Genomic DNA, 57,671 nt, shown 5'->3' with positions numbered 1-57,671 from the left:
GCTGAAGAGCGCGCTGGATGGTGCGTTGTCATCGGCACCAGATAATGTGTTGATCTACGCCACATCCAACCGTCGGCACCTGTTGCCGGAATCCTCGACCGATAATCTCCAGGCAAGCTGGGTTGATGGCGAACTACACCCCGGGGATGCAATAGAGGAGACGATCTCGCTGTCGGACCGTTTTGGTCTGTGGATCAGCTTCTATCCCTTTAATCAGGATACCTACCTTGCAGCTGTCCAACACTGGATAGGTCAGTTGGCGGCCCGGCATGAGCTTGAGTATCAATGGACGGAAGCGTTGCAGAAAGAGGCGGTCAGTTTCGCTCAGGCACGCGGAGTACGTTCCGGGCGCAGCGCCTGGCAGTTTGCCTGCCAGTGGGTAGGGGCTGCAGCACTGCAATCGTACTAACAGTGAGTTGTTAAAAACAATCTGGCACTAACCTTGCTTCAATCAACCTGACACTTTTGTGATAGTGATGGAATCGAGGTTGAGATGAATGTTGCAGTGACCCGTAAAGGCTGGGAGGCCGAGCTGGAGATGGTGTTCTCCAGCCGACATGGCGCAACCCGACTGAGTAAGCGGAGCCGGCGTGGGCCACTGGCGCTGCAGCGCCCATTTTATCCTGAAGGCGAGGTGTGTCACACCTATCTGCTGCACCCACCGGGTGGTCTCGTGGGTGGAGATCAATTGCAGATCAACCTCCGGGTTGAGCAGGGTGCACACGCGCTGCTAACGACGCCCGGTGCAACCAAATTCTATCGCTCTGACGGTCGTCTGGCTCAGCAGCGCCAGCATCTGGTGGTGGATCAGGATGGTGCTCTGGAGTGGTTTCCTCATGAGAATATCTATTTCCCCGGCGCGATTGCACAGCTTGATACCCGCCTGGAACTGGCAGCCAGCAGTCGCTTTATCGGCTGGGAGCTGCAGTGCCTCGGGCGTCCGGTGATCGATGAGGTATTCACCTCGGGGGAGGTCAGAGCAGGTCTGACGCTGATGCTGGAGGGGAAGCCTGTCCTGATTGAGCAACTGGTCACCGAAGGGGATCAACTGATCCGTTCGGCATCCGGTCTGCGACAGCATCCGATGAGCGGCACGATGATTATTTACGCTCCGAATCTTCCTGATATTGAGCCGATTCGAGAGCTGTTGGTTGAATCGCCCCAGGTTGTTTCGGCAGCGACCTGTGTTGATGGTGTGTTGGTGGTCCGACTGCTGGGTAACCGTACCGAATCGATGCAGCGCATCATGATTAGTATCTGGCAAATGATTCGTCCACAGGTGTTTGGCAGGGAGGCCTGCCTGCCGCGTATCTGGTCTACCTGAAGTCATTACAATTTACACTCTTATTTGCGCATCGTTTTAGTGCATAAAAGGTGAGTGCTTTTTAATGTGCACTTTTTTCGTGCGCATTCGTTTCCCCCAGAAGCAGCATATCCCGTGAACCTCTCCCGAACTGGCTGATTTCGCGTTGTGCGCCATTTTGGTACGCAGTTTGCAAAAGTACCGTCAGATACACCGAACTGAGTGATGACTCGCTTAGCCAAAACAAGCCTAGCCAAGACTAGTCTAGCGAAAACAAGCAGGAGCTGACTGATGGAGCTGACCCCACGCGAGAAAGACAAACTGATGCTGTTTACGGCAGGTCTTCTGGCCGAACGGCGTAAGGCGCGCGGCCTGAAGTTGAACTACCCGGAAGCGATTGCTTATATCAGTGCCGCGGTTCTGGAAGGGGCGCGCGATGGAAAAACAGTAGCAGAGTTGATGGATTATGGCCGTACCCTGCTCACGCGTGATGAGGTGATGGAAGGGATAGCCGAGATGATTCATGACGTTCAGGTGGAAGCCACTTTCCCGGATGGCACTAAGCTCGTGACTGTCCACGAACCGATTATCTGAGGAGAGCAGCATGATTCCCGGTGAAATGCAGGTGATGGCAGGTGATATTGAGCTGAATGTCGGTCGCGACACCCTGACGGTGGAGGTCGCCAATACCGGTGATCGACCGGTGCAGGTCGGCTCTCACTATCACTTTTTTGAAACCAATCAGGCACTGCGCTTTGATCGTGACCCCACGCGTGGCTATCGCCTTAATATAGCAGCGGGTACGGCTGTTCGGTTCGAGCCGGGCCAGAGCCGAACGGTTGAGCTGGTGGCCTATGACGGTAAGCGCGAAGTCTATGGATTTCAGGGCCAGATTATGGGCGCGCTCTGAGCGCTGCAGCAACTGACAGGAGTGCGTGAACATGGCAACGATTTCCCGGCAGGCCTATGCCGAAATGTTTGGACCGACAACCGGCGATCGCCTGAGGCTGGCTGATACGGAGCTTTGGCTGGAGGTTGAAAAAGACTTCACCATCTATGGTGATGAGGTCAAGTTCGGCGGGGGTAAGGTGATCCGCGATGGCATGGGGCAGAGCCAACGCCCTGATGCCGAAACCATGGATCTGGTGATCACCAATGCCCTGATTATCGATCACTGGGGTATCGTCAAGGCGGATGTCGGCATCAAACATGGCCGAATTGTCAGCATTGGCAAGGCGGGTAACCCGGATGTACAGCTTGGCGTCACGATAGTGATCGGGCCAGGTACGGAGGTGATTGCCGGTGAGGGACAGATACTCACGGCGGGTGGCGTCGACTCGCATATTCACTTTATCTGCCCGCAGCAGGTTGAAGAAGCACTCAGCTCCGGGGTTACCACGATGCTTGGTGGCGGCACGGGCCCTGCCACAGGCACCAACGCCACCACCTGTACACCCGGCCCATGGAATATACATCGCATGCTGGAAGCGGCTGATTCGATGCCGATGAATCTGGGTTTTCTCGGTAAGGGTAATGCGAGCCAGCCCGAGGCGCTGCGCGAGCAGGTAGCAGCGGGCGCGATGGGGCTCAAACTGCATGAAGACTGGGGTACCACACCGGCAGCCATCGACTGCTGTCTGAGTGTTGCGGATGAGATGGATGTGCAGGTCGCGATCCATACCGATACCCTGAACGAGTCGGGATTTGTCGAGGATACGCTGGCTGCCATCGGTGGCCGAGTGATTCACACCTATCATACCGAGGGGGCGGGTGGCGGCCATGCGCCGGATATTATCAAGGCATGTGGTGAAGCCAATATTCTGCCGTCCTCCACCAATCCGACCCGACCCTACACGATTAATACAGTGGATGAGCATCTGGATATGCTGATGGTCTGCCATCATCTTGATCCGTCGATTGCTGAGGATGTGGCGTTTGCGGAATCACGGATACGGCGTGAAACCATTGCAGCCGAAGATATTCTCCATGATTTGGGGGCATTCTCGATGATTGCCTCCGATTCCCAGGCGATGGGGCGTGTCGGTGAGGTGATCATCCGCACTTGGCAGACGGCGCACAAGATGAAGGTGCAGCGGGGAGCACTCAGTGGCGACACGTCCCGCAATGATAATAACCGCATCAAGCGTTACATCGCCAAATATACGATCAACCCGGCACTGGCGCACGGTATCGCGCACGAGGTCGGCTCCATCGAGCCGGGCAAGCTGGCGGATCTGGTGCTCTGGAAACCCGCCTTCTTCGGTATCAAGCCCAGTCTGATCATCAAGGGTGGGATGATTGCGATGGCGCCGATGGGTGATCCCAACGCTTCCATCCCGACCCCTCAGCCCTCTCATTATCGCCCCATGTTCGGTTCCATCGGGCGTGCGGTACAGAGCACCTCGATGCTGTTTCTGTCGCAGGCAGGTATTGCGGCGGGTGTGCATGAGAATCTGGGGCTGCGCAGCCGGATCGGTGAGGTGCGCGGCTGTCGTACCGTGACCAAGGATAAGATGATCCTGAACAGCTACCAGCCGCTGATAGAGCTTGATTCCCAGACCTATGAGGTGCGCGCCGATGGTGAATTGCTGGTGTGCGAACCGGCAGACTGCCTGCCGATGGCGCAGCGCTACTTTTTGTTTTAGGTGAGCTGTTTTAGGTGCGTTTTTTTAGGTGAGCTGTTTTAGAAGCGCTGTTTCAGAAGCGGGCTTTCACGTTTATACGCAGTTTTTAAAGGATAGGCACAATGATTCGATTTACCCGAAAACTGGATGACGCAGCACAGGCGAATGTCAGCCTCAGTCTGCCGATAGACCAGCGGATTCGCAGCCGGTTGCGGGTGACCCTGGATGATGGCCGTGAAGCGGGGCTGTTTTTGCCGCGGGGCCAGATTCTGCGCGGTGGTGATCTGCTGGCGAGTGAGTGCGGGCTGATCGTGGTGATCAAGGCGGCGCCTGAATCGGTATCCACTCTCTATAGTGATGATCCCTTTGCCCTGATGCGAGCCAGTTACCATCTGGGCAACCGCCATGTGCCGCTGCAGATAGCACCGGGATTTGTGCGCTATCAGCATGACCATGTTCTGGATGCGATGGTAGAAGGTTTGGGATTGAGCGTGACCTGTGAAACCGCGCCTTTTGAACCAGAGGCCGGAGCCTATGCCGGTGATGGGCATGGTGGCCATCATCATGGCGGACATCAGGATGATCATCAACACAACCATCAACAAGGCCATCACCACGATCATCACAAGCATGATGACGATGAATAGCAGGATCACTGCACTGACGACCGACAGAAGGAAATACGCATGAAACTGATCAAGACGATGACTTTTACCCTCGCTCTGTTGAGCTCTCCACTGGCGCTGGCCCATGCAGGTGTTCATCTCAGTCATGGCTTTGTTGAAGGGCTGTTACATCCGTTGACCGGCCTGGATCATCTGCTGATGCTGCTGGGTGTGGGTGCAATGGGAGCCTGGATGGTGGCTCAGAAACGCTTGGCGCTCTATGCCGGTGCGATCATCTCCCTGCTCGGTGGTGCGCTGCTGGGGCTGGCGACCGGTTGGGGTGCTGGAGTCGAGGAGATAATACTGCTGTCACTGTTTGTAATAGCCGCTTGTCTCTTTTTCAAGCGCAGCAATCCAGTGGCGATGGTTGCGGCCCTGATGCTGGTGCTGTTTCATGGCTGGGCGCATGGGATCGAGATGCCAGCAGGTGATGTGGCAGCCTTTCTGCCGGGGATGCTGCTGATGGCGACGGTTCTGATGGGTGTTGGCTTTATGCTGGGCAAGCTTATCCAGCCCAAATGGCTGGGAGCGGGCAGTGGCGTGGCAGCAGCTCTGATCGTAGTACTGGGTTGAGCATGATTCATGCTGGCTGACCTGCGTCTTTTCCAACTTATCAGCCCGGCCCTGCCGGTGGGTGCGTTCACCTATTCTCAGGGGCTGGAGTGGGCGATCGAGGCGGGTTGGGTGGTGGATGCCGACTCGCTGGCGGACTGGCTCGACAGTGTCATGCAGCACAGTGTGATGTCGCTGGAACTGCCGATTCTGATCCGTCTGCATCGTGGTTTTTCGGCGTTACATCTCGTTAATAAAGCCTCCGAGGCTGAAGCGACAAAGCAGATGATTCGTGACTGGTGCCAGTATCTGATCGCCAGTCGAGAGAGCGCTGAACTCAGGGCAGAGGAGCGACAGCGGGGCAAGGCGCTGGCCGTTTTGTTGCCATCTCTGGCGATTGATCTGCCGCCTGATATTGCGGATGCGATCCGACAGACACAACTGGCCGGTATGGCGCTGGCAGCCGTGCGCTGGGGCATAGCAGAAGAAGCCCTGTGCCGAGGTTATCTGTGGAGTTGGCTGGAGAACAGCGTGATGGCAGGGGTCAAGCTGGTGCCTCTGGGGCAGACGGCGGGGCAGCAGTTGCTGCTGAAACTGTCAGAAAAGGCTCCCCAGATGGTCGAGCAGGCGTTGTCCTTGCCGGATGCGTTGGTCGGCAGTTCAACCCCGGCGCTGGCAATCGCATCCAGCCGCCATGAAACCCAATACACCCGGCTGTTTCGTTCCTGATATGGAACTTGAGCTATTCATTCAATGATAATTCTGGATAAATGATAATGAGTGACTACAAATCCCCTCTGCGTATCGGTGTCGGTGGTCCGGTTGGCTCCGGTAAAACCGCACTGCTTGAAGTACTGTGTAAAGCGATCAGAGATGATTTCAGCATCGCGGTCGTCACCAACGATATCTATACCCAGGAGGATGCCCGCATCCTGACCCAGGCAGAAGCCTTGCCGGCAGATCGCATCGTGGGTGTTGAAACCGGAGGCTGTCCTCACACAGCGATTCGTGAAGATGCCTCAATGAATCTGGCAGCGGTCGAGGATCTGGCACGGCTTCACAAGGATCTGGATGTGGTGTTTGTAGAAAGTGGCGGCGATAACCTCAGCGCTACCTTCAGCCCGGAGTTGGCTGATCTGACCATCTATGTAATTGATGTGGCAGAAGGGGAGAAGATTCCGCGCAAAGGTGGCCCAGGCATCACGCGTTCAGATCTGCTGGTGATCAATAAAATTGATCTGGCACCCTACGTTGGTGCTGATCTGAGTGTGATGGAGTCGGATACCAAGCGGATGCGCCCCGGCAAGCCCTATGTGTTTACCAATCTCAAGACCGGTATCGGGCTGGATGTGATCATTGAGTTCATCATCAGGCAGGGGATGCTTGAAGCCAAGGTGGGGTGAATATCGGTTAACAATCGCCCGCATGTGTGTCTGATCTTTCAGTCACGCATGCAGGCAGTGTCTCAGTAAAGCAGTCTCAGTAAGAACAGTATCAGTAAGAACAGTATCAGCGAGGATTGCGCTCAGCCAGCGGCGCGGAGAAGGTGTACTCCATATCCCAAGGGAAACGGATCCAGGTATCCTGGCTTACTTCAGTCACAAAGGTGTCCACCAGAGGTTTACCGGCAGGCTTAGCGTAGATCGTGGCAAAATGCGCTTTGGGCAGCATCTCGCGGACATGCCGGGCAGTCTTGCCGGTATCAACCAGATCATCAATCAGCAGCATTCCTTCGCCATCACCTTCAATGCCCTTGAGGATGTTCAGCTCACCCTGGAGTAATGCTGTACCACTGTTTGCATCTGTTTCGTAGCTGGTGACACAGATAGTGTCGATCAGTCGGATGTCCATTTCACGGGCCAGGATGGCTGCAGGAACAAGCCCACCACGGGTGATTGCCACGATACCCTTCCAGGGGCCCATTTCGAGCAGGCGCCATGAGAGTGCACGTGCGTTACGGTGCAGTTCTTCCCAGGATACGGGGAAGTCCTTGCTGTATGGATTAACTGACATGAATGCTCTCCATGGGGGTATTTTATATAACGATAAGGGTACTAATCCCGTTAAAAACTAGCCCTGTTAAAAACCAGCCCTGTTAAAAAAAGTGGGCCATTCTAACCTGATGCCATCATTTTGTCAGTCAGAAAATCGATATCTGTGATGCCGCTCTGTATCAGGTTTCGGCATGTGATTCGGCAGCATAGAAACACCATGAGGACTTGCCCGATGCTTTGGCTTGATACATGGCGGCATCGCCTGCCATCAATAGTTTGTCCAGAGAGGCGCCGTGTTCCGGGTAGAGGGCAATGCCGATGCTGACACCGATTTCACAGATCTTACCCTGATATTCGATTGGTTCCTTGATAGCCTGAATAACCTTGTCGGCCACGACTGTTGCATCATCCTCTGTGGCGATATTTTCAAGCAGTATGACGAACTCATCACCTCCGATACGAACAACCGAGTCACTGCCTCGTATCTCGGAGCGGAATCGCTGTGCAACGATTTTCAACACTTCATCACCTGTAGTGTGGCCATACTGGTCATTAATGGGCTTGAATCCATCGAGGTCCATGTATAGCAGTGCCATGCGCTGGTTGTTGCGGCGTGCCTTGAGGTCGGCAACATTGAAGCGATCATAGAATTGAGTGCGGTTGGGCAGACCGGTCAGGCTATCGTGTTCGGCCATATGGCGGATCACATCCTCTGAGGCCTTGCGGGAGGTGATGTCGATCATGGTGCCGATCATCCCCATGACCTGGCCGTTGGCATCATGGTGCTCAGAAGCACGCACCACCACCCACAGAAAACTGCCATCAGCACAACCGATACGGAACTCCTGCAATGGTCGTGCGCCATTGCTTCTGTTGCTATCAATTAATGAAGTGTTTTGTTCATGCGCTCGTTCCCGATCATCCGGATCGAGGAGGTCTCTCCAGTCTATCCCCAAGCGACTGCTGACTGTATAGCCTGTGAGGTGCTCCCAGGCAGGATTCAGGTAGGTGATGCGTTGCTTATTGTTTGTCTGAAACACAACATCCTGGATATGTTCCGAGAGTTCGCGATAGAGCCGCTCTGACGATTCAAGGCGGTAGGTCTGGCGCCCGATATGCCAGACAAACAGGGTGCTGATCAATGCCAACAGGACGCCAGTGGCCTGAAGAAGCATCACCAGCCATAGATGTTTTCCAGTTGACTCAACGGAAGGTCTGGCTGCTATCTGCCATTCGCCATTGAGCACTCGTACCTGGCTGTAAATAGCATCCGGATCATTGAAGATGGTTGGGTCGCCATAGAAAATGGCGCCATCCTTGCCTGAGCCATCAACGCCTCTGAGGGCCACATCGAGCAGGTTGGCGGGACTCTCTATACCGGCAGAGTGTATCAGCCGTTCAAAGTCGATCGGGGTGCTCATTAATCCCCAGTAACGCTGACTCCCGTCGGGTTCATCGATGAGAACCGGTACACGGTGGATGACGCCCATACCGCCCTGCGCTAACTGATGGGGCCCGGCAAGCACCGGTAAGCCTGTCTCCATGAGCAGTCGTGTGGCAGCTCCTTGCTGTGGATGGTTGAGAATATCCAGCCCCAGAGCTGCTTCGTTCCCCTCCAGCGGATAGACATAGCGGATCACATTATCCGGGGCCAGAGTGATATTCCGTATTACCGTATCCTGCTGAAGGAGTTCTGCTGAAATCGCCTGGAACATGGCTTGCTCAATATCACCGGTGGTCGCAACAAAGGCTACCAGCCCTGCCGTCAGGTTGATGGCTCCATTGAATGCTCCTTCAAGTTGAGCACGCATCTCGGCCAGTTTTTCGACCTGGAGAGCACGCTCCTGTTTGAGCGCCTGATTGTCGTAAAGACCTGCCGTTATGAAAAAAAACATACCGACCACCAAACCGACAATCGGAGGTGATAAGGGTCTGATTATCCTTAGCAAAGTAAAACGCTTCATGCTGTGAGCATCCGTTGTACTGTCAAGTGCTGCTCCCTCGGCTTTCCATGAACTCAGTCATTTACGCTATTATATGCATAATAGACCCTTTAGTGTGAAAGGGGATTGGTTTTGATTTGAACAGAGTAACAGGTTAGGGTGTTACCTGAATCCGACAGTTTCACCTGATTAACGCTGAACACCATGTCGGAAAAATGAATAACGCGGGGAACCAGTTAATGTCAATTCATCTTGAGGCCGTTGATCACGTGGGTATGCAAACTACTCACGAAGAAGAGATGGCGCTTTTTGAAAAGATAAGTGCTTATATTCATGCAATTCGCAAAGGCTCAGAGTACGAGCAGGAGCTCGAAAAATTACTTATCACTTTGCTCGAACATGCTCAGATTCACTTTGCAGAGGAAGAGTTGATGATGCAGGAGATCGACTTTCCGTCCTACGAAGTGCATGCACAGGAGCATACTGAAGCCTTGGTCAGGCTGGAGGCGATCGTTGAAACCTGGCGTAAATACGAAAATCTGGACGTGCTGGAGCGTGGTCTGATGATCGATTATTACGATTGGTTGAAACATCATGTACTGACGATGGATATGCTGACAGCTCGTTTCATCAACATACATCAGATGCAGCAAGAAGCCTCCTGACTGATCATTAAACCAATCAGGCCTTGATAGTCAGATTTGGTTATAGACTATCAAGGCCGATTACGGCTGAGAGCTGGAGTAGATGGCGGGCCTATCGGCTCTGATCCAACAGCTCCTTCAGGCTGCCGACGGCACCCAATACGCTGGATGACTCATACGGCAGGAAGACGCGATCGCCATCTTTGGCGATCTCAGGCAGGGTTTTAAGGTACTCAAGACCCAGTAGATAACCGATAACCAGCTTTGGATCAAACTGTCCGCCACCTGCAGCCAGGATCTGGTCAATAGCCTGGCGTTCACCTTCAGCACGCAATATGGCAGCCAGTTTTTCACCTTCGGCAACCAGTACGTTTGATTCCTTCTCACCCTGCGCTCTGGCGATGGCAGCTTCACGCTCACCATTGGCCTGCAGTACCAGTGCACGACGCTCACGCTCAGCAGCCATCTGCTTACGCATTGCATCCTCCACTTCGCGGGGAATGGTAATGTCCTGGATCTCGACACGGGTAACCTTCACACCCCATTTGTTGCCTGCCTCATCCATGACGATCTGCAGCTTATCGTTGATCTCCTGACGTGACTCAAAGAGTTTATCCAGCTCCATCTTACCCATTTCGGAACGCAGAGAGGTCTTCGCCAGTATCTCAATCGCCTGTACCAGGTTTTCTGCCTGATACACGGCTCTTTCCGGATCGATCACCTGGAAATAGAGTGCTCCATTGACTGAGACACTGACATTATCTGCCGTGACCACTGACTGGCCCGGAAAGTCGAGAACTGTTTCACGACGGTCGATACGTGTGACTTCGCTGACGATGGCAACCGATTCGTTATTAATAATCTGGTATCCACGCATCTTGATTGAGCGTGGAAGATCTACAAAGGGAATGATCCAGTTAATACCGGGGGAGAGTGTCTTGTGGTAACTGCCGAGGCGCTCAATGACAATGGCTTCGGACTGCTGAATGATCTTCAGCCCTTTGATGACCAGTATCAGCACCATAATGGTGAAAATAACCGCAATGGCTATCATGATTTCCATGGTGATATCCTTAAATATGAGATGTTGATGGTAGGTACGCTCTCAGTCGATCAGTGCGGTGATACCGTCGAAGCGGATGATCTGAACCTTGTCCCCGACATGAAGCTCACGCGCAGACAAGCTTTTGACAGGGTAGCTGTCACCTTCAACACTGACGCGCAGGCTGCCCTGTGAGTTCAGAAAGAGCTTTCCCGACAGGGCGCGCTCTTCACCCGCCAGCGCACTGCGGCGTTGAGACGGAGATATTTTTGAGAAAAGAAATTTCAGCAGCGGTGCCAGCACGACAGCTGCTCCGGCAAAGACAAACAGTTGCGCGGAGACAGGCAGGCCAATAAGAGCTGCCAGCATGCCGAATAAAGCGGCAAGGCCTATGGCCATAGCATAAAAGCCGGTTCCGAGAAGTTCTACGATCATCAAAATGACGGCTGCTATGAGCCAGAAGTGCCAGGCATCCATGGTAATATCCCTATCATCTGGTGAAACAATCAGAATCCCTCCAGCCTTGTCGGCCCCAAGTCACATGTCACAACCATGAGAGATTGCTTCGATGCGTTCCCGGAGGATCAGTTAGAGTATAGCAGAGTGAAAGATATGCATAGCCTTTGCTTTCAGACTGAGCGTGACAGGCATATCGACACTCAGGTTCTGTCGCTCGACATAGTGATGCGGGACATAAAAACTGATCGGCAACTCCGGCGCATGCTGTGGCGTGATGCGAAGACTTGCATGAGGCCCAAGTCTGACCAGTTCGCTGATGGTACCGGCAACCGGATTCTCGCTGTCGCCGGGTACCGGACGATCCGGGCGCTGCAACAGAATACTCTGGGGCGGTGCCATCCAGCTTAAAGTGTCACCAGGATTGAAGGGCTCTTTTGATTGAACCTTCAATGAAATACCCGACCAGTCGAGCGTCAATAAATCATCATCACGACTGATGACTCTGGCGCTGAAGATATTCTGCATGCCAAGTAGTCGTGCCACTACGGGAGTTGCCGGGTGAGACATCAGCTCATCCGGGGTAGCGACCTGCAGTTGTTTGCCATGATGCAAAACACAGATCCGGTCAGCCAATTGCAGCGCTTCATCCAGGTCATGAGTGACCAGCAGCGTCGGAATATCAATTGATTGGCGTAGAACTACCAACTCACGTCTGAGCTTGATCCGCGTCACCTGATCCACCGCAGAAAAGGGTTCGTCCAGCAGTAGAAGGCGTGGACAGGGCGCGAGTGCCCGAGCCAGCGCTACACGCTGTCGCTGGCCACCCGAGAGTTGACGGGGGCGTCTATTCTCCAGACCGCTCAGGTTGACGCGTTGCAGCCATTGATCGGCCACCGGCGCACGGTTGGCAGCCGGAATTCGGCGCAACGCCAGCAGCAGGTTTTCGCGTGCGCTCAGATGCGGAAAGAGCGCATAGCTCTGGAATACCATCCCGACATGGCGTGTTTCCGGTTTAAGTGAAATACCCTGTGAAGAGTCAAACCAGCACTCACCATTGTTCAGAATACTGCCATCTACCTGCTGATAGAGGCCAGCCAGAGCCCTGAGCAGTGTTGTTTTTCCGCTCCCGGACGGACCGACCAAGGCAACCAGTTCACCGGGATGACATTGCAGATCTACATCCAGCGGGATCTCGCCTGTGCCGCGCAACCTGATGCGAAGTCCTGCTTTTGTCTGTATCTCTGTCATGATCTATCCGGTGTCAGGTTGTTTGTGATTCATGGATGTCTGTGGTTCAGGGATGCTTGTGATCAGTCTGGAAGCTTTTCCACTGCAACAGCAGCAGGCTGAAGAAAGCGATTCCCAGCAGCAGAAGTGCCATGTTACCGGCAGCATCCATATTGAATGCCTGAACCTGATCATAGATGGCAATCGACAGCGTTCGTGTCTCTCCTTCCAGGTTACCCCCAACCATCAGTACCACACCGAACTCTCCCAGTGTGTGCGTGAAGGTGAGCAGAAACGCACCGAGCAAACCGGGCCATACGAGGGGCAGTTCCACTTTCCACAAAGACTGCCAGGCATTCAGACCACACACGCGTGCGGCATCCCGTATCTCGGAGTCGATATTGGAAAAGGCATGCTGGACTGGCTGAATCGCAAAAGGCAGATTGGCAATCAGAGACGCCAGCAGCAGTCCCTCAAAACTGAATGCCAGAGAGCGATTGAACAACCAGTGCCAGAGGCTACCCAGTGGGGCATCGGGTGAAATGCTGAGCAAAAAGTAATACCCCAGCACTGTCGGCGGTAATACAAGCGGCAGAAAGATCAGGCTTTGAATGAAAGGGCGCGCCGGTATCTGTTTCCAGGCCAGTGCACGGCCCATGAAAATACCCAGTGGCAGCAGTAGTACACTGGTCCAGAATGCCAGCTTCAGCGAGATTTCAAGCGCTTTCCATTCCATTCAGGGGGATCCGAATCCGTGAGTTGACAGGATATCCAGTGCGGGTTGCTCCTGGATAAACTGATAAAAAGCCTTGGCGGCAGGGCCGGCATTATTCATCAACACCATACGCTGGCGCAGGAGTGTATGCTCTGTTTCCGGGATCAACCATGCCTGTCCCGGCAGGTCACGACTCTTAAGCAGAGGCCAGGCGACTATTCCTGTGCGAGCAGCACCTGACAGAGCAAACTGCACTGCCTGAGCGGCATTTTCACCCAATACCACTCTTCCACGCAAAGGTTCTTCAAGTGATAGTGTCTGCAACCAGCTCATGGCAGCAACACCATAAGGAGCATGGCTGGGGTTGGCAATGGAGAGCCGACTGCTCTTGTCTGTGTTATCCAGCCAGGCCCTTAAAGCCGATTCAGCATCAGTTGCATCAAGCGGATCCCGACTGAAAAAAGCGATACGACCCCGCGCATAGTCAGTGCCCTGATCCAGAGTCAGCCCCTCGTCGTAGAGCATCTCAATGTAATTGGCCTGGGCAGAGAAAAAAAGCTCAAAAGGTGCTCGTTGGCGCAGTTGAGAGGTGAAAACACCTGAAGAGCCATAGGTTACCTGTACTCTGTGTTCCGACTGTTGATGAAACAGTTCCTGAACCTCCTTCAGGGCCAGTTGCAGATCGGCAGCGGCAGCCACCCGAGCAGGCGACACTGATTCTGCAACAGAGGTAAATGACAGTGTCAGAGCTGTCAGGATAAGGAGCAGAGATGCGCACGCCCTTTTCAGAAGAGAGTTTTTCAGGATAGAGCGCTTAATTTTTTTGTATGTGCTCATCACGTAAATTCCTGGGCAGGTAGTGTGAATCTATGCATCTGAGGACTATAACGCAACACGCAATACCTGACTATAAAGTCAATAAAATATTAATGAGTACTACTTAGTTGGTAGCTGGTAGCTGGTAGTTGGTAGTTGGGGCTTGTTTTAATCTTGCCTGGAGAGTGCCCTGAGCAGGCATCGAGGCTTATTAGGGTGTCATTATTCAAGAGCATCTTCTATGCTTTCAAAACATGAATTGAGATCAGGGTGGATTTAAGGATGCAGAGTCTGGATACAAAAGTGCGCAAAATCATGTTGGTATTGCTGTTGGCACTGTTTGCCTTCGGTACTGTTCATGCGCAGGAGCAGGTTGTCGTTTCTTCGAAAATTGATACCGAGGGCGCCGTTCTCGGGCAGATCATCTATCAGGCGCTGGAGCGGGCAGATATTCCGGTTGAGGATAGAATTCAGTTGGGTGGTACCAGTATTGTCCGTGGTGCCCTGATTGCCGGTGAAATCAGTATCTACCCTGAGTATACCGGTAATGGTGCCTTCTTCTTTGACCGAGCCGATAGCCCGGTGTGGAAAAATGCGCAGGAAGGGTACGACCTGGTGAAAGAGCTGGATTTCGAGGCCAATCAGTTGGTCTGGCTGGAACCCGCGAATGCCAACAACACCTGGGCAATGAGTGTGCGCGGTGATCTTGCACGTGAACATGGTCTTGTCACACTGGATGATCTGGCTGCCTATCTGGCATCTGGTGGTGAATTCAAATTTGCAGGCAGTGCCGAGTTTGTCGAGTCTGCCAGTGCATTACCCGCTTTCCAGGAAGCCTATGGATTTACCCTTGAATCGGATCAACTGCTGATTCTGTCGGGTGGTAACACCGCCGCAACCATGCGTGCAGCGGCGCTGCAGACCAATGGAGTGAATGCGGCCATGACCTACGGCACAGACGGAGGCTTGCAGGCACTCGATCTGTTGGTACTGGAAGACACCCGTGGGGTGCAACCAGTTTATCAGCCGGCCCCGGTTATCAGGGCGGATGTGCTGGAGGCTTATCCTCAGATCAGCGATATTCTCAAGCCGATTTTCATGGCGCTGGATCTTGAAACCCTGCAGCGTCTGAATGGTGATGTTGCTGTGCAGGGGGCTGATGCGGCTCAGGTGGCAAGTGACTTTCTGGATAGCCTGAATCTCTGAGTTCAGTTTATCTGAAACTATGAGCTTCTGAATCTGCCGGGATTGCTGTACGTGAAATCGACCTTGCCCGTTAACCGGGTTTTATTGGTGCTGGTATTGCTGGCACTGGCATCCCTCTGGGGTCTGGATTACGCCAGTGTGCAGCCTAATCGTATTGTGCCCGGGGCCGGGCAGTCGCTGTTATCGGCGTTGGGCTGGCCCTGGGCGTCCGTTCTGACACTGCTCCTGGTTATCTGTGCCTTCACTCCTGCTCGGTCATCTTCCAGGGCTCTGTTGTATCAACTGATGATTGTAGCTCTTCTGCTGCTTCAGTTGCCTTTGAGTCTGGCCTGGTTTATCGAACAACATGTTGATCCGGCCTTGCCCTATGCCCGTGCCGGTATTGGTGCGGGTTTCTGGGTGCTGTTGTTCCTGCTTGGATTGATGCTGATCGAGATCAAACAACGGTTAAATCTACATGCAGGTTGGTCATTGTTAATCTGGTTACTGATGCTGCTGACCATCCTGGCTTGTGCATCCTGGCTGGAACCTCTGGCGCTGATGCGTGAGTATCAGACACGATCTCCGCAGTTTTCTCAGGCATTGCGCAGCCATCTGGCAATGGTTGGTGGGGCGGTCGGATTCAGTCTGGTGTCTGGTTTTATGTTGGCGCTGCTGCTCAATCGTTACCCCGTTGCACGAAAGAGCTGCTTTGGCGTACTCAGCTTTATCCAGACCATTCCGAGCCTGGCGCTGTTTGGCTTGCTGATCGCGCCGCTCAGTTATCTTTCCGCCAACTCACCTATGCTACAACAACTCAATGTGCGTGGTATCGGCTGGGCACCGGCACTGTTGGCACTGATTGCCTACAGCCTGCTGCCAATGGTGCGCAATACCTTTATCGCTTTGCATGAGGTCAGTGCCGATGTACTGGAGTCTGCGCGCGGTATGGGGATGAGCCCCATACAGGTGTTTATGCAGGTGCGCCTGCCTCTGGCGTTGCCGATCATCATTGAGGGGGTTCGGATCACTACCATTCAGGCGATAGGATTAACGGCAGTGGCCGCACTGATCGGAGCCGGTGGTTTTGGCACTTTTATTTTTCAGGGGTTGGGGCAGGCAGCAATGGATCTGATTTTGCTCGGCGCACTACCTATTATTGTGCTGGCGCTGCTGGCCGATGCGTTTTTCAGTGCAGTGGCTGCGCGTTTCAAGCAAGGAGTCAGAGAGTGATAGAGCTGATCAATGTCAGTAAGCGTTTCGGGGATGCCACCGCGGTGGATGATATTTCGCTGACCATCGAGTCGGGCGAATTCTGTGTGCTGGTGGGTACCTCAGGCTGTGGCAAGTCAACGACGCTACGTATGATCAATCGACTGCTGCCTCACTCGGATGGTCGCATCAGAATCGATGGCGAAGAGATCTATCAGATTGATGAGCAGAAACTGCGAAGACGCATCGGCTATGCGATTCAGAGTACTGGTTTGTTTCCGCACTGGAGTGTTGCACGCAATATCTCGGTGGTGCCGCGTTTGTTGGGTTGGCCTGTGGCGAAGATCGATGCCCGTATTCGCGAACTGCTGGCGTTGCTGGACCTGCCTTATGAGGAGTTTGCCGGCAAGTTTCCGAATCAGTTGTCGGGTGGTCAGGCGCAACGGGTCGGTGTTGCACGGGCGCTGGCAGGAGACCCGGATATCCTGCTGATGGATGAACCTTTTGGTGCGCTGGATCCGATCACACGTGAGAGCCTGCAGAATGAGTTGCTAAGGATACAGTCGCAGATCCATAAAACTATCGTATTCGTGACCCATGATATGGATGAAGCGCTGAAGCTGGCGACGCGTATAGTGGTGATGGATAAGGGAAAGATCGTGCAGCAGGACACTCCGCAGCAGCTGTTGCGACATCCTGCGAGTGAGTTTGTGGAAAGCCTGCTCGGAGGTCAGGAGCGAGGCTTGAAACAGGCGGGCTTGCTAAGAGCGGGTGATCTGATGCAGCTTACAGATGACATGAACTATAGTGATGGGCCATCGCTGCAGGCCACAGACAGTATCAGGGTAGCGTTGTCATTGATGCTGACACACCATTGTCGCAGCCTGCCGGTTCTGGATCAGCAGGGCATAAAGGTTGGGGTGCTGCATCTGGATCAGTTACTGGAGCCTGCCCCGTGAGTCTTGTTCGCAGAATCATGCATCAGGGTTTCATGCCGCTTTTCTGGCTGGCGCTGCTGCTGAGTGCAGCGCTTGGGTTACACCAGCTGGAAACGCTGTTTCACTGGATTCAGCCGGATACTCGCGCGGTGATCTACAGTCGTGACAGTTTTTTCAGCCTGTTGCTGAATCATCTGAGCATTGTCGGCATCGCAGCTCTGGTATCGATAGTGATCGGTGTCGGTGCAGCCATCGCCGTTTCCCGTCCTTGGGGTAGGGATTTCCTGCCACTGGTCAGCCAAGTGGCCTCCATCGGCCAAACCTTTCCGCCAGTGGCTGTATTGGCGCTGTCTGTACCTCTATTCGGTTTCGGTGCTGTGCCAACGATGTTTGCTCTGATTCTGTATGGCCTGCTGCCGATCGTGCGTAATACCCTGGCTGGGTTGCGAGGGATTGATCCATCTGTGCTGGAGGCAGCCAGAGGAGTTGGCATGTCATCTGTTCAGGTGCTGCTGCAGGTAGAGCTGCCACTGGCAATGAATGTAATTCTGGCGGGTATCAGAACCTCGGTGACAATCAATATTGCAACCGCGGCAATAGGCTCGACTATCGGTGCCAGCACCCTGGGTGATCCGGTGATCTCTGGTCTGGTCAATGGCAACACGGCTTATGTGCTGCAGGGAGCGATTCTGATCGGCCTGCTGGCGGTGACGGTTGATAGTTTGTTTGAGCGCTTGCAGAACAGCTTTTCAAGCAGTGTTTAAACATCCGCAGCATAAGCGGTTAAAGAACGAAAATGTACTGACTAAACTCTATTTGTTTGGTAAACGTACTGCATGTATCGAACCGCCATTGGTCGCAAAATAGATCACACCTTCCTTAAGCGATACTCGTCACTGATTCAGGTCACAAGATTTTCTTTACGCTTGCTAAATTTATAATTTAAACTAGTAAAAAATGAAAAAGAAATTATCATTCCATCTATTATATTCATGTAAAAACTAGTTGTAACTTCAAACGGAGTAAAGACTGCGAGACCTGAAATCGAAGTCAAAATACCCCAAATTACAGCAGCAAATATCAAAAGAACTCTAGCCCAATTTTGAAAAAAAACAAGACCAATATACGCGGCAATGTACAAAGCATATATAATCTGAAACAGTGCTGATATGTAATAATAATCAATTAACGAATTAGTCCCAATCCAAAAAAAAGCCATTTCTGGATAGTTTCCATAACCATAAAGATTCGATGATATAAATAAAACGATAATTGAAAATATCTGCAATGCTATCAGTGATTTAAATAATTTAATCATAAAATCCCTCCATAAAATCTAATAGTCTCAGTTTGGTAGAAACAGCTAGGATCTTGATCCAGTGGTAGTCTCATTTGGGGACCGTAATCATTGACATGACAAGCCTCAATGTTTGATTTTTGATAAAAACAAGTATATTTTTTTACGTCAACTTCACAATAGCCATCTTCTCTGCAAGAAACACCCTGTAAAGATTTTCTTAGCTCTTCAACTGAATTTTCTGGAAGTTGCTCAAGCCAAAAATGCAGTTCAGGATTTTTTGGACCACCTAGTATTTCTAACTGCATTTTGCGATATAAGCGACTTAATGTTTCTCTATTATATTTCCCTTTATTATTACGTTGAAATTCATTCCAAGGGTTTACTTTCTGCCGTCTTTGAACTGGCCTTGCCCTTGATAACCCTCGTGTATCAACATACATCAAAGGGCTATTTTCAACATATGCATAGCTATTCATCCCGCCTGCAAGACCAATAGGATCTTGAGTGATGTACCTGCCTTGCCTCGGATCATAATACCGATACCGGTTGTAACAGAGCCCAGTCTCTTCATCCAGCCATTGCCCCTGGAAGCGGATCGGTTGTTTCAGGTCCGGGACGGCGCGTTCGTCACGGACCGCACACCAGTCATCCGGCTTCGCGGTCCAGAGCAGGTGTCCGTCTGAGCCGAGCAGTTTCAACGGAGTGCCGAGGTGGTCGGTGACAAAAGCGCTGTAGTGGGTGTCGTATCCCGGTTCGGATGCGCTCTCCTGTGGTGTTTTGAGCATCCAGTGTTCATCAAACTCTTCGGAGCGTTTGGTTTCATCCACTCTGAACAGTGGGACAAAACTGCCGGGTTCGTAGAACACGGTGGTGCGTTGATCGCCGTTGTCTTCATGCACCAGTTGATCGCCGTCCCAGCCGTAGCGGATGCTGTGGCTTTGGCTGCGTTCGGGGATGATCTGTTTGCAGATGCGGCGCGACAGGGCATCGTAGATGTAATAGGTTTTCGTGGTGGGATAGCCAGGCCGTTGGCGTTCAACGCAGGAGAGGCGGTGCAGGCCATCATATTGCAGGGTTTGCAGATCCTGAGGCGCACGGCGCTCTATCAGGTTGCCGGCATCGTCGTAGCGGAACTGTGTATGACCCAGCTGCTCAAGGCGGTTGCTGTGACAGGCACTGGGGTCGGCATGGGCCCCGGACCCGACGCGGTTGCCTTCTTTATCCAATGTGTAGTGCTGTTCGGTGTTGCGGGTCGGATGTTGTGGACTGTAACATGAGCTGCCGATCAAGTGCCCACTGGGGTCGTATTGAAACGCCTGGGTCTGTTGTGTGATCAGCGGCTGACCGGACTCCAGTGGTGGCACGGACTGAGTGATGCCACTCAGGCGGTAGCGGGCATCGTACTGGTACTGATTGATCTGGATCGGATCGGAGCGATCCGACAGTGGCAGACGGCCACCGAGGTAGACATCGCGTTGTGCTGCTAACAGCCCCACCGGGCTGTAACGTCGCTCACGCTGTATCAGGGGTTGTGTCAGAGAGTTCGTCTGAGCGTCTGTCTTGGCCTTGATCTGGCGCTGCTGCTCGCGGTGCAATGCATCCGGCTCCAGTGTCATCTCCAGATTACCCAGACGCAGGGCCAGCAGATGTCCGCTGCCGTAGAGGAGGGCCCCCATGGCATGCTCACCCTGTTGCGAGATTCGGGGGATGCCCTGGGCGTTATATTCCGTTTCGTTACGCCACTCCCAGACCACCAGATCCGTGGTCAAGGGGGGCAGAAGCTGGTCATTGTGCTCGGGCGGATTAGCTTCGGCATATTGCAGGGCGAGATGCGCGTTCTTATGCCACTGCTGTTCAATCAGGCGTGCGCCGGTGGGATCGTAGGCCCACTCCACCCGGGCATAGATATTATCTGCCTGAATCATCCGACCGGCGGCATCATAGCGATACTGCTCCAGCAGCGTCGGTGACAGCTCGGTGGCGGGCAGTTCACGGGCCAGCAAGCGACCTACGCCGTCATAATACATCTGGGTCGTGTGCGTTTCAGCGTTGACCACTTCCTGCTGCTGGATCAGGTCGCCACATCGGTTATAGGTATAGCGACGTTCCCGACCATCAAAGCCGACCTCGCGAACCACCCGATCCATCACATCATATTCAAAGTGGTAGGATGCGCCCTGGGCATTGATGATCTCCGTCAACCGACCGGCGATATCGTAACGATACTGACGGGTATGGCCATTGGCATCGGTCTCGGCGATGACCTGGCCTTGGTCATCATAGCGCAGGGTCTGGTACACCCCCTTGGCATCGCTGGCCTGGGTCAGCAAGCCGTGCTCATTATAGGTGTACGTCAGTTGGGTGCGATCCGGTAGCGTGACACTGATGCGCTGGCCAACGGTGTTGTAGGCAAACTCCGTGATCTGCTTCAGTGGATCGGTGATGCGGATCAACTGACCCAGTGCGTTGTACGCATACTGGGTGGTCTGGCCGGAACAGTCGGTGATACTGGCAAGCTGACCGAGGGGCGTCCAGGTATAACTGTGGGTTGCGCCTTCAGGGTCGACCCGTTTCGTGGGACGATCGGGTAGTCCGGCGCAGCGGTACTCGAAGCGGGTGGTGTGTTCGTTGGCATCAATGATCGACGTCAGGTTGCCGCGTTCATCATAGGTATACTGGTGCACGGCATTATCGGGTGTGGTCACCTTGGTCAGACGGCCCAGCGGATCGCGTCGGTAGGTATAGATCTGCCCGGTGGGCAGGCGCAGGCTGCTCAGATGCCCCTGGCGGTCGTGACTAAAGGAGGTGACACCGCCCAGCGGATCGATCTCAGAGATGCGCTGACCATCGCCGTTGTAGTTGAAATGCAGCTCACTGCCATCGGCCCGGTGGTGGGCGTGCCAGCGCAGGTCGGGGCCGCTGCCGACGAAGGCATAGCGCTCTTCTCGTCCGAGGTTATCGGACACGCTTGTATGGGTCGGTTGATAGTCATAGGTGCGGGTCAGGCCGTCCACCTCTATCTGGCGCAGCACCTTGCCTTCGGGGGTGTTCTCGGACCATTCGTAGCGCATTGTCAGGCGTCCGGGGACGGTATAGCCGATCAGGATATGACTCTGCCATTGATACTGAATCACGATCCGGTTAGCCCGGTCATGTACGGCGATCAGATCACCGCTGGCGTTGTAGCTGAAGGTGACCAGCGTGCCGACCGCCTCATCGTCGCTGCTATCTACAACACCACCTGCAACATCACCTGCAACACCACCTGTCACATCACCGGCCACCTCTGTGGAGGCCTGCAGATGATCAGAGAGCAGACTGACCGAGGTCAGACGGACACCCGGATCGCCGTCTTGCAGCGCCGGTACCGACTGGTAGTGAAAATGATACCGGCGTCCGGCGCTGTCAATCACCTGTTGGATATTACCCGCAGCATCACGCTGATACTGGGTGCAGTAGCCCTGATGCGTGTACTCAGCAGCGAGTTGCCAGCTGTCAGGGACAGAGCCAGGCTTCAGCAGGTACACTCGCTGACCGGTGGAGACGAAGTAGTAGGTGTCATTCAGCGTATCGATCTCGTTCAGGCCCTGGAACGCAGGATGCTGCAGTGGGTGATCCTCGGGTGACCAGAGACCACCGCGGGCGAGCCAAAACTGTTCGGTATCGGAAAAGGCCATGCAGCCGGATTCAAGCGCGGTAAAGCGGATACGCCGCCCATGGGCATCCTGCAGGATCAGGGAGGGTTTCGGCTGTGCGGCGGAGTCGTCATCGGATGCTTCAGCCGTCGGATCAGATGCAGCAAGGGCATCAGGATCTTCAGGCTCGTTAGATTCGTCGGGCTCAGGCGGCTCCAGCGTCAACTTGAGATTGTTCCCCGTCACCGACCAGCCTTGCCCCAGAATCCCGACCTGTGCATTGTTGGACACATAACCGCGGCTGAAAACAAACGGAGCTGGTGCCGGCAGGGCAAAATCGGCCGTGGCGGGCAGGAGCTTAGCGCCGAGAATTGGATTGACCGGGTTGCCGCAGTTCGGGGAGCAAGGTGCAACTTTATCAGCTTCGCCTTCACGCGGTGCACCGACTGAGCCACCACCGATCAGTACTGTGCCCAGCCCCTCGATAATCACACCGCCGCAGGAGGTGCCATCCAACATGCGTGCCGCTGGTCGGCCATTGATGAATACGCTGGAGGAGCCGGTGGTGATCATCGCCGGAGGGGTACCACATGCCACCGTATCGCCCACCCGTGCTGCTGGCTGATTACCGATGAAGACATCAGGCGAGCCGCTGGTGATCGGCGTGCCTTTGCTGGTGGTGGACGAACAGACGTGTTTGTCGCCTAAGCGGGCGGCGGGCTTGCTCATGAAACGCTCCTTGTTGATAGCACCCATGCCGTATCCTGCATGAGCCTGCCAATGACCTGAATGACAGCGGCAGGACTATAGCGTGATTTGAATTGTTTGCCAACTCTCTACACTGCTGCGTGTTTTTAGTTGAATCGTATTAACGCTGGGTAAGTATTGCACTTACGATGCACAGGATTAAAATATCCACAGCAGTATCGGAGTGTAGCTCAGCCTGGTAGAGCACTACGTTCGGGACGTAGGGGTCGCAGGTTCAAATCCTGTCTCTCCGACCAATACTGCACCTCTATTATCTGCACCACCATTGCCGAAATATCAGCAGTGCAATCAGTAGCGTCACACTCCAGTAGAACCAGTCGAGAATGCCCTGAGTCACCAGCACGGCAGCGATCAGTGCCCCACAGGCGGCTGCCAGATCGCGCCAGAATGTAAAGGTGTTCAGCGAGAGTTGCCGTGCCGTATCATCGATCGCTTCATCTGCCAGCAGTTTGGGTACCAGAATCATCACCAGTCCGTGTCCGATAATCGCCAGAACACTGGCGAAGATGATGCCTGTTCCCGGCATCAGCAGACCGGATATCAGTAGCAGAAGCAGTGCACCATAAAGCCATATGGTCAGCCGTTCAAAGGGGTTGAAGCGCACGGTGATCAGCCCGACGCTGAGGTTGAATATTCGCTTACCCACCATCAGCAGCGCTGCTGTGGCGAGTGCCGCTGCGGTGGTTCTGTCCAGTGCAATGAGCTGAGGGGCCAGCATCACCATCCAGACACCATCAAACAGCAGGCAGACCAGAAAGGTGATCTGATGCCAGCCGGTGGGCCAGGGAAAGGTTGCTCTTGCCGATCCGACGCCATTTTTTTCGGGCTTTGGCAGGGCCAGAGCGGGTAGCAGGGCGATCAGGCATAGAGTACTGGCCAGAATCAGCACAGCTGAGATCGACAGATGCAGAGTCAGCCAAGGGGTTGCCAGCAGCACCAGTAACGGGCCGATCTCCTGAAAGGTGGTATACCAGCCGAGATTTTTCATACTGCTGGCTTTATGCTCAGTGGCGTAATGCAGACAGGCCAGACGCATCAGCGCATAGGCACAGCCCCAGAGCAGCCTGGCCAGCAGCAGTATCCAGGGACTTGCGATCACCACGAAGCAGAGGCTGGCCAGTGTGGCCAGCACGACCGCCTGCAGTGTCGCATTGCGTGCCCCGACGCGTTGAAAGTACTGCACCAGCCAGGGGTTTATCAGCAGCCGGACAAAACGGTTGGCCGACAGCAGCAGTCCGACCCAGAGCAGCGTAATGCCGAAGGATTCGAAGTAGAGCGGCAGCAACAGATAAAGGACAGCATCGGAGACCAGCGTCAGGGTAAGCACCAGGCTGGCCAGAATCGTTGCATGACTGGTCCGGTCTATCAGCCGCAGCATGACACTTTGGCTTCAGTGGTGTCATGATTGTCGGTCATGCTGTTTCCTTCGGCGGCATAGAACTCCTTGTTTTCGGAAAAGCGAAAGGTCAGCAGGTCGCCATGGTTGCGCATCAGCAGGGTAATACGAAACAGCTCCTCCATGACATCCACCACACGGTCACGATAGCTGGAGTCTTTCATGCTGCCATCTTCGTTGAACTGCTGCCAGGCCATCGGCACGGAGGACTGGTTGGGGATGGTGAACATGCGCATCCAGCGCCCCAGTATACGCAGGGCATTAACAGCGTTGAATGACTGCGAACCACCACTGACCTGCATCACGGCGAGGGTCTTGCCCTGAGTCGGACGAACGCTGTTCAGAGTCAACGGAATCCAGTCGATTTGATTCTTGAATACGGAGGAAAGATTGCCATGAATCTCCGGCGAACTCCAGACCATGCCTTCACTCCAGCTGGCCAGTTCACGCAGTTCCCTTACCTTGGGATGATCAGTAGAGGTGTGGTCAAACACCGGCAGACCAGCCGGATCATAGACGCGCACTTCAGCACCAAAGTCAGCCAGGATAGTGGCGGCCTCCAATGCCTGCTTGCGACTGAAAGACTCGGGCCGCAGCGATCCATAAAGTACCAGAATGCGAGGCGGGTGCTGGTTCTGGCGTTGTTGACCCTCCGCCAGTTGGCGCAGGGTTTTACTGATGTTGTGATGGGGAGTCAGCGGCTTCATGGCTTAATCCTTTTATGTTTCTGGATTTATCGAAATATTTAAGCGAAAAAATCAACAACGTTCATCGGCACAGCACTCCTCCATCAGAAACTGGATCAGCAGATTCAGGCGTTCATACTGCGCATGACATCTGAGCACACGCCCCTCACGTACCTGCACTACCAATCCAACCTTAAGCAACCGGCTGATATGGTGCGAGAGAGTGGAACCCGGGACATCAAGCTGCTGCTGAATATCAGCGACCGGCATACCCCGGTTGCCAGCCTTTACCAGAATACGATAAAGGCTGAGGCGGGTAGGGTGGCCCAGTTCGGCGAGCTGCTCTGATGCCTGTTCGAGTGTCAGTCTTGTCATTTGGCTGATTATGACATGGAAACAGAGGTCGTCAAGATATTTCTAGAATAATGGAAATATTATTCACCGCCACTCTCGATCTCCTGATCCATCGCCAGAGCCGGCTCTGCACAGCCGGGATGGCCAACGACACGAGCTGGTACCCCGACAACGGTGCAGTGTGGTGGTACATCTTCGAGTACCACGCTACCAGCACCTACTTTAGAGCCGGCACCGATACGGATATTGCCCAGTATTTTTGCACCGGCACAGATCAGCACACCGCGCTCCACCTTGGGATGGCGATCACCAGTGTCCTTGCCAGTACCTCCCAGAGTGACCTCCTGCAGCATGGAGACATTATCCCCCACGACGGCGGTTTCTCCGACCACGAGTCCAGTAGCATGGTCGATGAATACACCACTGCCAATGCGTGCCGCAGGGTGAATATCCACGCCGAACACTTCCGAGATACGGCTTTGCAGATAAAGCGCCAGTGCGCGGCGGTTCTGTTGCCAATACCAGTTAGATATCCGATATGCCTGAAGCGCGTGGAACCCCTTGTGATTGAGATAGGGGTTAGCCAGGCTGCTGGCAGCAGGGTCACGGTCGACCGTGGCGCACAGATCCTTGCGTGTTGTGTCGGTGATGTCGTCCGATGCCTGGAACGCCTGCCACAAGACCTCACGCAGGCTCATGGCTGGCAGGTCAAGTGAAGATAACTTACCGGCCAGCAGATAGGAGAGGGAGTCCTCAAGCGTATCATGATTGATGACGGTGGCATGAAAATAACTGGCGAGCACGGGTTCACTCAATGCCAGAGAGGTGACCTCATCTCGCAGTGCATTCCAGACGGTATCGTTTTCCAGAGCTGACATTCTGACTCTAATCCTGTGCCTGAAGCAGACGCTATGCAAACAGGTCTGCTGTTTATGGGTAGCCTATGCAGACAAGGTAACTCAAGGGCAGGCGTTATTCCAGTTCCGATAGCAGGTCATGTTCGATGTAGATCTCTCTGATCCGGCCGGACTCCACCATCTCCAACAGCGCCTGATTCAGCTCATCAAAAATATGAAAATGCGGTGACTTGCGTGACATGCCATAGTAGTTGCCTATTTCGTTCAGGTAGCGATAGTGCGCATAGCTGTATTCTGTATGGCCCAGGTTATCCAGTGCGCTTTCTATCGCGGAGCGGTCCAGAATAACCATGGTGTCAAAGCGACCATGGATGAACATCCGTGCCATATTTTCATCATCTACAGACTCCGTTTTATTGAGCGCTGTATCATTATTGAAGCGATCAAAATAAGCCGTGCCACGCTTGACTCCGATGGTCATATCATAAAGGTCTTCATAGGACTGTATTCTGTCCTCCTCGCCAGGTTTTACCAGAAACAGAATATCCCGGCGCTGAGTGGCAACAGGACCTAGAAAAGCAATGAATGCCTCGCGCTCCTGGTTGCGTATTGTGCGCGGTACCAGATCGATAGTGCCGGACTGTAGCTCTTCGTAGCTGCGAGCAAATGGGCGAGCGGTCCAGTGAATGCTGTAGCCTGTCTTCGCGGCAGCTTCCTCAAGAATATCCTTGAGGGGGCTGATCATGCTGCTGTTCTTCTCATCAAACACCATTTCAGGCGGGCGGTGGCGAAAATCAGCTCGCAGTACTTTTGAAATGTGTGAGCTGTCTGTCTCCGTTACAAGTTCTTCTGATGCGATGATCTGAGTAGTTCCAGTCAGTAGGGCCATTATGAGCAAGACAGCCGGGAACACCGATGAGATAACTCTGTTTTCATTATGCATGCAGGAAACCCCAAGCCATTAATACTATTAATCATAGGACAGAATTTGTGAAATCTGAGAGGTTATCGCTGCCTGTCCCGCGTGAGGTCAATGCAAAGTTCGTTAGTCTGTCTAGACTTGATTGAGGATTGAATCATTTTTCACTGTTGTGCCGGTGATGATAAGGAGATGGAAATGTTCCCGTTGAAGCCTTTATCAGCAGACCAGTTGTACCGCCATTGTGATGGCGGTGCGCTGGGTTTTGTGACGACGGATGAATTACTCGATAGCGTATCGGCTGTCGGACAGGATCGTATGCTCAAAGCCTTGTCGTTCGGGGCAGGCATCCGTAGTGAGGGCTTCAATATTTTTGTCATGGCGCCAGAAGATAGCGGACATCGGCAGATTGTGGAGTGTTTTCTGCAGACAAGAGCCGCGACAGAGACTGTGCCCCCGGATTGCTGCTACGTGTACAACTTCGATCAACCGGTACGACCGAAGCTGTTGCTGTTGCCGCCAGGGCTTGGTTGTCGTTTTGCCCGCAGCCTTGAGCGACTGGTAGATGAGCTGCGCAGTGCTATTCCTGCTGTTTTTGAAACGGATGAGTATCGCAGCCGTGTTTCTGACCTGAACCAGTCACTGGCCGAACGTCAGGCTGCTGCCATTATGGAGGTCAAGAAGGCAGCCAAAAATGAAGGGATCGTGCTGCTGCACACCCCAACCGGCTATACATTGGCGCCTCTTAAGGGAACGGATGTATTGGATTCACAGGCATTTCTGGCACTGCCCGAAGATGAGCGCAAACAGATGCAGGAAGCGATTGGCCGGATTGAAGTGCAGCTGCAGGCTGTGTTGCAGGAGTTTACCTTATGGCGCAAGGATACTCAGGAGCAACTGCAGCATCTGAACGAGGAGATGGTGGTATTTGCAGCGGGTAATGCGATAGATGAGTTGCGCAGTGAGTTTTGGGAAAATAATACAATTTGCAGCCATATAGAATCGATTCAGCAGGATCTGAGTCGTCATGTGAATGTGTTTCTCGGGCACATGAATGAAGGTTCTTTGCCTGAGACACTACTGGCGCGTTATCAGCTCAATCTGTTAGTGGATAACAGTGAGACTCAGGGGGCACCGATTATTCATGAGGATCTACCCAATCTTGGGCGCACGCTTGGCAGGGTAGAGCACCATGTAGTGCAGGGGGCTCTGGTCAGTGATTTTACGCTGATCCGGGCGGGTGCACTGCATCGTGCAAATGGGGGGTATCTGATACTGGATCTGCGTAAATTGATCACCCAACCGATGGTATGGGAAGCGCTGAAGCGTGCGCTGTTTGCATCAGAGATCCGAATTGAGTCGATTGAACGCTTCTACAGCTTAGCCAGTACTGTCTCGCTGGAACCGGAGCCTGTACCACTCAGTGTCAAGGTCATATTGACAGGCAGCCGCTATCTTTACTACCTGATGGGGGGATGGGATCCGGATTTTCACAAGTTGTTCAAGGTGCAGGCGGACTATTCAGATGAAATTCCGGTTAATGATGCGAATGTATCTTTGTACTCAGAGTTTATTGCCGGGATCGCCAGGCGCCACAATCTCCGAGCACTCACGGCAGATTCAGTTGCCAGAGTGATAGAGTATTCGGGCCGTCTGGCGCAGGATCAGACCTACCTCTCGGCGCAGGGACAGGGTCTTGCTGATCTGTTACTGGAGGCCAATTACTGGGCAGAGCAGGAGCAGAAGTCTGTGATAGATGTCGATGCTGTTCAGAAAACCATCGATGAATGCAAGTTGCGTGCATCTCGTATTCATGAGCGAATGATCGAGAGTATTCTGAACGGACAGAATCTGATTGATACCGATGGGGCTGTCATCGGGCAGGTGAATGGCCTGACCGTTTATGATCTCGGTAACTATCGTTTTGGCCGTCCTGCGCGAATAACTGCGACGGCACGTCTGGGGCGTGGACAGGTGATCGATATTGAACGTGAGGCAAAGCTGGGCGGTGCCATACATTCCAAGGCGGTGTTGTTGTTGTCTAATCTTCTGGGCTCACGCTATGCCGGAGAAAGTAACCTGCCGATCCTTGCCAGTATCGCGTTTGAGCAGTCCTATGGCCATATCGAAGGTGACAGCGCCTCAGTGGCCGAGGCTTGCGCGCTGCTGTCGGCTATCGCCAGAGTGCCTTTGAAGCAATGCTATGCTGTGACTGGATCGATCAATCAGATAGGTCAGGTGCAGCCAATTGGTGGAGTTAATGAGAAGATAGAAGGTTTTTTCGAGATATGCCGTGCTCGCGGTTTTGCGAAGGAACAGGGTGTTCTGATTCCTGCTACTAATCGGGTCAACCTGATGTTGAGTCGAGAAGTGCGTGACGCCGTGGAACGAAATGAATTCCATATTTATGCGATCGAAACCCTGGATCAGGCGCTGGAATTGCTCAGTGGTTTGCCAGCTGGTGAACAGAATGACGAGGGGGTTTATACAAAAGGCAGCTTCAGCCGCCGGGTTCAGGACAGGCTCAAGCACCTCAATATGATTCAGCGTGACCAGTCGCGTGACAAAAGTCAGACGGATAACGGCAAAAGCGCTGACAGTGAAGCGGATGAAGATCCAGCATGAAACGCATCGTCTATTATCTCGACAGCAGTCATCGCGGGATAACCGCTCTTGAACAGGCAGCCAGTTTTGCGGCACAGCACAAGGTGGAGCTCAAAGCCGTGTTCATCGAGGATCAGAATCTGATGCGTTGTGCAGAGCTTCCCTTCGGTCGTGAGATCAGCTTGATGACCGGGCGATCGAGACCTTTGCGTGCCGACAGTATCAGGCGACAGTTACGACTGGCTCATAACCGCTTTCGAGGTTGTCTGGAGGAGGTTGCCAGACATCAGTCTTTGCATTGGAGTCTTGAGGTTTCGCAGACGACATATGACGATCAAAGCGAGCCGGATGTTGATGAGAATGGAGAGTCTGTTCACGACGTACTTTTACTGACTGACCTTTTTGATGAGAGCCTTGTCGCTGGACTTCCAGGATGGATCAAATTTCCAGGCGCGGTGATGTTGCTCAGGCAGGGAGTCAATCCGTTCCGGCAGCTCTTATTATACTGTGACCAGCCAGATGTAGCTCCAAGACACATTGAAGCGGCCCTCAGACTGGCTGACAGAGAGCATTTGCCGCTGCAGTTTCTGCTTCCTGCCCAGAGTGACAGTCTGCAACTGTTAAGGACCTGCATTGAAAACAGAGCACCTGCCAGAACGATTCAGGAGGTCTCAGAGTGGCAACTCAGGAATCTGCTGACGCTGACCGAAGGTCAACCCTATCTGTTGCTGTTGAGCAAGGACAGCTGTCTGCTACATGAGGGGGCTGTTGTAAAGTCGGCGAATGCCTGTTTGCTGCTGCCTTGATGGTTTGTTAAACACCGGACTTGAGTCGATAGAAGCGGATCGCATTCCCGCTGAGGACGCGCTTGGCATGATCGGGTTCCAATGTATCACAGATCAGTTGAATATCTTCATGGCGAAAGCGCTGTGGAGCGCGAGTGGAGGGCAGGTCACTGCCGAACATCAGGGCATCAGGGTTGGCAGCATAGAGGGCTTTGATGGCAGAGGGGATATCAAAGTCGACACGGCTGAATCCGCTGGCTTTGACTTTTACTCCCTTTTCCACAAGATACAGCAAAGTTCTGAAGGCGCGTCTGCTAAGACCTAAATGATCGATACTCAGTGCTGGCAGAGATTCCAGAATCGGGCAGAGCTCAGCCAGTAACTCGCCATCAGCATAGACCTCGGAGTGCCATCCGACTGTGTCATAAACACGCCTGGCCAGCTTGTCGATGTAAGAGATGGCGCCACTGCCTCCTCGCTTGAAGTTGAAGCGTATTGCTCGCACCCCCTGATGGTTCAGTCGAATCAGTTCCTCATCCGACACCGTTGGGGAGAGTTGGGTAACGCCGACAAAGTTCTTGCCCAGTTGTTTCAGTGCCTCCTGCAGGTAGCTCTGATCCTGTGCCTGAAAGGATCCCGAGACGACGACTCCTCCTACCAGTTCATAATTCAACATATCAGCCAGGTAGTGTTCATGAGTGTATTCATCGGGTAGGTAGCCCTGATTGGCGACCAGTGGAAAGCGTGAGTCTATGATATGCAGGTGAGCATCAAACAATCGAACCTTGTTATAGCTCATGCGAAAGCAACTCCTGCTCTATTCCTGCACTATAGTATGTTGAGAAGAGGCAAATACGATACCTCGACAGTTGTCTGGCACCTGTCATATGACCCTCCTCTGATACTCTTTAGGTTTTCTTTTGTATCAATTTAATGCATCTTTGACGAATCTTAAACTGAAGAAACAATAATAACAGGGAGCTACCATGTCAGATCAGACACCTTATGCCCGTTTTCCGGGACAAGTCATCGCCGCACCTCCTTGCCGTATGCTGAATGCCAATATGTATGGCTTCTTTATCAAGGGTAATATCGTCAATATCCAACAGTATATAGATGAAACGCTGAATGTGGTGCCATTGGGTAAGGATCGCTTTCAGGCATTGATGTCCTATTGCATGCTTACCTTTACCGATATCGAAAATATCAAGCCCGTAACGGAGCCGTATGCCAGCCAGGGTTGGTTTCAGGAAACAGATATCATTATCTGGATTCCGGTTGCACGCATGCAGGGGCTGAAAATCAAGAAAATCTATTGGTATCCTGCCTTTATCTGCGTGAATAATATTTATGCACTGGTGAATGGTCGTGAAATATGGGGTTTCAACAAATATCTGTGTGACTATCAGATGCCCTCAATCGGTGCTGATCCAGATCTGTTCAGTATGACTGTTGATGCTTTCACACACTTTTCACCTGACACCAAGATGGCTCCTGTTGAGCTGTTTCGCGTCGAAAAAGTGGCAGCCGGTGAGGAGAAGTCGCTGGCAGATCTTTCAGAATTGTTGAAAGAGGGCTTCGACCTGATGAGGGCCGAGGTGGATTGCTTCAAGCTGGATCTTGAAGATCTGGCAAAACTGGTGGCGGATTTCTTCCACCCTCAGGTAGATCAACTATTGTTAAAGCAGTTTCCGGATGGTGAAGGGCAGAATGCGGTCTATCAAAAATTAGTGCATTCACCTTCCGTGGTACAGAAGCTGCATGATATCAAGCTGTATGGACATGCGTTTGAGTTCACGCTCAATCAGGTGGATATGTTTCCACTGCAGGAGATGTTCGGCATTCAGGTGGGTACTCAGAGCAGTGTGCTGAACTTCAATGTATTGTTTGACTTTAATCAGCAGGCTGCCTTTGAGCTGACCAGCGAAGACTGATAGGGATAGGGACGATGTCAGATTCAGCACAACCACAGAAGATTGCCATTCTGGGCGGCGGCGTGGCAGCCATGACCGCAGCCTTCTACCTGACCGAGACGCCGGATTGGCAGTCAAAATATCAGATAGATGTTTATCAGCTCGGCTGGAGGCTGGGAGGTAAGGGGGCCAGCGGCCGCAATCCCGAGATGGGCGAACGTATTGAAGAGCATGGTTTGCATATCTGGTTCGGGTTCTATGCCAATGCCTTCCGTACTATCCAGACCTGCTACGAAACGCTGGACAGACCGCCCCAGGCGCCGCTCGCTACCTGGCAGGATGCCTTCAAACCGCATGACTTCATAGTGCTGCAGGAGTGGATCGATCAGCAGTGGCAAAGCTGGCCTCTGATGTTTCCTGAAGTACCTGGTAATCCGGCTCACAGCGATGAAGAGCTGAGTATCTGGGCACTGCTGAGTAAGCTCTATTACTGGATCAAACAGTTCATGCAGCAACTGCAGGCACATCCTCAGGCTGCCGCTGTGGACATGACACTGAGTGATCCTGCCATCACGGGTGCCCATCCTGCTTTCAAACAGCTGGCCAGCTATCTGTCAAAAGATGCCGACCTGCTGGCGTCACGCTTTCAGACAGATATCAAGGAAGCACTGGATCTGACCGGTGAAATGCTGGAGGGACTGGCTCAGGGTGATAAGGCGGTTGCCACGCAACACGGAAGTGTCCTGCATTTTCTGCTTAAGCAGCTTACACATTGGCTCGATGATCGCTTTGATCACTTGCTGGATACTCATGCCGAGATTCGCAGGCTCTTCATCATGGCAGATCTGGGGCTCTGCATCGGGATAGGCATGCTTGAAGATGGTGTACTGGAGCAGGGGTTTGATGTCATCAATGATATCGATTTCATGGATTGGCTGCGCAAGCACGGTGCCAATGAGCAATATACCGTCAATTCGGCACCTGTCCGTGGTTTTTATGATCTGGTTTTTGCCTATGTCGATGGTGACTTATCTCGCCCGAATATAGAGGCAGGCACCCTGTTGCGCGCCATGATGCGTATTGCGCTGCTCTACAAGGGGGGCATCATGTGGAAGATGCAGGCCGGCATGGGGGATACCATCTTTTCACCCATGTATGAGGTGCTGAAGCGGCGTGGTGTGAACTTCCATTACTTTCATCAGGTGAACGAGCTGGTGCCCGAGGGTAACAGCATTGCCGAGATTCGTATGACCCGTCAGGTAGCACTGCGCGACGGTCTTGATTGTTATGAGCCCCTGGTGGATGTGAAGGGGCTTCCCTGTTGGCCTTCAGTGCCCAATTACCAGCAGATAAATCCGGTACAGGCCCAGTTGCTGCAAGATAACCATATCAATCTGGAGTCCTTCTGGAGTGACTGGCCTGAGGTCTATCAACGTCAGTTTGGCGAACCGCTCCCCACGCTGAGCCTGAAAAAAGGGGTGGACTTTGATAAGGTGATCTTTGGTATTTCGATCGGATCCATCCCCCATCTCTGCCCGCAGTTGCTGGCTCAGGATGCAGGGCTGGATAAAATGGTTGGCAGCGTTAAAACGGTTGTCACACAGGCCTATCAGATCTGGACCGATACCTCGCTTGCCAACATGGGCTGGACCGATCAACCTGATGGGCAGGAGCCGGTGTTGAGCGCATTTACGGAGCCCTATGATACCTGGGCACCGATGGACCAACTGCTGTGTCGCGAGGACTGGCCATCTGCACTGGAGCCCAAAAATGTGTCTTACTTCTGCAGTGTTCAGCCTGTAGCTGACTTTCCACCGCCATCTGACCATGCGTTTCCTGCTCGCTGTCGGGCCGAAGCACGGGCAGGGGCCGTGAATCAGTTGCAGCAGGATATCTGGAATCTGCTACCAGCGGTTGCTTCGGCGGGTGAGTTTGACTGGTCAATCTTGATCGACCCGCTGCAGCGCAAGGGGAAAGCGCGCTTTGATGCCCAGTACTGGCGCAGTAATATTGACCCATCCGAACGTTATGTATTGTCGGTTGTTAATAGCAGTCAGTATCGTCTGGGTACGGATGATACCGTGTTTGATAACCTTTACTTGACGGGTGACTGGATACGTACGGGACTGAACGCAGGATGTGTTGAAGCGGCTACCATGGCTGGCATGCACGCATCGCGTGCCATCTGCGGTCTGCCAGCCGTCATAGTGGGAGAGAAAGATCTGTGATGCCTGCGTTACGCTGTTTACAGCGAGCTCTGCTCGTCCTGCTTTTGATGTTCTCCACTTGGGCAATTGCTGAGCAGGATCCTGGTGCTATTTTATGGACCAGTGATCTTGATGGAGTGGATCTGATGAAAGAGGGGAGGTTGCTGAGAGGAAATGCTGGGCAATTTCCTTATGGTAATAGCGATCTGGAGGAGTGGCTGGACAGGCTTGAGCCTCTGGAACGAGTTGCTTTTGATGGCGATGCTTTCTGGTTGCATGCCCGTATCACCAATGATACCGAGCATATTCATTGGGCACTCTACCCCTATGGCTCGGTAGTCGAGCATATCACGATGAGGCTTTACTCATCGGTTGGCATGCAGGAGGTAAAAACCGGCTATCAACATGATCATGAGTTCCAGTATCACTATGGTGGCTCGGTCAGGCTACTACCGGGTGAGAGTTATGATCTGGTAGTACTCTTCGAAAGTGATTTTTTCTTCGCCCCCACCAAAATTCTACTGAAGCAAGAGGCTGATTTCGCCCGTCTTGTCACTTGGGAAAATGCATTAATCATGCTCTGCCTGGGGATAGGGCTGGCATTGGCGATCTATAACTTCTTTGTATTTCTTGGTGCGCGAGATAAAACCTATCTCTGGTACTCCCTGTTCGTGTTGTGCTGGGTCTGGGGCTGGGCTCAGGTGCTGAATGTGCATGCTGAACTATTCAATTTCAGAGCACCAGGCCTGCATATGGTCGGGTTCCTGCTATTACCTCTGTTCAACACACTGTTTTTCATACGTCTGTTGAACCTGTGGCGCCACCACCCGCGCGCAGCCAAGTTTGGTCTGGCGGTGGCGGCACTGGGCCTGATCGGGATACCCTTTTCCCTGGCATCGCCCGGATGGGGGCTTATTTTTGCGACCATCGCCACCGCGGGGATGATGATGACAGGGCTTTATGTCGGCTTTATGTCCTGGCGCAGGGGATTCCGTCCGGCGCGATATTTCCTGTTGGCTTACATCACATTGCTGATTCCCAACATGATCGGCAATATGCTTAACCTCGGTATTTTGCCGAGTATTAATGTCAATATTTACCTGCTGGGACTGGTAGGGGTAACACTTGATGCGCTGCTGCTCGCGTTTGCCATGGCAGACAAGGTGAGGCTGATCAGTGAAGAGAACCAGGATCTGACGCTGCATCTGGAGCGTAAAGTACAACAGCATACCGCAGATCTGCAGAAAACCCTGCTGGAGCAGGAGGCAATCCTCGATAATGCCCTCACTGGTATCGCCTTTCTTCGGGATCGTGTCATTCAGCGCTGTAATACTGGATTCGAGCAACTGTTCGGCTACCGGCATGGAGAGTTGGACGGACAATGCACCAGAGTACTGTATTTCACTGAACAGGAGTTCATTGAGCAGGGGAAGCAGGCATACAAACACGTGCTGTCGGGTGATCCTTATCATATCGATCTGGCAATGGTGCGTAAGGACGGCAGTCAGATCTGGTGTACTACCCATGCCAAGCTGATTGATGCCAGAGATCCCGATAAAGGGGTGGTGTTGGTAACTCAGGATGTCACGGCACGGAGGCTGGCTGAGCAGGCGCTGGTTGAAGCCAAGAGCAGAGCTGAGGAAGCTGCCGAGTATAAATCGATGTTCCTGGCCAATATGAGCCATGAAATCAGAACACCGATGAATGCGATCATCGGTATGAGTCGCCTGGCATTGAAAGCAGGCCCTGATGCCCGGGTGCGTAACTATCTGCAGAAAACCCTTACGGCGGCTGAAAATCTGCTAGGAATCATCAACGATATTCTTGATTTCTCCAAGGTTGAGGCCGGTAAGCTGGATCTGGAAGTCGCTCCTTTCAATCTTGATGATGTGCTGGATCATCTGGCAGATATGATTGTGATGCGCTGTGATCCAAAAGGGGTCGAGGCGGTGCTGAGGGTCGCGCAAGACGTACCGACCCGACTGGTTGGTGACTCCCTGCGCCTGGGGCAGGTGCTGACCAATCTGGCGGGTAATGCTGCCAAGTTTACTTCACAGGGTGAAATCGTTGTGGGTATTCAGGTTGTCGGGCGAGACAATGGACGAATACAACTGGAGTTCTCGGTCACTGATACAGGGATCGGTATGGATGCAGATCAGGTGTCGGCGCTGTTCAAACCCTTCACTCAGGCAGATGCCAGTATAACCCGACGCTACGGTGGCACCGGATTGGGACTGGCAATCAGTGCTCAGTTGGTGGATCTGATGGGTGGTCATATAGAGGTGGAAAGTGAGCCAGGGATCGGCAGTCGCTTCAGTTTCGTACTGGATCTCGGTCTGGATACTGAACACGTGGGTAGTCAGTTGAGATCAGGTTTGCCACCATCCCGTATTCTGGTGGTGGATGACAATACGATTGCGCGCGAAGTGTTGGCAGAGATGGTTGGCTACTTCGGTCTGGAGGTAGTGACTGCCGAGTCAGGGCCGGCTGCTTTGGATATGCTGGAACAGGCCAGCGAGCAGGGGCAGGCATTTGATCTCGTCCTGATGGACTGGCGCATGCCGGGATGGAACGGTATTGAAACGGCTCGCCGGATTCGCTTGGATAAGCGGCTTGCCAAAGCGCCAGCGGTGTTGATGGTCACGGCGTTTGCGTTAGAGGATGTGATGCGTGATGCCGCAGATGCCAATCTGGACGGCTTCCTGATCAAACCAGTTCATCCCGCTTCTCTATATCAGCATCTGCAGGAGATCCTGAGCCCCGAAAGTGTCAGCCTGTTGCCTGGAATGGATCTGGATGAATTGAATCAGGAAGCCATGGCTGCCTTGAGATTAAGGCGGGGTGGCAGAGTCCTGATTGTGGATGATAATGCGATTAATCGGGAAGTGGCCGTGGAGATGCTATCCGAGCTCAGAATCAACCTTGCTCTGGATCTGGCAGTTAACGGTGAAGATGCGTTTACCAAGGTACGGGCAGGTGATTACGACCTGGTATTGATGGATATCCAGATGCCCGTCATGGATGGGTTGGAGGCGACTCGCCGTATCCGGCAACTGGGTGGCAAGTGGGCATTGGATCAACTGCCGATCATTGCCATGACTGCTCATGCGCTGGCAAGTGACCACGAGATCAGCCTTAAAGCAGGTATGAATGACCATATCACCAAGCCAATCAATCCTGATCATCTGTATCAGTCACTGGTGAAGTGGATGAAGCCCGTGCCAGAGGGTAGGGGTATTGCTTCTTTTGAAGCTTCAACTCCAGAAGCTTCAATTCCTCAAACTGTCAGCCCGCAAACTGAACAGCAGGGTGTGGAGCAGGAGCAACTGCCGGTGATAGAGGGGGTTGATTGGATGCTTGCACTGAGCCGTCTGAATCAGAATCGCCCTCTGCTGTTCAGGTTAATGGATAATTTCCAAGCCACCTATCGCGATGCTCCTGCCCTCATGACAGAGGCTTGCCGTAAGGGGCACATGCAGGAAGTAACTGATCAGGCTCACTCCATTAAATCGGCTGCTGCTTACCTGGGTGCGTTTGAGCTATCCAACATGGCCAGTCAGGTTGAGGTTGCATTGCGGCAGGAAGATGAAGATAAAGCAAGCATACTGATACCGGATCTGGTGCAGCAGCTTGAACAGTTCCTGCAGGCGATGAGCCATATTAATCAGCCTATTCAGCACCCTGTGAAAATAACACTACTGCCAACGTCGGAGTTGCTGGAGCGCTTTAAACGCCTGGATCAGCTGCTGTTAGAGGCAAACACGCGAGCCGCCGATCTGTTGGATGATCTATTTCCAGCGGTGAACAGCGAATTACAGCCCTACCTGTCCAGAATCCGTCTGGCACTGGATGAGGTTGAGTACGAGGCGGCGCGTATACTTCTCAATAGCCTGGCTACCGAAATGGGCTTAAGCCTGGGGGAAGTGAAATGAGATCACTGCTGTCGAATAAGATTCTGATTGTTGACGATCATATCGGCAGCTTACATCTGCTGGACAGCCTACTGAAAGTCGATCATACCGTGATTCTGGCAAAAACAGGAGCTCAGGCGCTGACGCTGGCGCAGCAGCAGCTACCTGATCTGATTCTGCTGGACGTGCGCATGCCAGATCTGGATGGTTATCAGGTGCTGAAGGCCCTAAAGGGGGATGAGCGTACATCGGCAATTCCGGTGATTTTCATCACTGGTCTCGATCGGCCGGAGGATGAGGCCCAGGGGCTGCAGATGGGTGCGGTGGACTATATTGTCAAACCCTTCAATAGTCTGGTGGTCAGGGCGCGTGTTGCCACACATATCAAACTGGTGCGTCAGCGTCGCATGTTGGAGTTGCTGGCCAATATTGATGGCCTGACCGAGATGCCCAATCGCAGGCAATTCAACACTGTGTTTGAAGCAGAATGGCGACGCTCACGGCGTAATGGCTTACCGTTGGCAATTGCGGTAGTGGATGTTGATTGCTTCAAACAGTACAACGACAATTACGGGCATGCTGAAGGTGACAGAATCCTGCAGGCATTGGGCCGCCATCTGCAACTGGCAGCGCAGCGTCCCGGCGATCTGGCTGCACGTATCGGTGGTGAAGAGTTTGTGCTGATCATGCCCGGAACGGATGTGGAGCATGCATTGAAAGTATCCGAATCTCTGCGGCATCAGATAGAAACGCTTGGTATCAAACATGAGTTCTCTGAGGTTAAGCCCTTTATTACTATCAGTATCGGGCTGGCTACCTCTATAGAACAAGCAATCGACTCCTCAGACGCGCTGTTTCGGCGCGCAGATGAACGCCTTTATCAGGCCAAGGGGTTGGGACGAAACCGGGTCGTGGTGTAGATCGCTTGATTTCATCTCAGGCGCTGGCTCAAAACCAGTGCCTGCGCCTGAAGTAAAACAGCAGCCCGGAGACGACGGCGGCCATGAAAAGCATGACTACTGGATAACCCCAGCGCCACTCTAATTCAGGCATGAACTGGAAATTCATGCCATAGACCCCCGCGATAAAAGTCAGTGGCATGAAGATAGTGGCGATCAACGTCAGCGTCTTCATCACCTCGTTCATGCGATTGCTGGCGCTTGAAAGGTAAAGATCAAGCAGGCTGACCAGCAGATCACGCAGGGTTTCTATCGTGTCCAGCACATGAATTGTGTGATCATAGACATCGCGCAGATAGAGGCGAGTCTCCTGACTCACCAGCGGTGTTTCGTCACGGCTCAGCCGACTCAGTAGCTCCCGTAGTGGCCAGACCGCTTTGCGTAGCAATAGCATCTCGCGCTTGTAGTGATGAATCCGGGCGAGAGTATCCGGCGTCGGGCTATTGATCAGCTCATCTTCAAGCAGCTCTATCTCATCGCCCAGCTTTTCCAGCAACGAAAAGTAGTGATCCACGACGGCATCAATCAGGGCATAGGCCAGATAGTCAGCATCCAGGAAACGCCTGCGCCGGCCTGAGCGAAGCCGCTCGCGCACACCGTCAAATACATCCCCCGGTTGCTCCTGCAATGAGATCACCAGACGCTCGCCCAGAATAAGACTGAGCTGCTCGGTGCGTATCTCATGTGTATCATGGTCAAATTGCAGCATCTTGATCACGATATAGAGATAACCATCGTACTCCTCCAGCTTAGGGCGCTGGTCGGTATTCATGATATCTTCCATGACCAGCGGGTGAAGCTGCAACATCTTACCGAGGGACTCGATCAGGGGTACCTGATGGGTGCCATCGACATTGATCCAGGAGACGGTGTCGCTGGTCAGTAGCGGAAGGCACAGCGCAGGATCTTTCAGACGTTGTTCGTTGAGGTGATCCAGATCGAAATCGAATACCTCCAGCTGTGTTTCGGCGGCACTTCCGGTACCGACGTGCACCAGGGTGCCGGGTGCAGCCCCGACCTTCTTGCCACGTTTGATCACGAGTTTGCGTGACATGCGCCTCTCCTGTTCACTATTGCTGAGTCCATGATTTTGCAAGGTCAGCATAACGGAGAGGTGGGCCGGGCGCCAATACCATCGGATCCATCTGTTGGTCTGGCGCCAGTGATGATCAGGGCAGATCGAACAGCAAGGCTCTGACAGGTTCATTGCTGGCCTTGAGCGTCAGTTGAGACACTTCGCTGAGACGTGCGCCATCGCCCGGTTGCAACGTCATCTCTTCAGATGTCAGTCCTGTAAGATTCAGCCCGTTAACTGCCAGTGAGTCTTCTATCAGGTGCAGGTAATAACGTCTGCCACTGTCAGTATCAATGTTCAGAGTCTCTCCTGCATCCAGCAGTACCTGATAGAGCTTCATCTTCTGCTTGATCACCAGACTATCGGCTTCACCATCCGGGCTGACCACCAGCGTCAGACCCGGCTTCTGACCGAAATCCTTTTGCTGATAGCTCGGAGGCTGCCCGTAAACATCCGGCAGGATCCAGATCTGCAGAAAATGCAGCGGATCGCTGTCGGAGGCATTGTACTCGCTGTGTGTGATGCCGCTGCCTGCCGACATGAGCTGAAACTCACCGGCGGGCAGGTGGGCGATATTCCCTTCACTGTCGCGATGAGCGATCTGCCCCTGCAGTACATAGGTAAGGATCTCCATATCCCGATGGCCATGTGGGGCAAATCCGGCACCCGGTGTCACATGGTCATCATTGATCACTCTGAGTGCTGAAAATCCCATCTGTTTCGGATCATGGTAGTTACCGAAAGAGAAGGTGTGCTGGCTTTTGAGCCATCCGAAGCTGGCCTGGCCACGTTCTTGAGCGTGTCTGATCTCTATCATGTTGCTTCTCCCGAGGGCGGAGTGACCGCCCCTTGACATTATCACACCCTGACATTACCGGCTTTTAATGCGACAGTTCAGATGCGTGTCTGCAGCTGGCGATCCAGGCTCAGTCGTCCGCCACCCAGCAGCGCCAGTGCCACTGATCCTGCCAGCAATGCCAGTCCGAACTCATAGCCGTTGTTGCTCAGAAACAGCCCGTGTTCAATGTGCACCGCAAAGATCGCTACCAGCATGGTGAAGGCCAGCACCAGAGCGCTCGGGCGTGTCAGCAAACCGAGGATCAGCAGGATACCACCGAAGAACTCTGCCGAACCGGCACCGAGTGCCATCAGGTAACCGGGTGTCAGACCGATGGATGCCATCCACTGCCCCGTGCCTTCCAGGCCGTAACCACCAAACCAGCCAAAGAGCTTCTGCGCACCATGCGCAGCAAAGATGATACCCAGAGGCAGGCGCAGTACCAGTGATGCCCACTGGCCATCGGTTTTGATCAATGTGCTTAACAGTGTGTTCATGTTTTTCATGTTGATAACCTCATTCATTTCGTCATTTTTGAATAGTATTTGGTGTTCAAATAATCCATGAGTTCACTTTATGCCTGAATCACTTGACAGAAAAGCGGAATGATTTGATATTGATATTCAAATTTTTTGAACATCATGCGAGCGACAATATCATGCACCACGCCATCACACTGGATGCCCTTAGAGTGCTGGATGCGATAGAGCGCAAGGGTAGCTTTTCAGCAGCGGCCGATGCGCTGTTTCGGGTCCCTTCGGCTTTGACCTACACAGTGCAGAAGCTTGAATCTGAGCTGGAGGTCAGTCTGTTTGATCGCAGTGGGCAGCGCGCGCGTCTGACATCAGCGGGCCAGTTGGTGTTGGCAGAGGGGCGCGAGTTGCTGCAGGCTGCCAATCGTCTTGAAGAGGCCGTCAGGCAGCTGGAATCAGGTTGGGAAACTCAACTGCGCATCGCGCGCGATACCATCCTGCCGGTAGAGCCGTTACTGCGGCAGATTCGAGCTTTTCATCAATTGGAGAAGCCGGTGGCACTGGATATCAGTGAAGAGGTATTGGGTGGTGCCTGGGAGGCGCTGGTTGGTGATCGTTGTGATCTGACTCTGGGTGGCAGTGGCGACCTGCCCAAAGGTGCCTTTGAGTATCGCCTGATGGGTGAGGTGAGCTTTGTGTTTGCGGTGGCACCGGAGCATCCGCTGACTCTGCATGACGGACCACTGGATGCCGCTGCGATAGCCGCCTATCCCGCCGTGGTGGTGGCCGATTCCTCGCTGAGTACACCAGCGCGCTCAGTTGGCTTGCCAGACAGTCGGCAGCGTGTTCGTGTGGCAGATATGAACACCAAACTGGAGGCGCAGCGCCTGGGCGTAGGCGTGGGCTTTGTACCGCGCCATCTTGCGGCTTCGCTGCTGGCCAACGGAGATCTGATCGAGCTGCCGTGCAGCGTTCCACGCCCGCAGGTGCCGCTCTATCTGGCCTGGCGCAAAGACAATACCGGACGGGCACTGGCGTGGTTTGTCGAAGCCTGTTTGCAGGCGAACTGGCTCGACTGCCATCCACTACCTGATTGATAATTTCGGTTTTCAGTTACCAAACTGGCTTAACGTCTTGTTGGGCCGATGTGATCGGCTCTGTCTGACACGCCGTGAACTCGTCCCTGAGGGCTCGACTGCCGCCGTCCTGGCGGCAGACGGTCAGCCAGACCCGACCACACCGTCCTTCGGAGAGCCCAGCGCGGGACCACGTCAAAGGGGTGTAATTATTGCCGCTGCTTAACAGAATTTCCCCAACAACATCTTCGGACACACGTTTTCGCTTATGAGCGGACACTAAATAGAATAATATTTAATATAATCTTTCATGCGCTCATCGAGCTGGATACTTTCCCGGAATTTCATATGTAATTGATAAGAGCTGAGCCTCTAATACTCTCCAGTGATGCATCATCAATCATCACTAGATCGGCACCATCATTAATCAGTGCATTAATAATATCTGGGGAAGCGCTAACAACGCTGGCAGATGTGATAGAAAACACAAATACAAGTCTTTTAATCGTGAATTTACCTTTAAGTTAAGTTTTTAGCAGTTTTTATCAAGCTCATCAATTCAGAATCATCCTTCATTAAATTATTCATTACCTCTTCAATCAAAATCTGACTAGTTCTGTTATCAGTGTTGAGATAATTAACATAATCATCTGGCGTTTTTATCCCAGTTTGCCGCAGTGCGCTATAATAATGACTAACAACAAGGTCATTATATCTTTCTCTCTGATCATCAGGTAGGTTATATACCCATTCAACTTTACCATTTTTTATAGGATCACTAACTGTGTAGAGACCATTATCAAGAGAAACACCAACATTGTTGTTATAAATACTCCCTGCAGTATAACTTGATAACCATAAAGGAAGTGAATACGCTTTAACTGTCTCTTTATTTAATTCACTCCCAGATAGTCCACTCTCAGAGTGAGAATTTCTTATAGCAGACTCAACCTCAGCTAAAAAATCACCTGATTTTTTTATACTTTCACTTCCAGAATTACTTCTTGCGTCAGACAGAGAGACATCTGATTTTTCAGACACTAAATTGGTCGTCACACTGGTCTGGTTATGTTCCGTGTTGGCACGTTGAGTCTGGTGGTTGGTATAGGTTGAAAATCCCATTCCTGTAATACTGCTCATAACAGTTCATCCTTATGTTTGTGGTATCTCAGTCTGAAATATGCATATTCCAGGCCAAAAAACTCAAACCTTGTTCTGCTTTGCGCGTGCTCGTTGCTTTGCTGTAAATCTAGAGAAGGTTTTGTATTGAGATGAAAACCTATGTGGCAAGCCTGTGCCGCTATAGCGGCAAACCGTTGCAGTGTCTTCTGCAATGGAAATATAAGGGCGGAAAGTCGCTGTTGTCCTGACAGGAATACAGACAATAAACAATTGAAGGGGATGGAGTACAGGTAGTTGATGAATGCTTCTGGTCTGATCCGTGGCATGACACTACCCTGTTGTCGGCTGGCACCGCACTGTAGAGGGGTGGTGGTACCGATTCTGGGCGACCGTCTGCCGTCACGGATGGCGGCAGTCGAGTGTGTCAGGGATGACGAAAAGCGTGTCGCACGGAAGCGGTATCACCAGCCCGGATCGGCACTCATCGTGATCAGGTAGTGCTATTGCCCTGGTGGTACGCTTGAGCTCGGGAGCGCAAGGGTATTTTTAATGCTATCAGGAATAATTTACTTTATTTTCAATGGCTTTTCGCTTGTGAGCGGAAACTAAGTAGAATAATATTTAATATAATCTTTCATGCGCTCATCGGTCTGGATGTTTTCAAAAAATCTCTGGTGAACCTCCTCATTTTTAGCCGGATTCAGCAGCACTTGGTCAACATATTCTTGCGAATTGGCCTCTATACCAAACTCATTTAAAGTTAATGTCTTGATATCGCTTAAAATTCTGCCAAGATAATAGCTTTCCCGATCACTTAAGCTATTCAGCTTCGGAAAGGTAGTGTTGCCACTGTTATTCATATACTGAAGTTCCCAATCTGTCATCGCAAATCTACGAATATCCTGCTTCACTCCATTTTCATCAATATATGTGTTGCCTGTTCTCGCCACATATTCATTATTGGCATTGGCACTATAAGTATTCGACTCAACGCTATGTGAATGTGGTATCTGCTCAGAAGGCTTTGGCGTGCTGGTCGCTTTATTGAATGCCTCTCCAAACGTGATATTAGTCGTCTGGGTCTGGTTATGTTCCGTGTTGGCACGTTGAGCCTGGTGGTTGGTATAGGTCGAAAATCCTGTTCCTGTAATACTGCTCATAACAGTTTTTCCTTATGTTTGTGGTATCTCAGTCTGAAATATGCATATTCCAGGCCAAAAAACTCCAACCTTGTTCTGCTTTGCGCGTGCTCGCTGCTTTGCTGTAAATCTGGAGAAGGTTTTGTATTGAGATGAAAACCTATGTGGCAAGCCTGTGCCGCTATAGCGGCAAACCGTTGCAGTGTCTTATGCAATGGGAATATAAGGGCGGCAAGTGGCAGTCGAGCAGTCAGGGATGACGAAAAGCGGGTCGCACAGAAGCGGTATCACCAGCTCGGACCTGTATCCATCGGCGCTATTGCCCTGACGAATTTCTGCTACCATATCCGCTCACCGTCTCGACAGGGAATGCTATGCGCCTGCTCCATACCTCCGACTGGCATCTGGGCCAGCACTTTTTCGGCAAAAGCCGCCAGCCAGAACATCAGGCCTTTCTTGACTGGCTGATCGAGCAGGTCAGCGAGCATCAGGTGGATCTGGTACTGGTGGCGGGTGATATCTTCGATACGGCCTCACCTCCTAGCTATGCGCGCGAAATGTATAACCGCTTTATCGTGGCTTTGCAGAGCACCGGCGCGCAACTGGTGGTGGTTGGCGGTAATCACGACTCTGTGGCGATGTTGCAGGAGTCCAAGGCCCTGCTGGCTTGTCTCAATACCCATGTACTGCCGGGCCTGGCCCAGCCGGAGGAGCATCTGCTGCTGGTACCGGATCGTGACGGGAAGCCGGGTCTGCTGCTGTGCGCACTGCCCTTCATGCGGGCGCGTGAGCTGATCACCAGTCAGGCGGGTGAGGATGCCAAAGACAAGCAGCAGTCGCTGGGAGTAGCCATTCGGGACAAATATCAGCAGATCTGGCAGTTGGCGCTGGCCAGGCGAGAGGCTTTGAGGTTAGAGGGACGAGAGGGACTGGATCTACCGATTATCGCCAGTGGCCACCTGACGGTGATGGGGGCCGCCATGACCGAATCAGTGCGTGAGATCTATATAGGGACACTGGATGCCTTGCCTGCTGACGCCTTTCCGCCGGTCGACTATCTCGCGCTGGGACATATTCACAAGCCGCAGCAGATCGCCGGGCAGTCTCATCTGCGCTATTGCGGCTCACCCATTCCACTGAGTTTTGATGAGACGAAGCAGGAGAAAGAGGTACTGCTGGTGGAGTTTGACGCGACTTCACTGCAGCAGATCAGCCCACTGAAAGTGCCCCGTTGGCGTCCGATGGTGTCGGTAAAAGGTGACCTGGAACAGATTGCCGGACAGCTGCTGGAGGCTGCTGCACAGGGAACGGTGGATTGCCCGGTGTGGGCGGAGGTCACGATTCGAGCCGATAGCTACCTGAACGATCTGCAGGAGCGGATTCAAAGCATTACCCAGGGATTACCACTGGAAGTACTGCGTATCCGTCGGGAACGCAACCAGGCTGCATCCGGGCTGGCCGAACAGATGAAAGAGACGCTGGCAGAGCTGACTCCGGAGGAGGTGTTTATCCGTCGCCTGGAGCAGGAAGAGCTGGATGATGAGCAACGTCAGGCATTACTGCTGATGCACCGACAACTGCTGGAGCAGATAGCACACGAGCAGATCAGCGTACATTCGAGTGGAGAGCAGCAGGCATGAAAATACTCACGCTGCGTCTGAAAAACCTCAATTCATTGAAAGGCGAGTTCAAGATAGATTTCACTCAGGCCCCGTTTGCCAACAATGGCCTGTTTGCCATTACCGGTGCCACGGGGGCTGGTAAAACGACGTTGCTGGATGGGATCTGCCTGGCACTTTATCACCAGACACCACGCATGAAGGTGGTCTCGGCCAGCAGTAATGAACTGATGACTCACCACACTGCCGAGGCGCTTGCCGAAGTCGAGTTCGAGGTGAAAGGGGTCGGTTATCGTGCTTTCTGGAGCCAGCGTCGCTCCCGAGACAAGGTGGATGGCAATCTGCAGGCACCGCGTGTTGAGCTGGCCCGCATCGCAGACGGCGAGATACTCAGCAGCAAAATCAATGAAAAGCTCGCCATCACTGAGCAACTGACAGGGCTCGACTTTGCCCGCTTCACCCGCTCGATGCTGCTTGCGCAAGGTGGCTTTGCGGCGTTTCTGAATGCCAGTCCGAACGAGCGCGCAGAGTTGCTGGAAGAACTGACCGGCAGTGAAATTTACGGTGTGATATCGGCGCGGGTTTATGAGCGTACGGTTCAGGAGAAGCACACGCTGGATCTGCTGAAAAGCCGGATGGAGGGAGTGGAACTGCTCAGCGATGAGGTGTTGGCAGCACTGGAAACTGAGCGCAGCCAACTGGCTCAGCAGGAGCAGCAGGGCACAGAAGAGAGGGATAAAAATCTTGCTCTCATCACCTGGTGTGAAAAGCTGGAGCAGGCACAGCAGCGCGTTGAACAGTGCCGGTTGCAGCAACAGCAAGTGAGCGAGCAGCAGATTGCAAAACAGAACGACCTGCAACGCCTTGAACGCAGTGAGCCAGCCGAGCGATTGCGGCCTCTATGGCAGAACAGGCAAGAGGCTGTTCAAGCACTGACGCTGGCTGAAGCCAATAGCAACGAACTGATTCGCTCGCGTGAACAGCTATCATCTGAGTGGATTCAGCTGCAGCAGCAGGCAAATCAATCATGGGCGCAGGGCAATAGAGAGCTGGCGGCAAAGCAGGAGTCTCTCAGGCAAGCTCAACAGGCAGCCGAGGCATTATTACAGCAGTCCAGCAAACAGCTGGAGGATGCCCAGTCGGCGGTCAACGAGTGCCTGGGTGACCTGTCGGAAGCGGAACTGCGACAACAGCAGAGTGCTCTGCATGAGCGTCGGCTGATAGTGCAGTCACTGCAACAGCTGGGGAAGCAACAAGCGGGCATACAGAAGTCACGGCAGCAGGCACATGAGCGTCTTGAGCGGCTGAAACCGGAGTTGGCTGAGCAGCTCAGGCTGAGGGACAGCTTGCGCGACAACTGGAAAAGCCTGAAAGAACAGGTCGAGGATAAACAGCGTCTGCTCTTGCAGGAGCAGCGCATCATCGAGCTGGAGGGCTATCGTGCGGTGTTGCAGCCGGATGAAGCCTGTCCGCTGTGTGGTTCACGTGAGCACCCATCGATCGAGGCCTATCAGGCGCTTGAATTATCGGCGACCGAGCAGGCGCTGCAGATTAAACAGCAGGACTTAGAGGCGGTTCGGCAGCAGGGCGAAACGGCGACGCAGCATGTCACCAGGCTTGATACTGAACGGAGCAAGCTGGAAGAGGAGCTGCAGCGCTATGAGCAGGAGTGGCAGAAGGCGCTGGAGTCCTGGAATATGGAGTGTGCAGCACTGAATGCCACCCTGCTGAATCAGACAGCGCTTGAGCACTATGCGCAGCAGCAGGAGATTGAACGAGTCCGTCTGGAGCATCGTCTGGCACAACTGGATCAGGCACGGTCTGCAGTACAGCAGCAGGAAAAGCAGCTGCAGCAGGCCAGAGATCAGTCGCGCCTGCAGCAGGATCAGCAGGTGCAACTGAATCAGCAGCTTGAGCAGTGGCAGCTGCACGCACAGCGGATTGAAGTGTTGCAACAGCGTAGCCTGGAGCTGAAAGGGGATTTGACACACTTGCTTGATCAACCTTCTCTGCCACAGTTATCGCCAGTTGAAATCGCTTCTTCAGCGCTGCCACAGGTGATAGGCCAGTTGGAGAATCTGCTGGAGAAGATGATCCGGTTGGAAGGGCAACTGCACGCTCAGAATGAGAGTTGCCGACTGCAGGCAGAGCAGACAACAGTACGAGAGCGGGAGTGGCAGAGCGCGCTGGAGCAAAGCCCCTTCGAAGATGAGGCTCAGTTCCGAGCGGCGTTGTTGCCAGAGGCTGAGCGTCAGGCGCTGATGCAACTCAGGCAGGAGCTTGAACGACGGTTGCAGGATGCGACATCCAGACTGGAAGCTGCGATTGAACTGCAGGCATCGCTGCAGGCAGAGTCTCTGACTGAGCTGCCACTGGATCAGCTCAGGGCACAACAACAGGAGATGACTGAGCGGCTGCGCGAACTGAGTCATAAGCAAGGTGATCTGCTGGCGCGTCTTCGAGGAGACAGCGAGCGACGCCAGCAACTGGCCTCCCTGCAGCAGCAGATAGGCCAGCAGCAGAACCTGTATGAACAGTGGCAGCGCCTGAACAGCCTGATCGGCTCACGCGAGGGCGACAAGTATCGTCGCTTTGCTCAGGGGCTGACACTGGATCATCTGATCGCCATAGCCAACGACCATCTGTCCCGTTTGCATAACCGTTATCAGTTGGCACGCAAGACGGGTGCCGAGCTGGATCTGGAGGTGGTCGATACCTGGCAGGCGGATGCTGCGCGTGATACGCGGACCCTGTCCGGTGGTGAGAGTTTTCTGGTCAGTCTGGCACTGGCATTGGCGCTGTCTGACCTGGTCAGCCACAAAACCAGTATTGATTCGCTGTTTCTGGATGAGGGCTTTGGCACGCTGGATGCCGAAACCCTTGAGGTGGCGCTGGATGCGCTGGATAACCTCAATGCCAGTGGCAAGACGATCGGTATCATCAGCCATGTCGAGGCGCTCAAGGAACGTATCCCGGTGCAGATACAGGTCAGTAAGAGCAGCGGTCTGGGGGTCAGTACGCTGACTCTTTCCAGTTAAGAGGTCCAGCTAAGTATCCAGCTAAAAGGTTCAGATAAGCGCTTTTGAAACGGGCAAATCAGCTCTTGCCGAATTTTTCGGCCTTGATTGCGGTCCAGTCGACCTCCGGCTGGCGCAGGCCATGCCCGCCTCGATAGGCTGGCGATTCAGGTGCCATCCAGCCTTCGAGCGTATCGGGGGCGAGCTGATAGATCTCGACGCCCAGCGGGCGACATACCTCCAGCGGATCGCGAGCCTCCGGTCCCCACAGGGGCACCGACAGATCGCCACCTGGGCAGGTGGATAGTGCGCAGAGCAGATCTATCTCGGCAAAGAACTCCAGATAGTCACCCTTCTGCGCCGGGCAGGCCTTCATGAAATACTGATCCTGCTCGTTCAGCCCGGTGCACTGGAACACATTCAGCACATCATGCACATCCCGCTCATCCAGTCCGTATGGGAGCACGGCCCGCACCAGATTGGAGTGGCAATGGAAATCGAAATCCTCACCAGTCAGCAGGTGATTGACATAGGGGTCGCACCGCGTGCCGAGCAGATCATGCAGACGCCCACCCTCGGCATCCACACCGTAGTCAGCCAGACTGTCGTCAGTGATGGTGGCAATGGGGCGAAGATAGGGCAGAACGCTCCACAGGCGATCATGAATACTGATATGCGCCCGCTGAATCTGGCGCGTGCGTGAAGCCCAGAAGCGCTCACGCGGATTGTGCAGATTCCACAGATTGAGATCCGCAACCTGCGGGCCCTCCAGTGTCACAATACGAAACACATGACCGGCAGGTACCTTCCATGCCCGCCCACTGCGGATCGGGATGGTGAGCGATTCGGTCAGCGTGCGCCCCGGTGCTTCTCTGATCCGGTCGTATAGTGCCTTGTCAATCGCCAGTGATGATCCTTCTCCCGCCTGATAAGCGGCTTCTGTACCCGACATGATCGCCTCCGTTACTCTGAATTCGGTACGAAGGTTATAGCACTTTTTCCTCGTCTGATGCGATCTGATCAAAAAAACAGTAGCGGCTCTTGCCGGACATTTTAGCCTGATACATCGCCTGATCCGCCTCTCGCAAGAGCTGATCAGCATCGGTTACCAGACCGCTTGAGCTGCTTTCTGGGTAGAAGGTAACACCGATACTGGCAGAGACTTCGGCACTGGCGCTATCGAGCTGGATCGGTTTTGCAACTGCCTTCAGCAGGCGGTCAAGAATCGGTATGCAACTTTCCTGACTATCCAGGTCGACCAGTACGGCTACAAACTCATCACCACCCAGTCGTGCCAGAGTATCGCCATCACGCAGCGCTTCCTGCATGCGTGCGGCAACCTTGATCAGGAGTGTATCACCGGCCTGATGGCCATGGGTGTCGTTGACTGCCTTGAATCCATCCAGATCCAGATAGACGACTGCCAGAAGATGTCCCTGCCGGATCGCCTGTGCCATCGCCTGATGCATGCGATCTGCCAGCAGAATCCGATTCGGCAGATGGGTGAGAGCATCGTAGTGCGCGATATGCCTCAGTTGCTGCTCGTGCCGCTTGAGGTCTGTGATATCGGAAAACAGTGATACGTAATGAGTGGTATTACCCCGGGCATTCTTAACAGCGCTGATGGTCAACATCTCGGCATAGACTTCGCCATCTTTACGTCTGTTCCAGACTTCGCCGCTCCAGTGCCCTGTTTTGATTAAAGACTGCCAGAGGTGTTTGTAATAATCCTGGCTCTGTCGTCCTGAATTGAGAATGCGTGGATTCTGTCCAAGTACTTCCTCTCTCGTGAAACCCGTGATACGGCTAAACGTTTCGTTCACATCCAGTATTTCGCCGTCTGCAGTGGTGATCATGATTCCCTCGCGGGCATGCGTGAAAACACTGGCGGCAAGGTGTAACTGGCCCTCGGTACGTTTACGCTCTGTGATATCTCTGGACACACCCAGCAACTGCCTTGGTTGGCTGTTTTCATCCAGCAACAGGGTCAATACTGCTTCTGTCGGCAGTACACTGCCATCTTTGCGCAGGTGCCACAGCTCAAGGGCAAAATTACAACCGGACATATCACCCAAACCAATCTTGTCTATTTCCAGTTGCAGTTGCTGCTCAAACCGGCCTGATGACTCCTCAGTCAGGGATTTTCCAAAAGGATCGAGCATCATTTGAGTAGGGGAGTAGCCCAGTAATCTCAGCACCGAGGGGCTGATATAACTGAAGGTTTTGTCCGGGAGGTCGATCAACCAGATGATGTCATTACTGTTATTGGCAATCAGGCGATAACGTTCCTGACTGTTCTGAAGTGCACGACTGAAGGCTTGATTGTCTTCGTGATAGCGCGTAAAGAGGCTGCGTGACCAGAAGGAAAAAAGCAAAGAGGCACCCACTCCGAAGATCAGTGCGACAGTCACGGCACCGGTGAGTGTCCAGACTTGCTCACCCAATGAGGCTTGATGCGCGGCGAGCTCTTTGTTGAGAGATGTTTTCATCTCATCATCCTGTATGGTAACAACCAGAATCCAGTCCCAGGGGGAGGTCATGGTGACAAGCGCTGTTTTCAGGTAGGTGCTGTCCGAAACGGGATCAGTGAGCACATATTGGATGAAACCGCCACCCGACTGGGCATGTTCGTACACTGTCTTCAACACCTCACGTTCGGTGGGTGGTATTGCGCTGAAATGCTTACCTTCCAGTGTTGGATCGCCCGGAGAGAGCAGTATGTAGCCCGACTGATCAATCAATCCGATATAGCCACTTTCGGAAAAGCGGAAACTGCGAAAGCGCTCCACCGCTGCTTGCTTCTGAATCTGCTCCCATTCATAGGTGTAATCGCCTGTGCCGATCAGCCAGTCAAAAGGCTCGAAGTAGCGAACATAGGCCAGCTTGTCGGCCATTTCAGTCGGATTGTCAGGTCGGTACCAGCGGTAGCGAGAGTAGCCTTCCCCCGCAGGCAGTTTCGCTGCTTCGATCAGCCCGCGCATGATGTAGTGGCCGGTATCATCACGGTTATCGATACCCATGCTGCCCTCGATTTCGGGCGACGTCGGCAGAAGAATAAACTGGCCATCCATGTCATCAATAAAGAAGTAACCCCGACCATCGAAGAAACGAATATCTCGCAGTGACTCAATGATCAGATGCTTGATCTCTTCTTCAGGTTGATGAACAGATGCTTGCAGATAGATCGCCTCCACCATCTGCATTGCGTTGTCTACCTGCTCACGTATGCCATGACGTAACATTGCCTCGGTTCGGGAGCGAGTGTAGTCGATATAGCTGAGGGCCGAGTCCATCTCGTTTTGCAGGCGGTTCTGCTGCTCTGTGGTGGCGGCTGCCTTGATGCGGGCAATTGACGCGCGATAATCCAGCGTAGCCTGCCAGGACAGATATCCACCCAGTAGTGTGGTCAGAACCAGAATAGTGATCAGCGTGCCGATCAGATGCAGTCGAGGGACAGTTTTTTCATTGATATTCAAACGCACACGGTTGCCTTTTACTACCCCTGATCAATAGGGCGATCGATGTTATCCAAGTGAAGAGCAGAAGGCATTCCACTCAGCAGACATCCGTGCTGGTTCTACTACTTTAAACCAGTTTGATCACATTACCTACGACTTATGTCTGCTGTCTCTGATAGGTACCTCTAAAAATCTGGTATGCGGTTCGTTGCTTTTGTTGTGTGGTGTGGTGTGGAGTTAGTTCAGTAACCGGTCATCTCCAGATAGCCGACACCCTGATGGCTGCCATTGATTATGATCGGCCCTTCCCAGTAAGGGTAGGAGGTCTCCATCCAGGCCGTGGGATTCAGGGCCGAGATCTGGATTTTCAGCTCGCGCTCGGGGATCTCGATCTCCCAGACGGTGGGCAGCTGTTTGTCTGCAACAGTGGTGTGATGCAGAGGCTTCATGCTGATCACGGATCGTTGCAGCGATTTGGCTTCTCCATCGGCACTGATCCAGGTGCCGGAGTAGAAGGGCTCATCGGTTGCATGGCGCAGTTGAAACAGCATCAGCTTTTCGCCTGTCTCCAGATGTAGCGAAAACCAGTCCCAACCTTGCTGTCCTTCCGACAGCCACTGGCTGCTCCACTCTCGGTCCATCCAGGCCTGCCCGGTAACGGGGATCACCTGATCTCCAATCTGTAACTCGCCCTCTGCAGCGAAAAAAGGCTGGCTGTAGTAGTAGGACGCCTGTCCCTGCTCGGATTTCTGGCTGAAACCCTGTTCACCCTGCAACACGACCTGCCGATCTGTTGTCAGATTCAGCCGATAGCTGAAGGTTTCTGTTGTGGCTTCCAGTCGCAGATTAGACAGCGGATCATCACCTGTATCGGCCAGGCTGAGTAGTTGCCAGTTATCGATCCAGGCATGAAAGGGTGCCAGTTGCACATCGGCCTGGCCAATACCGCCACGGGCAAAGGTCTCACTGTGCAGATGTTGTTCGGCAGAGGTGATGGCTGCATGTCCCATCCACAACTGCTGATTCTGCCAGCCGCCTCTGGGTGTATCGGCGTCCAGCGGCTGGCGAAACAGGGTCCATTGAACACCATAGGATGTGCCGTCAGGCCCCTGCAGGTTCGCAGTCAGATACCACCACTCGGTGCGAAAGGTTGGGTGTGGCGCATGGTCCTCAGGAAAGCTGAGAGTGTGGCCAGGTAGCACCTCGGCAAATCCTTCACCGCTGGCATCCAGTCCGGCAAATCCGCTGCGCGTTGCATGTTCTGCGCTTTGATCGCAGCCAGTCAATAGTAATAAAAACAGTACAAGCGACAGTAAAAGCCCCAGTCCTGTAGCAGCTTTTCGTACACGCTCGATCAGCACCGACTTCAGGCGGCTGTCTGAATTCATAACAGTATCCACATCAGCGTTCATCGGCAAAAACCCTCAGCAGTGTGGTCGGAGAGGTTCGGGCCAGCTTCATCACCGGCCAGATGGACGCCAGCAGGGCAGTGATGATGGCCAGCAGAAAGAGTTGCAACCACTGCAACGGAAACAGATGCAGCGGCAGTCGCCAGCCAAACGCCTGTACATTGATGACCGAGACCAGACACCAGGCCAGCAGCAGGCCCAGTGGTATGGCCAGCAGTGCCGTCAGGCTAGCCAGCAGCAGGGTTTTCAGCAGTTCGACCAGAGCCAGTTGGCGTCGGGTGATACCGAGTGCCCAGACCGGAGCGAGCTGTGGCAGGCGACTGCTTGCCAGTGAGATCAGACTGCTGAACAGTGCGATTCCGGCCACACCCAGTGTCAATCCATTCATCGCGCCGGTGGCAGTGAAAGTACGCTCAAAGATAGCAGTTGACCAGTTTTTCAGGCTGGCCTGATCCATCACCTGAGAGACGTTGAGGTTGAATGCGGCTTGCAGGTCGCTGATCAATTGAGGTGCAGCCTGTGGATCCAGTCGGATGCCGAAGCTGCCTCGTTGAGCCTCCGGCCAGTGGGTCTTCAGCAGGGACAGATTCAGAACAATTTGCCCCTTGGGATTACCATAGTCGGGATAGATGGCAACCAGCTTCAAGGGCAGGTCGCCCTGAATCCCCGGCAAACGGACCTCATCTCCCAGACTCAGCGACAGACGCCTGGCCAGTTGTTCGCTGATCATGGCGCTGCTGCCTTGAGCCAGTTGCGTCCAGGCATCATCACTGCGCTGCAGCAGTGGCCAGTTGTCACGATAGGTGGCGTGATCTCTGTACCCCTGAAGCTGCACCGGCCAGCCCTGCAGCTGTATCTCGGTGCTCCAGCCAGGCAGTACCGCTTCCACTTCTGGTCGCTGCTCCAGCCATTCAACCATTGCCAGAGCCTGAGTCTCATTTTCGGCGCGCAGATACACTTCAGATGCCAGACGCTGATCAATCCAGCCGGTGAAGGTCTGTCTGAATCCTTCGACCATGGTGCCAACGCCGATATTGGCCGACAACGCCAGCAGCAGAGCCATAAGGGCCAGCGACAGGCCAGACAGCTGCTGCCGGGTATCGGCCCAGAACCAGAGCATAAAGGCCGAACGGCTTCGGCGCTCAGCCAGTTGCAGCAGGGCGCCAAGCAGCACCGGCAGCAACAGCGTGATACACAGCATCAGGCCTGCGAGCATAATGAATCCGGCGATGAGTCCCGCCTGTGATTGCCAGGCGATCAGTGCTGTCAGCAGCAAGAGCAGCGCGATAACTCCCTGTTGTCGATGCAGGTTCTGCTGGCGTTGCAGCCAGGCGTCCGGCTGTGCCATGTTGAGTAGGGACAAGCTGAGCAGCGGCAGGCGATAGCTCTGCAGCAACCCTTGAGCCGACGCGGCCAATGCACCGAGCAGACAGATACCGAATCCGCTCAGCCACCACCAGAGGCTTAGTTGAAGCTGCCCGGCGATACTGGCGCCATACAGTCCTCTGAGGCTGGCCGCGACATCCGGCAATAGCCAGGCTGCAATCAAGTAACCGCCGATCATGCCGGCAGCACCTGCCAGCAGAACAAGTAATAACAGCTCCAGCAGCAAGCCCAGTATCAGCACACCTCTTGAAACACCGCAGGCACACAGCGTGCGAAACAGTGATCTGCGTTGCTCGAAGGCAATACCCATGGCTGCATGCACGATAAACAGGCCGACCACAAAGGCCAACAGTCCCAGTGCAGTCAGGTTGAGATGGAAACTGTCTGTCAGGCGCGCCAGATCAGCCTCCTCGTTACTGGAAGTGAAGCGAAGCCGTTCTTTCGTGGAATGTTTGATGTATTGGGTCAGTTGCTCACGCTCGCCATCACTCAGCTCCGGGATCAGCAGTGCCGAGAGAAGACCCGGCTGATCCAGCAGTGTCTGAGCAACCCCGATATCCACCACCAGCAGACCGGGTGGTAAACCAGCGCGTTCCGTCAGGGGTGGCAGTTGATGTGCGGTCACAAGCGGCTGAGCACCGGCGGCAAGCCCCAGTTCCTGAAGTGTCTCTGGTGCGATGTATGTCTGTCCTGGTGGGGTCAGAAACTGGTTAAGGCTGCCCTGACCACTGCTGACACTGGCGATACGAGTATCCCCCGGCAGGGTGACCGGATCGATGCCGCTCAGTTGCAGATTCTGCTGCATGACACGGATGCGCCCTTCAAGCAGCGGCGAGACCCGAAACCCTTCCCGACGCAGCTCAATATACAGTTGCTGAGGAAAGGTCTGTCCCTGTGTGCTGATCAGGCGCTCTGTTGCGTCACTGCCAAACAGCGTGGCAGCACGATCATAGCTGCTGCGTGCCTGGGTATTCAGGGCCTGAATGCCGCTCCACAGGGCAGTCGCCAGCATCAATCCGGTGAACAGCGTGGCCAGTTGCACCGGGTGTCTGAGCCAATGGCTGGAGAGTGTCTGCAGCAGCCAACGCAGCAGGTTCAGCTTCTGCCGAGCGCGAGAAACACTGCTGTGGCTCATATCAGACTGCCTGCCACTAGGTGTACCTGTTGTTGCAGTTGGCTGGCGAGTCGGGCGCTGTGGGTGACCATCAGCAGACTGCATTGGGTTTCCTGTATCAGATCCAGAAACAGGGCCATCACCTGGTCCCCGCTTTTTTCATCCAGGCTGCCGGTGGGCTCATCTGCCAGCACCAGATCAGGTTTGCCTGCCAATGCCCGGCCTATTGCAACACGCTGCTGCTGACCGCCTGATAACTGCTCAGGATAGCGATCCAGCAGTGCTGAAAGACCCAGATGCTTGATCAGCGTCTGCTGCCATTGTGGATCAAA

Annotated in this window: 49 protein-coding genes and 1 tRNA gene (2 of these 50 cut by a window edge); 25 read left to right on the top strand and 25 right to left on the bottom strand. The window is 53.5% G+C overall.

What is annotated here, in order from left to right; all coding sequences use genetic code 11:
- The 9 genes from ACK3CJ_RS15505 to ureG all read left to right on the top strand — a co-directional run.
- Positions 1–409: the final stretch of an ATP-binding protein gene (locus tag ACK3CJ_RS15505; RefSeq protein ID WP_409523116.1), read on the top strand. Its footprint begins 479 nt before the window's first position; only the last 409 of its 888 coding nucleotides appear in the window; the start codon falls outside the window, past its left edge; it ends in the stop codon at positions 407–409.
- Positions 410–493: 84 nt separating this feature from the next.
- On the top strand, positions 494–1,324 hold the full coding sequence (locus ACK3CJ_RS15500; protein WP_409523115.1) for an urease accessory protein UreD: 831 nt from the start codon (positions 494–496) through the stop codon (positions 1,322–1,324).
- Positions 1,325–1,594: 270 nt separating this feature from the next.
- Complete coding sequence (gene ureA, locus ACK3CJ_RS15495) at positions 1,595–1,897, top strand: urease subunit gamma (protein WP_409523114.1); 303 nt, start codon at positions 1,595–1,597, stop codon at positions 1,895–1,897.
- Positions 1,898–1,907: 10 nt separating this feature from the next.
- Positions 1,908–2,213 carry an urease subunit beta gene (locus ACK3CJ_RS15490; RefSeq protein ID WP_151703125.1) on the top strand — a complete coding sequence of 102 codons (306 nt, stop codon included), beginning with the start codon at positions 1,908–1,910 and terminating at the stop codon, positions 2,211–2,213.
- A 31-nt stretch (positions 2,214–2,244) separates the two neighbouring features.
- Entirely contained in the window at positions 2,245–3,948 is a 1,704-nt protein-coding gene (ureC, locus tag ACK3CJ_RS15485) for an urease subunit alpha (RefSeq protein WP_409523113.1), read from the top strand.
- 101 nt (positions 3,949–4,049) lie between these two features.
- Positions 4,050–4,574, top strand: coding sequence for an urease accessory protein UreE (ureE, locus tag ACK3CJ_RS15480; protein WP_409523112.1), 525 nt, complete (start codon positions 4,050–4,052; stop codon positions 4,572–4,574).
- 39 nt (positions 4,575–4,613) lie between these two features.
- Complete coding sequence (locus ACK3CJ_RS15475; protein ID WP_409523111.1) at positions 4,614–5,165, top strand: HupE/UreJ family protein; 552 nt, start codon at positions 4,614–4,616, stop codon at positions 5,163–5,165.
- Positions 5,166–5,174: 9 nt separating this feature from the next.
- Positions 5,175–5,873, top strand: coding sequence for an urease accessory protein UreF (locus ACK3CJ_RS15470; protein ID WP_409523110.1), 699 nt, complete (start codon positions 5,175–5,177; stop codon positions 5,871–5,873).
- A gap of 47 nt (positions 5,874–5,920) precedes the next feature.
- A complete protein-coding gene (ureG, locus tag ACK3CJ_RS15465) occupies positions 5,921–6,547 on the top strand; it encodes an urease accessory protein UreG (RefSeq protein WP_409523109.1) in 627 nt (208 codons plus the stop codon).
- Positions 6,548–6,653: 106 nt separating this feature from the next.
- Here ureG and gpt read toward each other — a convergent pair whose 3' ends face one another.
- A complete protein-coding gene (gpt, locus tag ACK3CJ_RS15460) occupies positions 6,654–7,157 on the bottom strand; it encodes a xanthine phosphoribosyltransferase (protein ID WP_409523108.1) in 504 nt (167 codons plus the stop codon).
- Positions 7,158–7,317: 160 nt separating this feature from the next.
- Positions 7,318–9,033 (bottom strand): sensor domain-containing diguanylate cyclase, encoded by a 1,716-nt coding sequence (locus ACK3CJ_RS15455; RefSeq protein WP_409523107.1) that lies wholly within the window; start codon positions 9,031–9,033, stop codon positions 7,318–7,320.
- Between the two features lie 287 nt (positions 9,034–9,320).
- Here ACK3CJ_RS15455 and ACK3CJ_RS15450 point away from each other — a divergent pair, with 287 nt between their 5' ends.
- Positions 9,321–9,746: a bacteriohemerythrin gene (locus ACK3CJ_RS15450; RefSeq protein ID WP_409523106.1), complete on the top strand. Its 426-nt coding sequence runs from the start codon at positions 9,321–9,323 to the stop codon at positions 9,744–9,746.
- Between the two features lie 91 nt (positions 9,747–9,837).
- Here ACK3CJ_RS15450 and ACK3CJ_RS15445 read toward each other — a convergent pair whose 3' ends face one another.
- The 5 genes from ACK3CJ_RS15445 to modA all read right to left on the bottom strand — a co-directional run bounded on the left by ACK3CJ_RS15445 (position 9,838) and on the right by modA (position 14,005).
- A complete protein-coding gene (locus ACK3CJ_RS15445; protein WP_409523105.1) occupies positions 9,838–10,788 on the bottom strand; it encodes an SPFH domain-containing protein in 951 nt (316 codons plus the stop codon).
- A 42-nt stretch (positions 10,789–10,830) separates the two neighbouring features.
- Positions 10,831–11,244, bottom strand: coding sequence for an NfeD family protein (locus tag ACK3CJ_RS15440; RefSeq protein ID WP_409523104.1), 414 nt, complete (start codon positions 11,242–11,244; stop codon positions 10,831–10,833).
- Between the two features lie 111 nt (positions 11,245–11,355).
- Positions 11,356–12,474: an ABC transporter ATP-binding protein gene (locus tag ACK3CJ_RS15435; RefSeq protein ID WP_409523103.1), complete on the bottom strand. Its 1,119-nt coding sequence runs from the start codon at positions 12,472–12,474 to the stop codon at positions 11,356–11,358.
- 46 nt (positions 12,475–12,520) lie between these two features.
- Complete coding sequence (modB, locus tag ACK3CJ_RS15430) at positions 12,521–13,189, bottom strand: molybdate ABC transporter permease subunit (RefSeq protein WP_409523102.1); 669 nt, start codon at positions 13,187–13,189, stop codon at positions 12,521–12,523.
- Positions 13,190–14,005: a molybdate ABC transporter substrate-binding protein gene (modA, locus tag ACK3CJ_RS15425; protein WP_409523101.1), complete on the bottom strand. Its 816-nt coding sequence runs from the start codon at positions 14,003–14,005 to the stop codon at positions 13,190–13,192.
- A gap of 294 nt (positions 14,006–14,299) precedes the next feature.
- Here modA and osmF point away from each other — a divergent pair, with 294 nt between their 5' ends.
- The 4 genes from osmF to ACK3CJ_RS15405 are packed head-to-tail and all read left to right on the top strand — an operon-like array spanning position 14,300 to position 18,083.
- Positions 14,300–15,190 (top strand): glycine betaine ABC transporter substrate-binding protein OsmF, encoded by an 891-nt coding sequence (gene osmF / locus ACK3CJ_RS15420; protein ID WP_409526601.1) that lies wholly within the window; start codon positions 14,300–14,302, stop codon positions 15,188–15,190.
- Between the two features lie 51 nt (positions 15,191–15,241).
- Positions 15,242–16,402, top strand: coding sequence for an ABC transporter permease (locus ACK3CJ_RS15415; protein WP_409523100.1), 1,161 nt, complete (start codon positions 15,242–15,244; stop codon positions 16,400–16,402).
- The gene (locus ACK3CJ_RS15410; RefSeq protein WP_409523099.1) at positions 16,399–17,340 is read left to right on the top strand and encodes an ABC transporter ATP-binding protein; all 942 of its coding nucleotides are present in this window, start codon (positions 16,399–16,401) and stop codon (positions 17,338–17,340) included. The genes ACK3CJ_RS15415 and ACK3CJ_RS15410 overlap by 4 nt, the downstream gene beginning before the upstream one ends.
- Before the next feature lie 17 nt (positions 17,341–17,357).
- On the top strand, positions 17,358–18,083 hold the full coding sequence (locus tag ACK3CJ_RS15405) for an ABC transporter permease (protein WP_409526600.1): 726 nt from the start codon (positions 17,358–17,360) through the stop codon (positions 18,081–18,083).
- A gap of 137 nt (positions 18,084–18,220) precedes the next feature.
- Here ACK3CJ_RS15405 and ACK3CJ_RS15400 read toward each other — a convergent pair whose 3' ends face one another.
- Entirely contained in the window at positions 18,221–18,637 is a 417-nt protein-coding gene (locus ACK3CJ_RS15400) for a hypothetical protein (RefSeq protein ID WP_409523098.1), read from the bottom strand.
- Positions 18,634–22,983 (bottom strand): PAAR domain-containing protein, encoded by a 4,350-nt coding sequence (locus tag ACK3CJ_RS15395; RefSeq protein ID WP_409523097.1) that lies wholly within the window; start codon positions 22,981–22,983, stop codon positions 18,634–18,636. The genes ACK3CJ_RS15400 and ACK3CJ_RS15395 overlap by 4 nt, the downstream gene beginning before the upstream one ends.
- Before the next feature lie 198 nt (positions 22,984–23,181).
- Here ACK3CJ_RS15395 and ACK3CJ_RS15390 point away from each other — a divergent pair.
- Positions 23,182–23,258: transfer RNA gene (locus ACK3CJ_RS15390), tRNA-Pro, on the top strand.
- Between the two features lie 14 nt (positions 23,259–23,272).
- Here the strand turns inward: ACK3CJ_RS15390 and ACK3CJ_RS15385 are convergent.
- The 5 genes from ACK3CJ_RS15385 to ACK3CJ_RS15365 form a co-directional block, all read right to left on the bottom strand.
- The gene (locus tag ACK3CJ_RS15385; RefSeq protein ID WP_409523096.1) at positions 23,273–24,400 is read right to left on the bottom strand and encodes an MFS transporter; all 1,128 of its coding nucleotides are present in this window, start codon (positions 24,398–24,400) and stop codon (positions 23,273–23,275) included.
- Positions 24,388–25,125, bottom strand: coding sequence for an arsenical resistance protein ArsH (gene arsH / locus ACK3CJ_RS15380; RefSeq protein ID WP_409523095.1), 738 nt, complete (start codon positions 25,123–25,125; stop codon positions 24,388–24,390). Before arsH ends, ACK3CJ_RS15385 begins: the two co-directional genes overlap by 13 nt.
- Before the next feature lie 51 nt (positions 25,126–25,176).
- Positions 25,177–25,479, bottom strand: a complete 303-nt coding sequence (locus ACK3CJ_RS15375; RefSeq protein ID WP_409523094.1) for an ArsR/SmtB family transcription factor — start codon at positions 25,477–25,479, stop codon at positions 25,177–25,179.
- Between the two features lie 59 nt (positions 25,480–25,538).
- Positions 25,539–26,336, bottom strand: a complete 798-nt coding sequence (gene cysE, locus ACK3CJ_RS15370) for a serine O-acetyltransferase (protein WP_409523093.1) — start codon at positions 26,334–26,336, stop codon at positions 25,539–25,541.
- Positions 26,337–26,430: 94 nt separating this feature from the next.
- Positions 26,431–27,204 carry a substrate-binding periplasmic protein gene (locus tag ACK3CJ_RS15365; protein WP_409523092.1) on the bottom strand — a complete coding sequence of 258 codons (774 nt, stop codon included), beginning with the start codon at positions 27,202–27,204 and terminating at the stop codon, positions 26,431–26,433.
- Positions 27,205–27,432: 228 nt separating this feature from the next.
- On the opposite strand from ACK3CJ_RS15365, the gene ACK3CJ_RS15360 reads away from it, so the two are divergent.
- Complete coding sequence (locus ACK3CJ_RS15360) at positions 27,433–29,859, top strand: Lon protease family protein (RefSeq protein WP_409523091.1); 2,427 nt, start codon at positions 27,433–27,435, stop codon at positions 29,857–29,859.
- The gene (locus tag ACK3CJ_RS15355; protein WP_409523090.1) at positions 29,856–30,644 is read left to right on the top strand and encodes a hypothetical protein; all 789 of its coding nucleotides are present in this window, start codon (positions 29,856–29,858) and stop codon (positions 30,642–30,644) included. The genes ACK3CJ_RS15360 and ACK3CJ_RS15355 overlap by 4 nt, the downstream gene beginning before the upstream one ends.
- Positions 30,645–30,651: 7 nt before the next feature.
- Here the strand turns inward: ACK3CJ_RS15355 and ACK3CJ_RS15350 are convergent, their stop codons facing one another.
- Positions 30,652–31,422 carry an amidohydrolase family protein gene (locus ACK3CJ_RS15350; RefSeq protein WP_409523089.1) on the bottom strand — a complete coding sequence of 257 codons (771 nt, stop codon included), beginning with the start codon at positions 31,420–31,422 and terminating at the stop codon, positions 30,652–30,654.
- Between the two features lie 187 nt (positions 31,423–31,609).
- Here ACK3CJ_RS15350 and ACK3CJ_RS15345 point away from each other — a divergent pair, with 187 nt between their 5' ends.
- Genes ACK3CJ_RS15345 through ACK3CJ_RS15330 form a run of 4 tightly spaced genes read left to right on the top strand, consistent with a single transcriptional unit; the run spans position 31,610 to position 39,574 of the window.
- Entirely contained in the window at positions 31,610–32,557 is a 948-nt protein-coding gene (locus ACK3CJ_RS15345) for an acetoacetate decarboxylase family protein (RefSeq protein WP_409523088.1), read from the top strand.
- A gap of 14 nt (positions 32,558–32,571) precedes the next feature.
- Positions 32,572–34,764 (top strand): NAD(P)-binding protein, encoded by a 2,193-nt coding sequence (locus ACK3CJ_RS15340; RefSeq protein ID WP_409523087.1) that lies wholly within the window; start codon positions 32,572–32,574, stop codon positions 34,762–34,764.
- A complete protein-coding gene (locus ACK3CJ_RS15335) occupies positions 34,764–38,675 on the top strand; it encodes a response regulator (protein ID WP_409523086.1) in 3,912 nt (1,303 codons plus the stop codon). The genes ACK3CJ_RS15340 and ACK3CJ_RS15335 overlap by 1 nt, the downstream gene beginning before the upstream one ends.
- Positions 38,672–39,574, top strand: a complete 903-nt coding sequence (locus ACK3CJ_RS15330; RefSeq protein WP_409523085.1) for a GGDEF domain-containing protein — start codon at positions 38,672–38,674, stop codon at positions 39,572–39,574. Before ACK3CJ_RS15335 ends, ACK3CJ_RS15330 begins: the two co-directional genes overlap by 4 nt.
- Positions 39,575–39,602: 28 nt before the next feature.
- Here ACK3CJ_RS15330 and corA read toward each other — a convergent pair whose 3' ends face one another.
- The 3 genes from corA to ACK3CJ_RS15315 all read right to left on the bottom strand — a co-directional run bounded on the left by corA (position 39,603) and on the right by ACK3CJ_RS15315 (position 42,023).
- The gene (corA, locus tag ACK3CJ_RS15325; protein WP_409523084.1) at positions 39,603–40,667 is read right to left on the bottom strand and encodes a magnesium/cobalt transporter CorA; all 1,065 of its coding nucleotides are present in this window, start codon (positions 40,665–40,667) and stop codon (positions 39,603–39,605) included.
- A 115-nt stretch (positions 40,668–40,782) separates the two neighbouring features.
- Positions 40,783–41,505: a pirin family protein gene (locus ACK3CJ_RS15320; protein WP_409523083.1), complete on the bottom strand. Its 723-nt coding sequence runs from the start codon at positions 41,503–41,505 to the stop codon at positions 40,783–40,785.
- Positions 41,506–41,582: 77 nt separating this feature from the next.
- Positions 41,583–42,023 carry a DoxX family protein gene (locus tag ACK3CJ_RS15315; RefSeq protein WP_409526599.1) on the bottom strand — a complete coding sequence of 147 codons (441 nt, stop codon included), beginning with the start codon at positions 42,021–42,023 and terminating at the stop codon, positions 41,583–41,585.
- 119 nt (positions 42,024–42,142) lie between these two features.
- Here ACK3CJ_RS15315 and ACK3CJ_RS15310 point away from each other — a divergent pair, with 119 nt between their 5' ends.
- Positions 42,143–43,096 carry a LysR family transcriptional regulator gene (locus ACK3CJ_RS15310; protein ID WP_409523082.1) on the top strand — a complete coding sequence of 318 codons (954 nt, stop codon included), beginning with the start codon at positions 42,143–42,145 and terminating at the stop codon, positions 43,094–43,096.
- Positions 43,097–43,594: 498 nt separating this feature from the next.
- Here the strand turns inward: ACK3CJ_RS15310 and ACK3CJ_RS15305 are convergent, their stop codons facing one another.
- Positions 43,595–44,215 (bottom strand): hypothetical protein, encoded by a 621-nt coding sequence (locus ACK3CJ_RS15305; RefSeq protein WP_409523081.1) that lies wholly within the window; start codon positions 44,213–44,215, stop codon positions 43,595–43,597.
- Between the two features lie 276 nt (positions 44,216–44,491).
- Here ACK3CJ_RS15305 and ACK3CJ_RS15300 point away from each other — a divergent pair, with 276 nt between their 5' ends.
- Positions 44,492–44,695, top strand: coding sequence for a hypothetical protein (locus ACK3CJ_RS15300; RefSeq protein WP_409523080.1), 204 nt, complete (start codon positions 44,492–44,494; stop codon positions 44,693–44,695).
- A gap of 107 nt (positions 44,696–44,802) precedes the next feature.
- Here the strand turns inward: ACK3CJ_RS15300 and ACK3CJ_RS15295 are convergent, their stop codons facing one another.
- On the bottom strand, positions 44,803–45,357 hold the full coding sequence (locus tag ACK3CJ_RS15295; protein WP_409523079.1) for a hypothetical protein: 555 nt from the start codon (positions 45,355–45,357) through the stop codon (positions 44,803–44,805).
- A gap of 353 nt (positions 45,358–45,710) precedes the next feature.
- Here ACK3CJ_RS15295 and sbcD point away from each other — a divergent pair, with 353 nt between their 5' ends.
- Entirely contained in the window at positions 45,711–46,976 is a 1,266-nt protein-coding gene (sbcD, locus tag ACK3CJ_RS15290) for an exonuclease subunit SbcD (protein ID WP_409523078.1), read from the top strand.
- The gene (gene sbcC, locus ACK3CJ_RS15285) at positions 46,973–49,993 is read left to right on the top strand and encodes an exonuclease subunit SbcC (RefSeq protein WP_409523077.1); all 3,021 of its coding nucleotides are present in this window, start codon (positions 46,973–46,975) and stop codon (positions 49,991–49,993) included. Before sbcD ends, sbcC begins: the two co-directional genes overlap by 4 nt.
- Before the next feature lie 58 nt (positions 49,994–50,051).
- Here the strand turns inward: sbcC and ACK3CJ_RS15280 are convergent, their stop codons facing one another.
- The 5 genes from ACK3CJ_RS15280 to ACK3CJ_RS15260 form a co-directional block, all read right to left on the bottom strand.
- The gene (locus ACK3CJ_RS15280; RefSeq protein ID WP_409523075.1) at positions 50,052–50,924 is read right to left on the bottom strand and encodes an urea carboxylase-associated family protein; all 873 of its coding nucleotides are present in this window, start codon (positions 50,922–50,924) and stop codon (positions 50,052–50,054) included.
- A 34-nt stretch (positions 50,925–50,958) separates the two neighbouring features.
- Positions 50,959–53,454 (bottom strand): cache domain-containing protein, encoded by a 2,496-nt coding sequence (locus ACK3CJ_RS15275; protein ID WP_409523074.1) that lies wholly within the window; start codon positions 53,452–53,454, stop codon positions 50,959–50,961.
- 218 nt (positions 53,455–53,672) lie between these two features.
- The gene (locus ACK3CJ_RS15270; protein ID WP_409523073.1) at positions 53,673–54,818 is read right to left on the bottom strand and encodes a lipocalin-like domain-containing protein; all 1,146 of its coding nucleotides are present in this window, start codon (positions 54,816–54,818) and stop codon (positions 53,673–53,675) included.
- A 13-nt stretch (positions 54,819–54,831) separates the two neighbouring features.
- Positions 54,832–57,360 carry an FtsX-like permease family protein gene (locus ACK3CJ_RS15265; protein ID WP_409523072.1) on the bottom strand — a complete coding sequence of 843 codons (2,529 nt, stop codon included), beginning with the start codon at positions 57,358–57,360 and terminating at the stop codon, positions 54,832–54,834.
- A protein-coding gene (locus tag ACK3CJ_RS15260; RefSeq protein ID WP_409523071.1) for an ABC transporter ATP-binding protein crosses the window boundary here: on the bottom strand, positions 57,357–57,671 show its 3' end. The gene runs 339 nt beyond the window's last position; 315 of the gene's 654 nt are visible here — the last part of the coding sequence; its start codon lies off the right edge, out of view; it ends in the stop codon at positions 57,357–57,359. Before ACK3CJ_RS15260 ends, ACK3CJ_RS15265 begins: the two co-directional genes overlap by 4 nt.

The organism is Nitrincola salilacus (assembly GCF_046271865.1).
GTDB classification, from domain to species: domain Bacteria; phylum Pseudomonadota; class Gammaproteobacteria; order Pseudomonadales; family Balneatricaceae; genus Nitrincola; species Nitrincola salilacus.
Note: the sequence above shows the minus strand (reverse complement) of the source record. Positions and strands in the feature narration are given on the sequence as shown.

Coding starts and splice junctions, on each gene's coding strand:
- ACK3CJ_RS15500 (WP_409523115.1), top strand. CDS start 494: ATGAATGTTGCAGTGACCCGTAAAGGCTGGGAGGCCGAGCTGGAGATG.
- ureA (WP_409523114.1), top strand. CDS start 1,595: ATGGAGCTGACCCCACGCGAGAAAGACAAACTGATGCTGTTTACGGCA.
- ACK3CJ_RS15490 (WP_151703125.1), top strand. CDS start 1,908: ATGATTCCCGGTGAAATGCAGGTGATGGCAGGTGATATTGAGCTGAAT.
- ureC (WP_409523113.1), top strand. CDS start 2,245: ATGGCAACGATTTCCCGGCAGGCCTATGCCGAAATGTTTGGACCGACA.
- ureE (WP_409523112.1), top strand. CDS start 4,050: ATGATTCGATTTACCCGAAAACTGGATGACGCAGCACAGGCGAATGTC.
- ACK3CJ_RS15475 (WP_409523111.1), top strand. CDS start 4,614: ATGAAACTGATCAAGACGATGACTTTTACCCTCGCTCTGTTGAGCTCT.
- ACK3CJ_RS15470 (WP_409523110.1), top strand. CDS start 5,175: ATGCTGGCTGACCTGCGTCTTTTCCAACTTATCAGCCCGGCCCTGCCG.
- ureG (WP_409523109.1), top strand. CDS start 5,921: ATGAGTGACTACAAATCCCCTCTGCGTATCGGTGTCGGTGGTCCGGTT.
- gpt (WP_409523108.1), bottom strand. CDS start 7,157: ATGTCAGTTAATCCATACAGCAAGGACTTCCCCGTATCCTGGGAAGAA.
- ACK3CJ_RS15455 (WP_409523107.1), bottom strand. CDS start 9,033: ATGTTTTTTTTCATAACGGCAGGTCTTTACGACAATCAGGCGCTCAAA.
- ACK3CJ_RS15450 (WP_409523106.1), top strand. CDS start 9,321: ATGTCAATTCATCTTGAGGCCGTTGATCACGTGGGTATGCAAACTACT.
- ACK3CJ_RS15445 (WP_409523105.1), bottom strand. CDS start 10,788: ATGGAAATCATGATAGCCATTGCGGTTATTTTCACCATTATGGTGCTG.
- ACK3CJ_RS15440 (WP_409523104.1), bottom strand. CDS start 11,244: ATGGATGCCTGGCACTTCTGGCTCATAGCAGCCGTCATTTTGATGATC.
- ACK3CJ_RS15435 (WP_409523103.1), bottom strand. CDS start 12,474: ATGACAGAGATACAGACAAAAGCAGGACTTCGCATCAGGTTGCGCGGC.
- modB (WP_409523102.1), bottom strand. CDS start 13,189: ATGGAATGGAAAGCGCTTGAAATCTCGCTGAAGCTGGCATTCTGGACC.
- modA (WP_409523101.1), bottom strand. CDS start 14,005: ATGAGCACATACAAAAAAATTAAGCGCTCTATCCTGAAAAACTCTCTT.
- osmF (WP_409526601.1), top strand. CDS start 14,300: ATGTTGGTATTGCTGTTGGCACTGTTTGCCTTCGGTACTGTTCATGCG.
- ACK3CJ_RS15405 (WP_409526600.1), top strand. CDS start 17,358: ATGCATCAGGGTTTCATGCCGCTTTTCTGGCTGGCGCTGCTGCTGAGT.
- ACK3CJ_RS15400 (WP_409523098.1), bottom strand. CDS start 18,637: ATGATTAAATTATTTAAATCACTGATAGCATTGCAGATATTTTCAATT.
- ACK3CJ_RS15395 (WP_409523097.1), bottom strand. CDS start 22,983: ATGAGCAAGCCCGCCGCCCGCTTAGGCGACAAACACGTCTGTTCGTCC.
- ACK3CJ_RS15385 (WP_409523096.1), bottom strand. CDS start 24,400: ATGCTGCGGCTGATAGACCGGACCAGTCATGCAACGATTCTGGCCAGC.
- arsH (WP_409523095.1), bottom strand. CDS start 25,125: ATGAAGCCGCTGACTCCCCATCACAACATCAGTAAAACCCTGCGCCAA.
- ACK3CJ_RS15375 (WP_409523094.1), bottom strand. CDS start 25,479: ATGACAAGACTGACACTCGAACAGGCATCAGAGCAGCTCGCCGAACTG.
- cysE (WP_409523093.1), bottom strand. CDS start 26,336: ATGTCAGCTCTGGAAAACGATACCGTCTGGAATGCACTGCGAGATGAG.
- ACK3CJ_RS15365 (WP_409523092.1), bottom strand. CDS start 27,204: ATGGCCCTACTGACTGGAACTACTCAGATCATCGCATCAGAAGAACTT.
- ACK3CJ_RS15360 (WP_409523091.1), top strand. CDS start 27,433: ATGTTCCCGTTGAAGCCTTTATCAGCAGACCAGTTGTACCGCCATTGT.
- ACK3CJ_RS15355 (WP_409523090.1), top strand. CDS start 29,856: ATGAAACGCATCGTCTATTATCTCGACAGCAGTCATCGCGGGATAACC.
- ACK3CJ_RS15350 (WP_409523089.1), bottom strand. CDS start 31,422: ATGAGCTATAACAAGGTTCGATTGTTTGATGCTCACCTGCATATCATA.
- ACK3CJ_RS15345 (WP_409523088.1), top strand. CDS start 31,610: ATGTCAGATCAGACACCTTATGCCCGTTTTCCGGGACAAGTCATCGCC.
- ACK3CJ_RS15340 (WP_409523087.1), top strand. CDS start 32,572: ATGTCAGATTCAGCACAACCACAGAAGATTGCCATTCTGGGCGGCGGC.
- ACK3CJ_RS15335 (WP_409523086.1), top strand. CDS start 34,764: ATGCCTGCGTTACGCTGTTTACAGCGAGCTCTGCTCGTCCTGCTTTTG.
- ACK3CJ_RS15330 (WP_409523085.1), top strand. CDS start 38,672: ATGAGATCACTGCTGTCGAATAAGATTCTGATTGTTGACGATCATATC.
- corA (WP_409523084.1), bottom strand. CDS start 40,667: ATGTCACGCAAACTCGTGATCAAACGTGGCAAGAAGGTCGGGGCTGCA.
- ACK3CJ_RS15320 (WP_409523083.1), bottom strand. CDS start 41,505: ATGATAGAGATCAGACACGCTCAAGAACGTGGCCAGGCCAGCTTCGGA.
- ACK3CJ_RS15315 (WP_409526599.1), bottom strand. CDS start 42,023: ATGAACACACTGTTAAGCACATTGATCAAAACCGATGGCCAGTGGGCA.
- ACK3CJ_RS15305 (WP_409523081.1), bottom strand. CDS start 44,215: ATGAGCAGTATTACAGGAATGGGATTTTCAACCTATACCAACCACCAG.
- ACK3CJ_RS15295 (WP_409523079.1), bottom strand. CDS start 45,357: ATGAGCAGTATTACAGGAACAGGATTTTCGACCTATACCAACCACCAG.
- sbcD (WP_409523078.1), top strand. CDS start 45,711: ATGCGCCTGCTCCATACCTCCGACTGGCATCTGGGCCAGCACTTTTTC.
- sbcC (WP_409523077.1), top strand. CDS start 46,973: ATGAAAATACTCACGCTGCGTCTGAAAAACCTCAATTCATTGAAAGGC.
- ACK3CJ_RS15280 (WP_409523075.1), bottom strand. CDS start 50,924: ATGTCGGGTACAGAAGCCGCTTATCAGGCGGGAGAAGGATCATCACTG.
- ACK3CJ_RS15270 (WP_409523073.1), bottom strand. CDS start 54,818: ATGAATTCAGACAGCCGCCTGAAGTCGGTGCTGATCGAGCGTGTACGA.
- ACK3CJ_RS15265 (WP_409523072.1), bottom strand. CDS start 57,360: ATGAGCCACAGCAGTGTTTCTCGCGCTCGGCAGAAGCTGAACCTGCTG.